The sequence below is a fragment of the Rhodococcus sp. P1Y genome, from assembly GCF_003641205.1.
Classification (GTDB): Bacteria; Actinomycetota; Actinomycetes; order Mycobacteriales; family Mycobacteriaceae; genus Rhodococcoides.
The window spans coordinates 3,217,961-3,275,631 of the sequence record NZ_CP032762.1 but is presented as its reverse complement, the minus strand read 5'-3'; the positions used below and the strand labels follow the sequence as shown (position 1 = coordinate 3,275,631).

Sequence of the window (57,671 nt, the reverse complement as noted above, 5' to 3'; positions counted from 1 at the left end):
ACGGGCGATACGACGCCTGGAACTAGGGGGCGACGGGGCTTGCGGTCGGCGGTCACAGACATGCCGACCAGCGTAGTCGGTGATCACCGAACGCCGTCGCTCGTGTGCACGCAGACGTCACGGGACCCGACGCACGCACGAGGACCGAAGGGCACTCTATGATTCGGATCACAGTCACAGAAGAGGAGTAGAACCGTGAGCCGAAGCGAACGTCCTCGACCTCGAGACGGTCTTCTACGACCTCGAGATGGGGACGCGCTGCGCGCCGAGCTACGCCACGTGATGAAGTCGTCGGGCATTTCCGTAGTCTTCGGCGGCGAAGTGACCGAAGGAAACACCCTGTGCCTGAGCGTTCTGCACGGCACCAGAACGCGCGGGCTCGACGGCTTGATCATCCCGAGTCGGTCCGGCCTCGGAGGGCGTGTCATGGATCAACGACAACCCGCCGCCGTGAGCGACTATCGCAGCTCGCAGTACATCACCCACGATTACGACGGACCTGTTCTCGGCGAAGGCCTTCACTCGATCCTGGCTGTGCCGGTTGTGGTTGCCGGTACGTCACGCGCAGTGATGTACGCGGCAGTGCGAGAACGCGGGCCGATCGGTGACCGAGTCTCGGACACGATGGTTCGCGCGTCCAAGCGCCTCTCACAGGAGATCGCCGTCCGCGACGAAGTCGACCGACGAGTCGGACTGCTCGATGCCCGACCGCTCGATTCCACTTCGGCTGCGGCAACGGAGATGTTGCGTGAAGTGCATGCCGATGTGAGAACTCTCGCCGCCGGCGCTGCCGACGAAGTACTGGCGACGAAGCTGGCACGGCTGTCCGACCGGATTGCGCGTGCGTTGCGCCCGCCAGGTGGGGTCGACGCAGTCGCTCTCACTGCTCGCGAGCTCGACGTTCTGGCTCAGGTCGCCCTCGGCTGCACCAACGCGCAAGCGGCCGTGCGACTCTCGCTGAAACCTGAAACCGTGAAGTCCTACCTGCGCAGCGCCATGGCCAAGACGGGAGCGCGTACCCGTCACGAGGCCGTCGTCATGGCACGCAAATCGGGACTCCTTCCCTGACCTGACCCTAGTAGCCTTCCGGCAGCTGCTCGAACATCTGCCGGGTGACCGCCACTGCATTGTCGGAGCTGCCACCGCGGACGACCAGGGTCGCGAATGCGAGGTCACCGCGATAGCCCACGAACCACGCGTGCGACCCGCCTTCCACTTCGGCTTCGCCGGTCTTTCCGTACACCTCGCCTTGATCGGCGATCCTTTCGGCGGTCCCACTGGTGACCACCGAGCGCATCATTCCGCGGAGACCGTCGACCATGGCGGGCTCGATGACCGGGTGGTCTCCTTCGATCGTGGTCTCGCGCCCGACGATCAGGTTCGGCACGGGCGTCGACCCGTGCGCCACGGTCGCGGCGGCGAGCGCCATGCCGAACGTCGAGACGACGACCTTGCCCTGCCCGAATCCGTCCTCCGTGCGCTGCACCAGTTCCTCCGCGGGAGGTACCGAGCCCGAATCGGTCGGTAGACCGACGACGTCGTACTCGGGCCCCACACCGAACTGGGACGCCGCGACGGTCAAAGCGTCGGCGGGCATCTCACTGGCGAGTTTCGCAAACGAGGTATTGCACGAACGTGTGAACGCCGTTCCCATCGACACGTTGCCGAGTGAGAACTCGTTGTAGTTCGGGATGCTTCGTTCCCCGATCTCGATGCGGCCCGGGCACGGGACCGTGGTGTCGGGCCCAGCGAGTCCGTTCGAGATCGCCGCGCCCGCAGTGATGATCTTGAACGTCGATCCCGGCGGATAGAGGCCGGCCGACGCGACCGGCCCGTCGCGATCGGCCTCCACGTTCTGAGCCACCGCGAGCACCGCCCCTGTCGACGGTTGAATCACCACCATCATCGCCTGCTCGGTCCTGGCGTCGACGGCGTTCTGCGCAGCGACCTGAACGTACCGATCGAGGCTGATGGAGAAGGAGGGAGCTGGCTGGGGAGGCGTATCGGTCAGCACGTCGATGTCCACACCGTTGCGGTTCACGGTGACAACACTCCACCCCGCCTTGCCGTCGACTTCTTCGATGACGGCCTTCTTCACCTGCGACACGAGGTCCGGCGCAAACGTTCGGTCGGTCGAGATCAAGTCGGATTCGTCGGAGACCGTGACCCCGGACAACGCTGCGAGCGGAGCTGCGACCGCTTGGTAATCCTCGTCTCGCAGGAGGGCCACGGGGTAGTCACCGTCGGTGGAGGTGGCAGATTCGACGATGCTCTGCGCCGAAATGCTCGAATCGAAGGGCGCGAGGATCCGCGCGAGCGAAGTTGCCGAGGACACGACACTGTCCGACTCCTCGGCGTCGATCTTGACTCGATGCACCACACCGGGCACGAGCACGTCGGATCCGGATCTTTCGTTGACACGAGCACGCGGCGGTGCCGTCGAACGAAGTGCCATCGTCTGAGTGTCGCCGAGACCGGGATGGATGTCGGTCGAGGTCCACCGCACACCCCACTGCCCGTCGGCGCGACCCATCTGCAACTCACCGTCATAGGTCCAGACGCGGTCCCTCGGCAGATGCCAGCTGTAGGTGTACCCCACAGTGGCAGTGTCACCATTCACACGCACCGAAGTTGTTGCCGCGTCCAAAGATTCGGCTTGCAGGTTGTCCCACGCATCGGTCAGGGCGGCCGACGCGTTGTCGGGCCGATCGGTAGCGGCGGACGCCGTATCGATGTCGCGGCTGGAGAACGCGGCTAGAAATGCCTGCGCAGCGGGTTCGGGACCGTCCGGGCTCGGGGTGCAGGCTGCAACGGAGCCGACGGACACGACGGCCACCAACACGGCGGCGGCGAAACGAAGCGGCGTCCGTACATCCTTCGATCTCATCGCGCTCATCGTAGTTCGCCCACACGACAACCGCGGTCAGCGAATCGCAGTCAGTCCAACAGGACTGTGGCGAACGTCGCCACTTGACTCAGCCCGATTCGCGCGTACGCACGGCGAGCAGGCAGATTGAAACTGTTGACGTAGAGACTCGCGATACGGCCCGACCGAACTACTGCGTCGACGACCGTGGCCGTTCCCGCCGAACCGACGCCGTGGCCGCGGTACAGCGGATGAACCCACACCCCTTGTATCTGCCCCACGGTGGCAGACTGCGAGCCGATCTCGGCCTTGTAGACGACCTGGCCGTCCTCGAACCGGGCCCACGCCCGCCCAGCGGCAATGAGGCCGGCGATTCTTCGTCGGTACCCGCGGCCCCCGTCGTTGGCGCGCGGATCGACACCGACTTCTTCGATGAACATCGCAATCGCTGCAGTGAGATACACGTCGAGCTCGTCGGACCGCACGAGCCGTACGCCTGGATCGGGCGGAAATACCGACAGCTGCGATGTGGCCAACAGTGGTTGCTCACTGCGTAGTTCTCTTGCAGCACCCCAGTCGGGTTCGAGCATTTCCCACAGGGGCAGGGTCAGTTCGGCGCGGCCCACGAGGGATGAACACATCCTGGGACCACGGCACGCACGATCGGCGAACGAACGCAGATCGTCGACGGATCCGAGGAGCGGAACCAGGTTGGCTCCGTAGAAGCACAACGATTCTTCCGGACCACCGCGGCTCCACATCTCACCGTGAAACGAACGCGGGTCGAGACCGGACTCCTGTACTCGCGCCGCGATCATGCACGTTGCGATGGGATCCGCGTCGAGAACGCGGAGGACGTTGGACGTGTCCTTGCCGCTCAGTGGCTTAGCGCCGAGGAGTTTGAGCACCTTGGGTCACCTCCCGACCAACGCGTCCACCGTCATGAAGATAGATTGCCAGATTTGCACGGTCGTGTGTGACGTTCAGTCCCACACGTGCTCAACTGACCGTGACAACCGGCGATCCGGCCCCCGCACTCTCCTCGTTCTCGAACTCTTCCGCGATACGCATCGCTTCCTCGATCAGCGTCTCGACGATCTGCGCTTCCGGGACGGTCTTGATGACTTTTCCCTTCACGAAGATCTGCCCCTTACCGTTGCCAGACGCCACGCCGAGGTCCGCATCGCGGGCCTCACCGGGTCCGTTGACAACGCACCCCATCACGGCAACGCGCAGTGGGATCTCCATACCTTCGAGACCGGCCGTTACCTCGTCCGCCAGCGTGTAGACGTCGACCTGAGCGCGTCCGCACGACGGGCAGGAGACGATCTCGAGCTTGCGCGGGCGCAAGTTCAGCGATTGAAGGATCTGGTTGCCCACCTTGATCTCCTCGGCGGGAGGCGCGGACAACGACACACGAATCGTGTCGCCGATGCCTTTGGACAACAGAGCGCCGAACGCGACCGCCGACTTGATGGTGCCTTGGAAAGCGGGGCCCGCCTCGGTCACTCCCAGGTGGAGGGGGTAGTCGCACTGAGCGGCTAGCTGCTCGTATGCGGCGACCATGACGACCGGATCGTTGTGCTTCACCGAGATCTTGATGTCGCCGAAGCCGTGCTCCTCGAACAGTCCGGCCTCCCACAACGCCGACTCCACCAGCGCTTCCGGTGTGGCTTTGCCGTACTTGTCCATCATCCGCTTGTCCAGTGAACCGGCGTTGACTCCGATACGGATAGGGATATTGGCGTCGCCTGCGGCCTTCGCGACCTCTTTGACTCGGCCGTCGAATTCCTTGATGTTCCCCGGATTCACGCGAACAGCAGCGCAACCTGCGTCGATCGCGGCGAAAATGTACTTGGGCTGGAAATGGATGTCTGCGATGACCGGGATCTGACTCTTCTTGGCGATGATCGACAGCGCATCCGCATCGTCTTGGGTGGGGCACGCCACACGCACGATGTCGCAACCCGAGGCCGTCAGCTCTGCGATCTGCTGCAGGGTGGCGTTGATGTCGTGGGTCTTGGTGGTGGTCATCGACTGCACCGAGATCGGGTGCTCGCTGCCGACACCGACGGTGCCGACCTGCAGTTGACGGGTCTTACGGCGAGGAGCTAGTACGGGAACCGGCGGCGCCGGCATTCCCAGTCCGACTGAGACGGTCACTTCGTTGCCTTCTTTCCTAGCTGTACACGCGAGTCTAGCTAGAACAATTGGATGGGGTTCACGATGTCTGCTGTGAGCGTGAGCAACATGTATGCGCCGCCGATCACGATGACGACATATGTGACGGGCATCAACTTCATGTAGTCGACCGGTCCCCCGTCGGGAAGACCGCGGCGGTTGCGGAAGAAATTGCGGATGCGCTCGTAGATCGTCACCGCCATGTGCCCACCGTCCAACGGGAGCAGCGGTAGCAGGTTGAATATTCCGAGGAAGAAATTCAGACTCGCCAGCAACAACACGAAGACGGGCCACAGGGACCGCTCGACGAGCTGACCACCGATGACGCTTGCACCGACGACACTGATCGGGGTTTCGGGATCCCGCTCGCCGCCAGTAACCGATGTCCACAGGTCGGCGACCTTGCTCGGCATCTGCACCAGCCGGTGAGCGGTCTCGACGAACATGTCGCCGGTGAACGCGAACGAAGCAGGAATCGCCGCCAGCGGGTTGTACTGCGTTGCCGCAAACGTCTCCCGCGATATTCCGACGGCTCCAACCGTCGCCGACCGCCTCCCAGTCTCGGTTCCGTCGGACACGAATCGTTGCACCCGCAGCACCTCGACCGGGAACGTAAGCTTTTCACCGCTCCGTTCGACGACGAATTCGGCTGTGCCGGAAAGCGGTTGAGTGGCCGCGACCACGTCGGCGAACTCCGGAGTTTCTGTTCCGTTAACCGACACGATGACATCGCCCTGACGAATACCGGCGACGAACGCCGGGCTCGGGTCGTCGCATTTCGGCAACGTCAGATTGTCGTTCTGAGTCGGCGGCACGCAGTCCATATTTCCGACCATCGCGCCCGTCGGCGGGTTCAGGTTCGGCAGGCCCCATCCGACCGCCAAGGTGAAGATCAGCAGGAAGCCGAGGACGAAGTTCATCCCGATGCCGCCCATCATGACGACGAGCCGCTTCCAGGTCTTCTGCCGGTACATCGCGCGTTCGATTTCGTCCGGCGCAAGTTCGTCGATCGCGGTCATACCCGCGATGTCGCAGAAGCCGCCTGCCGGAATCGCTTTCAGCCCGTACTCGGTCTCGCCTCGACGAAACGAGAACACCTTGGGACCGAACCCGATGAAGAACCGTCGAACCTTCATTCCCGTGGCGCGAGCGGTCCACATGTGACCTGCCTCGTGCAGGGCGATCGACACAGTGATGCCGAGCGCAAACAGAACGACGCCGAATACGAACACCATCTACGGTTCAGTCCTTCTGGTTCAAGAGTGTGCGGGCCTGCGTGCGGGCCCAGGAGTCGGCCGCGAGAACATCGTCCACCGTCGTCGGAGTCGAGGTCCACTCCCCGGATCCCGCGTCCACCGTATGCGCGACGGTCTCGACGATCTGGGGGAAGTCGATGCGGCCCGCCAGGAACGCCTCCGCTGCCACCTCGTTCGACGCGTTGTAGACAGCTGTCATGCAGCCACCGAGGATTCCAGCTTCGCGCGCGAGTTGAACGGCAGGGAACACTCGGTCGTCGAGCGGCTCGAAGTCCCAGGTGAACGCGGTGGTGAAATCGATCGCGCGCGCTGCGTCACGCACCCGATTCGGCCATCCGAGCGCCAGTGCGATGGGCAGACGCATGTCCGGCGGACTGGCCTGCGCGATGGTGGAACCGTCGAAGAAGGTGACCATCGAGTGAACGATCGACTGCCGGTGAACCGTCACGTCGATGCGGTCGTACGGAACCCCGAACAGCAGGTGCGTCTCGATGAGCTCGAGCCCCTTGTTCACCAGGGTGGCGGAGTTCAGGGTATTCATCGGACCCATCGACCATGTCGGGTGCGCGGCAGCTTGCTCCGGCGTCACCGACTTCAGCTCCGCCTCTGACCAACCCCGGAAAGGCCCGCCGGATGCAGTGAGGATCAGGCGTTCGACCTCGTCGGCCCGACCCGCGCGAAGACATTGCGCCAACGCCGAATGCTCCGAGTCGACGGGAACGATCTGTCCAGGCGCTGCCGCGGCGAGCACCAGTTCGCCGCCGGCAACGAGTGATTCTTTGTTGGCAAGAGCAAGAGTCGCGCCGGTTTTCAGAGCGGCGAGAGTCGGTTCGAGGCCGCGGGACCCGACGAGGGCGTTGAGCACGATGTCCGCCGAGGTCGACTCGATCAACTCGGTGACAGCGCGGTCACCGGTGAGAATGTTCGGCAGCCCCAGTTCGGCCCCCGTCGTCGGATTCGTCACCGCGACTGCGTCGACACCGAAATCGCGGATCTGCTGGCGCAGCACTTCGATGTTGCCGCCCCCCGCTGCAAGACCCACGACCTCGAACGACTCGGGATTCTTGGCAATCACGTCGAGCGCCTGAGTTCCGATCGAGCCAGTACTTCCCAGGAGAAGCACCCGCTTACGGGCCTTCGACGACGGGTCTTCGGGTGTTCGGGGCGCTGGCACGTATCCATTGTTCCTGATCGAGCCTGAGAGTCTCCTATGCGGATCGAACCCGTGGCACTCTCGAGAGCATGGAGCTCACCTATTCCGAAGTCGGCGCCACCCGAGGGGTCATGCCGACGGGCTATCACCACGTGGACCGCAGGGTGCCGATCGGGCGAGGCCGACCCGCATACAGGGCCGCATGTGCAGCCTTGATGTCGTGGGAGATGCACCGTGGATCCGGGCTGAGCGTGAAGTCCGATTCGACATCGGCCGAGCTCGGATCGGCCGTCGCTCTTCGGCTCGGGCCCATTCGAATCCCGTGTCGCGTCGTCTACACCGTCGATGAGGCCGACCGCGCCGGGTTCGCCTACGGCACCCTGCCCGGCCACCCCGAGCGCGGTGAGGAGTTGTTTCTCGTCGAGTACGACGACAGCGACACGGTCTACGCACACATCCGCGCGTTCTCACGTCCGGGCCGCTGGTTCACCAGGTTGGGCGCTCCTGCAGGCCGAGTCGTCCAGAGAATGTTCACCGACCGGTACATCGCAGCTCTGAAGAAGTCGGCAATGCCCTAGCGCTGGCCTAAATTGGACCGGGCGGGTTGTGCTCGATCCAATGGCGAGCGATATCGACCCGTCGGGTTATCCAGACCTTCTCGTGCCGTTGCACATGGTCGAGAAATCTCTCCAACGCGGCGATTCGCGCTGGACGACCCACGAGCCGGCAGTGCAGCCCCACCGACAGCATCTTGGGTGTGCCCTCCTGACCTTCGGCGTACAACACGTCGAAGGCATCTCGGAGATGGGCGAAGAACTCGTCCCCGGTCGAGAACCCGCCCGGCGACGAGAACCTCATGTCGTTCGTGTCGAGCGTGTAGGGAACGACCAGGTGCGAGGTGGTCTCCTGTCCCACCGTGACGCGATCCCAGTACGGAAGATCGTCTGCATACGAATCGGAGTCGTACAGAAATCCCCCGTGTTCGACGACGAGCGATCGAGTGTTGGGTGAATCACGTCCCGTGTACCACCCCACAGGGGCGCTTCCGGTCAGGGCGGTGAGTATCTCGACGGCCTCCGCCATGTGCTCACGTTCGACGTGTTCGTCGATTTGCTGGTAACTGAGCCATCGCAGACCGTGGCTCGCGATTTCGTGGCCCAACTCGACAAACGCTGCGACTGCCTCGGGATTTCGTTGCATCGCCCGTGCGACGGCGAACACGGTCAGTGGCAGCCCTCGTCGTTCGAACACCCGCAGGATGCGCCACACGCCGGCGCGGGAGCCGTACTCGTACAGCGATTCCATGCTCATGTGCCGGTTCGGAAATGCCTGCGCACCGACCATCTCGGACAGGAACGTCTCGGACTTGGTGTCGCCGTCGAGAACGTTGTTCTCGGACCCCTCCTCGTAGTTGAGTACGAACTGGAGGGCGATGTTCGCACCACCCGGCCACTTGGGATCCGGTGGGTGCGCGCCATACCCCACCATGTCGCGGGGGTACGGGACAAGAGGCGCAGACAAGCGTTCCGACGTCACGAGAGAGCAGTCTCCCAGTAATCGACGTACGGCGCCGAGTTGGCCGGGTGCACCCTAGTGGCTACGACGGACGGTCGTATGCAAATATTGTTCCCAACGAGAGCACGCCGAGCCGTCGGCGTGTGTTTGACCCGAGAGGATCGACCGGTGGCACAAACCGAGCTGAACCCCGCTTCGTACGACCCGGTCGAGTACACCCACGAGGACATCGCCGAGGTTCCGTCAGCCGAATGGGGCTGGAGTGGCGAATCCGGCAAGGCGGCCCGTATCGCCGCTATCGTCATCGCGGCGTTCCTGCTGTTCATGATCCACGGTAACCACACCGGCCTGGTCGAGGATCTGTGGCTCATCGGCTTCGCCTTCGCACTCGTCGGCATCGTGGTTCGCGACGTCATCGTCCGACGTAAGCCGCGATAGAGTAAAACGTCGAAAGCCCGGTGCAACGTTCCTACGTCGCACCGGGCTTTTTCGTGTCGGAAACTTCAGTTCTCGGCGGCCAACTGCCCACACGCCGCGGCGATCTCCTGTCCGCGTGTGTCGCGAACGGTGCACGAGACACCCTGGGCGATCACTCGTCGGACGAACTCGCGCTCGACATCTTTGGGACTCGCGTCCCACTCGCTACCCGGTGTCGGATTCAGCGGAATCAAGTTGACGTGCACGCGCGAGCCGAGCGCCTTGTGCAACTTCTTGCCGAGCAGGTCGGCGCGCCACGGCTGATCGTTGACCTCTTTGATCATCGCGTACTCGATCGATACGCGACGACCGGTCTGGTCCGCGTAATACCGTGCGGCAGAAAGCACCTCGGCCACCGACCATCGATTGTTCACCGGAACCAGCGTGTCGCGGAGTTCGTCGTCGGGGGTGTGTAGCGATACCGCAAGCGTCACCGACAGGCCTTCGTCGGCGAGCTTTCGGATGGCGGGTGCCAAGCCGACGGTGGACACCGTGACCGAACGTTGCGACAACCCGAGACCGTCCGGGGCAGGTGAGACGATCTTGCGTACCGCAGCGACCACGCGCTTGTAGTTCGCCAGCGGCTCCCCCATGCCCATGAACACGACATTGGACAGCCGGCCCGCGCCGCCCTCCACTGTTCCGTCGCGCATGTCGGCAGCAGCAGAGCGCACCTGGTCGACGATTTCGGCCGTCGTCAGGTTTCGGTCGAGGCCACCTTGACCTGTCGCGCAGAACGGGCAGGCCATCCCACACCCGGCTTGGCTCGAAATACACAGCGTCGCCCGATCGGGATACCGCATCAGAACGCTCTCGAGCAACGTTCCGTCGTTCGCCTTCCACAAGGTCTTTCTGGTATCGCCGTCGTCGCAGGCCAAGTGCTTGATCGGCGTCAGCAACGTCGGAAACAGGTCTGCTCCGACCTGCTCCCGCACTGCAGCGGGAAGATCGGTCATCTTGGTCGTATCGGCTTCGAGTCGCCCGTAGTAGTGGCGAGCGAGCTGGTCCGCACGGAAAGCTGGAAGGCCGAGCGCCTTCACCGCTTCCTTCAAACCGTCTCGATCCAGGTCAGCGAGGTGGCGCCTGGGCATCCCGCGCTTCTTGTCCGCGAACACCAACGGCAGGGCAACCGGTGCCCTCTTCGTCGTTCCGTCGGCGCCGGTTGTCTCGGATGCGGTTGCGGAGTCACTCATAGTGATCCCAGTGTCCCACTTATGTGTGTTCAGGCCTATTTCAGGCGGGGCGACGCGGCCTATTCACGCGGGCGATACCCGGTCTCGGTCACAGTTTCCCGTCCGCGGCGGGGGGGTAACCGAATCGACAACGGATACGCGTGCAATCGACCCCCGCGTACGAAAGGATCACACCATGTCCACACCAGCAGGCGACAGGTACGACGGCCAGGCCCTCGACCCGACGGCAGTTCCAGCGACGTACCAAGACACGTCCCCTTCGCCCATCACGACCCCGGACTCAGACGAGCACAGTGCTCCGGACCCCGAAGCGGTTCGTGACACCAGGCCGCCTGCCGGCACGTCGCCGGACGGTATCGCCCACACCAAAGCCGCAGCTACGTGGACTGGGTTGGTCGTCGGAGCGCTCGTTCTCGTCTTGCTTTTGATTTTCATCCTTCAGAATTTGGACGCAATACCGGTGAACATCTTCGTGTGGACGTTCGAGCTGCCACTCGGTGTGAGCATGCTGCTTGCTGCCATCGCGGGCGCGTTGGTGATGGCCCTTGCGGGCGGCGTCCGAATTCTTCAGATTCGACGCGCGGCAAAGCGCAAGTAAAGAACAACGGGGTGAACAGTATGCACACAAGCTGGCGCCGCCGAACTGAATCGATCATGCTGGTGTTGCCCGATCTCACCGCAAGGAGCCTGACGTGACCACTTTCATGGAGACCCCAGTGACATCTGGAGTTGCACCCGAGCGCGCGCGATCGTGGCTGCTGGTGCCCGCGACGAAGCCGGAAACATTCACCGCCGCCATCGAATCCGATGTCGACGCCGTTATCCTCGACATCGAGGACGCCGTCGCACCCAGCGCTAAGCCTGCTGCCCGCGACGCGGTCGTGTCCTGGTTGGAGGCCGGCAACGCTGCGTGGGTCCGAATCAACGATGCAACCACGACCTTCTGGGCCGACGATCTTGCAGCCCTGTCCGGACTGAAGGGGCTCGTCGGCGTCATGCTGGCGAAGACCGAAAGCGGAAGTCAGGTCGAGGCAACCGCAGCTCGGCTCGATCCGGGCACACGTATCCTCGCTCTGGTCGAGTCTGCAGTAGGCCTAGAAGCAGCTCCCGAAATCGCACGTGCAGAGTCGACCTTCCGACTTGCGTTCGGCAGCGGCGACTTTCGCCGAGACACCGGAATGAGCGATGAACCACTCGCCATGGCTTACCCGCGTTCACGACTGGTCGTGTCCTCTCGCGCTGCGCGGCTGCCCGGGCCCATCGACGGACCGACGCTCACCGCGAACGAGAGCATCCTTGCCCGCGACTCCGCATTGACAGTGTCCATGGGCATGACGGGCAAATTGTGTATGCACGCTGAGCAAGCCCCCACCGTCAACCGCGAGCTCGCGCCCTCCTCGGGAGATGTCACCTGGGCGGACGAGGTAGTCGACGCCCTCGGAGCCGACGGTGCACGCGTGAAGGACGGCAGTGACCTGCCGCGTCTGGCCAAAGCACTCAAGATTCGCGAAGCCGCCGAAATCTTCGGAGTTCACGCAGCTCACTGATCACGCTCGCTCGAGTCCCAGCGGCTTTCGTCGCCAATGGACTCGATAGCGCACATCGATTTCCAGGCCAGGGATGCTTTTGGCAGCCCTGGCCGCCGTGCGTTCGGTGAACTCGATGCCGAGAACCTTGCGTAGCGTCGGACGATCGGGAAACCGCCACACCGTGTCTACCCGCTCCATCTCGAATCCTTGCGCCCAGAAGAACGCTTCGACGGCCTCACAGTTGTACTTGGGCAGATCGCTGCGCATCCAATCCCCGTAGGGCGACGCGGACACATCGAGGTCGACAACAACCAACGTGCCTCCCGGTCGCAGCACTCGCATCGCCTCGGCGATTCCCGGACCGGAGCCCACGCCGAAGAAGTACGCGGTTCGCGCATGAATCACATCGGCCGACTCGGCCGGCAGGGGTAAGGATTCGGCGTGCCCGACAGCGAGACTCACATTGCCGAGATCCGCTGTCCGACGCTTCGCAGCGATTACCAGCGGTTCGTATGGCTCGACTCCGATGACGTGCTTCGCGGTCGAGGCGAACAGCGGGAGGTGGAACCCGGTCCCACATCCGACGTCGACGACCGTTCCGCCGTCCCACGGCGCGACCCTCCGCAGTACCGCCACGATGCGCCCATCGACGTCCTGCGCTCGGTTCTCCGCCTCGTACACCCGAGGCCAATTCCAGATGTTCGGACTGGGGATCGAGTGTGGGGCTCTGTTCTCGGGCGGACTCACAAGAGAACTGCGAAGACCAACCAGGCAACGAACGCCGACGGCAACAGCGAGTCGAGACGATCCATGATGCCGCCGTGTCCGGGAAGCAGGGTGCCCATATCCTTGATTCGTAGATCGCGCTTCACTTGCGACTCGATGAGGTCGCCCAGAGTTCCGGTGACGACGAGAACGACACCGAGAAGCACGCCGATCATCGAGTTGGCATTCAAGATCAGTGTGACCGTCAGCAGACACCCGATTACGCAGAACAACAACGATCCAGCGAGACCTTCCCAGGACTTCTTCGGGCTGATCGCGGGTGCCATCGGGTGCTTGCCGAACAGAACACCGGCTACGTAACCACCGACGTCCGAACACACGACTCCGATGAGGAAGACCAGAACGCGACCGGCGCCGTTCTCCTGAAGAACCATCAACACCGCGAACGACGCAAGCAGCGGAAGCCAGCACGCGACCAGGATCGTGACGGCCAGCTCCCTCAAGTAATTCTTGGGTGCTGCGCCGAGCCCCTGCTGCAGGAGCAGCCAGACCATGCAGACGAGAACGGTGCCCGCCGTGGCACTCAGAACTCCCGTGGTTCCCCACGGCCACGCCGACCAGATGATGGCCTGCCCACCGACGATCAGTGGAATTCGAGGAACCAGCACTGCGGACTCGCGCAGGCGCTTGGACACCTCGTACGTCGCCACCGCCAACGCGGCTGCGACGACACCGATCCACACCAACGGCGCGAACACCATGACCAGGATGAGCGAGACACCGAGCGCGCCACCTACAGCAATAGCAGCGGGGAGGTTGCGCCCTGCTTTGCCTGCGGATTTCGACGGGTCGGGCGCGGCTGACCCCAATGGTCGTTCCGTACCCGCCACGACGCCTTCTCCTTGTTTCATGTTCATCTTCGGTTACAGACGCGGAGGATCAGACCTCCATCAAATCAGCTTCCTTGCGCTTGACCAGCTCGTCGATCGCAGCCGTGTACTTCGACGTCGTCTTGTCGAGCTCGTTCTCGGCACGCACGACCTCGTCCTCGCCGGCCTCGCCGTCCTTCTGAATTCGTTTGAGCTCTTCCATCGTCTTGCGACGCACGTTGCGGATGGACACCTTGGCGTCCTCGCCCTTGCCCTTGGCCTGCTTGACGAACTCGCGCCTGCGCTCTTCCGTCAACTGCGGTACACCGATACGAATCAGGTTGCCGTCGTTCGTCGGGTTGACTCCGAGATCGGAGTTACGGATCGCCGTCTCGATCGGGCCCAGCTGAGCCTGCTCGTAGGGCTTGATCACCACAAGGCGCGCCTCGGGGACGTTGATACTCGCCAGCTGGGTGATCGGCGTCAGCGCGCCGTAGTACTCGACGACGATGCGGTTGAACATTCCAGGGTTCGCGCGACCGGTTCGAATGGACGACAGATCGTCGCGAGCGACGGTAACCGCCTTCTCCATTTTTTCCTCGGCGTCGAAGAGCGCTTCGTCGATCACGATCTGTCCTCCATCGTCCTTGCCGGATGGCCCCGGCGTGTCCAAAGTTCGTGCGGCCCGTCGCTCACGACTGGACCAGGGTTCCGATGCGTTCACCCGCGACAGCGCGGGCAATGTTCCCCTGTGTCAACAGGTTGAACACCATGATCGGCATCTGATTGTCCATACATAGGCTGAACGCGGTCGCGTCGGCGACCTTGAGCCCCTTTTCGATCACCTGGCGGTGGGTGATCGTGTCGTACATGGTCGCGCTCGGATCGAGGCGGGGATCGGCAGAATAGACACCGTCCACCGCCTTCGCCATCAGCAGGACCTCGGCTCCGATCTCCAGTGCCCGCTGAGCTGCGGTGGTGTCGGTGGAGAAATACGGCATTCCCATGCCAGCACCGAAGATGACGACACGACCCTTCTCGAGGTGTCGGCGGGCGCGCAACGGGAGATACGGTTCGGCTACCTGGCCCATGGTGATCGCCGTCTGGACGCGCGTCGCTACTCCCTGTTTCTCCAGGAAGTCCTGCAGCGCCAGGCAGTTCATCACCGTACCCAGCATTCCCATGTAGTCGGACCGCGAGCGGTCCATTCCACGCTGCTGAAGCTCTGCTCCGCGGAAGAAGTTCCCCCCGCCGATGACCACTGCTACCTGGACACCGGTGGAAACAACCTCGGCGATCTGCTCGGCGACGTTGTTGACGACATCCGGGTCGAGACCGACCTGGCCGCCTCCGAACATCTCACCACCCAACTTGAGCATCACTCTCTTGAATCCGGAGCGGTCGGTGGCGGGATCGGTCATTGCTCTCCTCGGTTCTCGCCGTCTCGAATGCGCACGGTTGACGGGGCGCGCTGAGCACCCCTTACCCTCATCCTGCCTTATCGATGCCGGGGCGGACGACACCGCCCGCGACACGTCTTCTGTCCATCTTCGGACGGGTACGACAATGCCGCCCGCCCGACTTCGATGTCGGGCGGGCGGCATCCGCGTAGTGCGTAGCGACTATGCGTGGATCAGCTTGCGCCGACCTCGAACCGCGCAAAACGAGTGAGCGTCACGCCGGCCTCGTCGAGAATTGCCTTGACGGACTTCTTCGAATCCTGCACCGACGACTGCTCGGTCAGGACGACGTCCTTGAAGAATCCGTTGACGCGACCTTCGATGATCTTCGGCAAAGCCTGCTCGGGCTTGCCTTCTTCGCGTGCGGTCTCCTCGGCGATGCGACGCTCGGATGCGACGACCTCCTCGGGAACCTCGTCGCGGGTGACGTACTTCGCCTTGAGCGCAGCGACCTGCATCGCTGCGGCACGAGCAGCCTCAGCTGCAGCTTCGCCCTCACCGGTGTACTCGACGAGAACGCCGACCGCGGGCGGAAGATCCGCGCTGCGCTTGTGGAGGTAGGTGGCGACAGGGCCGTCGAAAGACACGACACGACGAATCTCCAGCTTCTCGCCGATCTTGGCCGAGAGCTCCTGAAGTGCGGTATCGACGGTCTTTCCGTCCAAGTCGAGCGCCTTGAGCGCGTCGACATCGGCAGGCTTGCCCTCGGCGGCGACGGCCGCAACCGATGCTGCGAAGTTCTGGAACTCTTCGTTCTTGGCAACGAAGTCGGTTTCGGAGTTGATCTCGACGAGAACGCCTCCCTTGGCGACGACGAGGCCCTCGGCCGTGGACCGCTCGGCGCGCTTGCCGACGTCCTTGGCACCCTTGATGCGGAGCTGCTCGACGGCCTTGTCGAAATCGCCGTCGGACTCTGCCAGTGCGTTCTTGCAGTCCATCATTCCGGAGCCGGTGAGCTCGCGGAGCCGCTTTACGTCAGCGGCGGTGTAGTTCGCCATGGTGAGCGAGCCTCCTCGAATGCTGTTTGAGAGCAGATGCTGTGGTGGGCAATGCGTGTGGAAGATCGGTACCGCAGAAAGGTCCCGACCGGATGGATTCTCTTTTCCGGTCGGGACCCCCTGAAATCAAGCCTGCGTTGCTGGTGCTTCTGCGGCCGGCGCTTCTTCGGCGGCAGGAGCCTCTGCAGCGGCTTCCTGCGTGGCCTCGGCCGCGGGGGAAGCCTGCGCGAGCTGCTCGAGCTCCCACTCTGCGAGAGGTTCGCCTGCCCCGACCTCGGGCTTGGCGTCGGTGGACGTGTTGAGTCCAGCGCGAGCCTGGACACCCTCGGCAACTGCCGACGCGACGACCTTGGTCAGCAGAGCAGCGGAGCGGATGGCGTCGTCGTTACCCGGGATCGGGTAGTCGACCACGTCGGGATCGCAGTTGGTGTCGAGGATCGCGATGACCGGGATCTTCAGCTTGCGAGCCTCGCCGACGGCGATGTGCTCCTTGTTGGTGTCGACGATCCAGATGGCCGAGGGGACCTTGGCCATGTCGCGGATACCACCGAGGGTGCGGTCGAGCTTGGTCATCTCACGCGTGAGCATGAGGATTTCCTTCTTGGTGCGACCCTCGAAGCCACCGGTCTGCTCCATTGCCTCGAGCTCTTTGAGGCGGAGAAGGCGCTTGTGGACCGTCTGGAAGTTGGTGAGCATGCCACCGAGCCAGCGCTGGTTCACGTAGGGCATACCCACGCGAGTTGCTTCAGCGGCGATGGACTCCTGTGCCTGCTTCTTGGTGCCGACGAACAGAACCGTTCCGCCGTGCGCAACGGTCTCCTTGACGAACTCGTAGGCCTTGTCGATGAAGGTCAGAGTCTGCTGCAAGTCGATGATGTAGATGCCGTTGCGGTCGGTGAAGATGAATCGCTTCATCTTCGGGTTCCAGCGACGGGTCTGGTGTCCGAAGTGTGTGCCGCTGTCGAGCAGCTGCTTCATGGTTACTACAGCCATGGCTGAATAACTCTCTTTCGATTGCCGGTTGACGCAGGGTGTCGTGTGACCCCTGCCCTGGCGCCCGCTGGCTGCCGGACCGACTCCGAAAGGAGACGGACCGCCGGCTAACCGGTCACGTTGCGTGTCATCGTGAAATGATCGCTTCGTTACGCGGACGCGCGAAGTCGACCTATGCAGGCACAGGTCGCTCCGACAGTGTACGACCTCCGCGCTCCTTTACATAACCGCCTCGCGCCGTCAAGGCCGGCCACCGCCTGTGGATGAAAAATCTGTTACTCCACAGATCGGTCGCGCACACCGAAATTTCCGGCGCTCGCAGGAACGCTGTGACCATGACACTTCGCGGCCTTGTTATGGGGACAGCCGTTCTTCTGGCAGCAGTACTTCCGAGTGCCCCGACTGCAGCCGCCCGGCCGAGCAACTTCGGGTGGCCGCTCGATCCGAGACCCCAGGTCGTCACTGCCTTCGCCCCACCCGAACACGATTGGTTACCCGGGCACCGCGGCGTCGACCTTGCGGGCCGCAACGATCAAACAGTGCGTGCCGCCGGCGATGGAATTGTTGCGTTCGCCGGCGTCGTAGCAGGAAAACCGGTTGTGTCGGTCGAGCATCCGAACGGTCTCCGAACGACATACGAACCCGTCGCAGCGAGCGTCGTCGAAGGCGAACGCGTACGTACGGGCGACGCACTCGGCGTGCTCGCGGGCGGACACTCCGGATGCGACGGGACATGCCTCCATTGGGGTGTGCGCCGCGGCCGCGAGTACCTCGACCCCCTGGCGCTCGTTCGCACCACACCCGTCCGACTCAAGCCGCTCGGTTCGGGGCTCTGATGCTATCGCCAGCTCGGCCCGGAGTGGCGACCCGAAGCGGCGGGAAAATCGTCGGCGACCATAGCGGCCAGTTCGACGAACGCCGCCCTGGTCTGTGGTCGGAGCAGTTGAAGATCGACGATCGCTCCTTCGGCGAGATGCTCGTCGAACGGCACTACGAGCACTGCGCGGCATCGTTCCAGAAAATGCTGCGTAAGCAGATTCATGTCGACAGCCGACGAACCGGGACGCACCGAACTGATGACAACCACCGTTCGTTCGACGAGGTGGCCGTAACCGTGCAACTGCAGCCAGTCGAGGGTGGCAGCCGCGCTACGAGCTCCGTCGACGGCGGGCGATGACACCAACACCAAAGCGTTCGCCAACTGCAGCACGCCGTTCATCGCCGAATGCATGATGCCGGTACCGCAATCCGTCAGGATGAGGTTGTAGTACACCTGCAGCATTTCGATGACCGAGCGATAGTCCTGCTCGCCGAACATTTCCGACGCTGCCGGATCACGTTCTCCTGCAAGAACTTCGAGTCGACTCGGAGCCTGCGACGTATGCGCCCGGATATCGGAGTAGCGGCGAATGTTGTCCGCATCCGCCAACAGGTCCCGGACAGTCGACGAGGTCTGATTGGGTACACGCTCGCCGAGCGTCCCGAAGTCGGGGTTGGCATCGACTGCAATGACGCAGTCGCCGCGAAGCGACGCGAACGTCGACCCGAGCCCCAGTGTGGTGGTCGTCTTTCCAACTCCGCCCTTGAGCGACAGAAAGGCGATCCGGTAGTCCCCCAGGACGGGTTGACGGATTCTCTCGACCTGATTTCGGTAGCGCTCTTCGGCTGTCGATTCGCCGGGATTGATCACGCCACCCGTGAGTCGGTGTACTCCACGCCGCCATCCCGAGGTCGACGCACGTTTCGGACGACTGAGCAGACTGTCGGGGGCGAGGTCCTGACTTGTCGGCTGGTACCGAGGGTCCGATTGACCGGCGCCTTGTGGGGCCTGACCCTGATCCGGTTGGTACTGAACCGGGGGCTGACCCTGACCGGTGGACCACGGCGGGGTCCACTCCTGGTTCGGTCTCGACGTCGCGGGCTCAGCAGGTGGGGTGTAGCGCGGCGGAGATTGACGATCCGCGCCCCGAGGCGTCTGCCACGGCGGCGCTTGACGCTCACCGTTCATGGACGCGCCGGACGGGGGAAATGATGGCCGACCTGCATTCTTCACCGGTTCCACTGGCGTACTGCTCGGGCGCCGCGGGCCACTCGAGCTGGGCTGCGCACGGATCGACCACGCGGCCGACGTGCCGTGCGTTTGCTCGCGATCCACGGTGCCCCCGTATCCGGATTCTGGCGATGGTTGTCGACTTCACTACTATTCCAGCCGAGAATACTTCGCGTGCGGTCTGTTTGCCTACGACGCTACCAAACACGGGAGAATCAGCACGTAACACGGGTCACGCTCGTGGATGCGCCCGGTCGTGGACTGCGCGCAACCTGTCGACAGATACGTGCGTGTAGATCTGTGTCGTTGCCAACGACGAATGGCCGAGAAGTTCCTGTACAACCCGAAGGTCCGCGCCTCCCTCGAGTAGGTGCGTGGCAGCTGAGTGTCTCAATCCGTGCGGACCCAAGTCAGGAGCGCCGGGGACGGCAGCGAGGACATCGTGTACCGCGGTACGAGCCTGCCGAGGGTCGAGCCGCCCGCCTCGGCGTCCCAGGAACAGGGCGGACCCGGAACGTTCTGCCACGAACTCAGGTCGACCGCGTTCGATCCAGACTTCCAGGGAGGTCGCGGCGGGAACGCCGTAGGGCGCCGACCTCTCCTTGTCTCCCTTACCTACGACGCGTACGAGCCGCCGAGCGGTGTCGACGTCGCCCAGATCGAGACCACACAGTTCGCTCACTCGGATGCCCGTCGCATACAGCAGTTCGACGATCGACCGGTCCCGCAGCGCGATCGGATCCAGCTCCCTCGAACCCAGTTCCGCGGCCGACATGGCGTCTGCGGCCTGGCTCTGTTTGAGAACCGACGGTAGAGCCCGCGCCGCACGCGGCGCCGCGAGCCGCAACGCCGGATCATGATCGATCCGCCCACTTCGCTGCAGCCACGCCGTGAACGCCTTTGCAGACGATGCACGGCGGGCCATCGACGTCCGAGCAGAGCCCCGTCGAGCCTGTTCCGCGAGCCAGGATCGGAGCACTCGCAGATCGAGCGAGTCCACGCCGGTCCAGGAATCGGTTTCCACCAGATGAACGAGAAGCGACTCCGCGTCACGCAGATAGGCACGAACAGTGTGCGGCGAGCGAGCACGACCGAGAGTCAGATGCTCGGCGTACTCCTCCAGATGCACCCTGAGTGTCGGCGGCAGAGGGTCGACCATCGAATCAGCCTTGTCTCCGGCGGACGCGACCGCAACCCCACCAGTCAGACGTCTGCGCCCGACTCGGCCTCGGCGAGTTCGCGCTTCCACGCACGGAAGGTCTCTTCGGTCCTGCCTTTACGCCAATAACCAGAGATAGATGCCCATTCCGCAGAGACGCCGCGTTCCTTTCGCACGTAGCCGCGGAGGTTGTGCATCACAGCCTGGGCTTCTCCGTGGATGAACACCTGGGCTTGGCCAGGGAGCCATTCCGTGCTGCGTACAGCCTCGATCAGTGGCGCGTGGTCACCCGATTTGTCGTCGCCGACCTCGTTGGAGGTTGCACCGCGGTGAATCCATGTGACATCGACTACGGCGAGCGTCTCGAGGTAGATCTCGTCCTTGCGGTCGGCGACCTCGATGAAGACCTTGGCAATCGCGTCCTCGGGGAGCGACTCGACTGCTGCGGCGATGGCCGGGATAGCAGACTCGTCACCGGCGAACAGGTGCCAGTCCGCATCCGGTCGCGGAGAGTAGGCACCCGAAGGCCCGTACATACTGATCTCCTCGCCCGGCTCGACGCGTGCAGCCCACGGTCCGGCGACCCCCTCGTCTCCATGAACGACGAAGTCGATGGCGATTTCTCGAGCTGCGGAATCGACGGATCGGACCGTGTACGTTCGTTTGATCTCATCGTCACCGGAACCGAAAATCAGCTTCACGTACGAATCGGTGTACCCAGCGGGTTCGAAGTCCTCGAACCCCGAACCTCCGAGGTACACCCGTTGCATGTGCGGCGTCAGTTCCTCGGTTCGGAGGACGGTCAGCGTTGTTGTGCTTCGTGCCACGAAAGTTCAGCCTTTCCGAGCTGTCACGACGGTGAATATCTTCTCACCTAGTAAGTGTTACCTAATCAGGTTACGTGCATCCCGACTGTCGTGGCGTGCAAGCTCCACTCAAAACCCGTCCGTGTTACCCATGTCCCGGCGAGCGATATCCAAGAAGTCGCTCGAGACATACCCCGGCTCACTGTCGTTCGGATCGATAGCCGAGTCAGGGTAGCGCTCCCGCCGAACGACAGACAGAACGTCGTCGACGTTCTGCCCAGGATTCGCTTCGAGCGAGGCGATCGTGTCGGCAACCATCGAGAGATAGTCCCGCAACGACGACTCGAGGGCGTGCAGGAAGTCGTACATTTCCGGCGAAGCCAACATCTCGACCTGTGGAACCACGGAGTAGTACGCGACCAGAGCGTCATGTGCGGCATCCGACGCCGAGCCACGAGCCGCTGCGTCACCATCCGCTCGGAACGTGTCGAGATGGTCCTTCTGGGTGAGGAACACGCGCTGTGCGGCGGTATCGAACCTGGAATACGCGTCTTGACGCTGCACGCGAAGAAACGAGCGAGTTTGATTCCGGTCGTAGTTTTCGGCATTGATTCGTGCAGTCGCGATGGCGGTGTCGTTTGCCCGGCTGTTCGTGATCACGCCCACAACGGACGCCGAGACAATGGCCGCCACCGAGATCACGAGGGTGAACCATGTGGTCAGGTGTGCAGCGCGGCCGGCTGCACCAGCCTGCGGACCTTCATCTTCTGCCAACCGGGCTCCCGGAATTCGATGTCAGCGCGGGTTGTCCGCTTTCCATCGTATCCGGCTCACGATCTCACCACACGAAACCAGCCCGTTTCGTCGCTGGCCACGAACCCTTCGAGTTCGAGCAGTGGGAGCACCGAACGCACCTTGGTCAACGGCAGCGATGACAGTTCGGAAAGCTCCCGAGGTGATCGTGTGCCGGTTGCGGGTAGGGCCTCGTAGACAAGCAAGGCGTTGTCGGAGAGTGCGTCGATGTCGCGGAACATCGACGGCCGACCCTCGCCGACCTCACCCGAGGGACCTGCCTCCGCGACCACATCGTGTGCGTCTGCGACGAGACGGGCTTCACCCTCTCTGATCATTCGGTGGCAACCCTTCGACGATGCCGAAGTTACCGGCCCGGGTACCGCCAGGACTGGCCTGCCGAGCTTGTGCGCCCAGGCCGCGGTGTTTCGTGCTCCGCTCCTCCATCCGGCCTCGACTACGACGACAGCGGAACCGAATGCGGCAACCACACGATTGCGCGCCAGAAACCGATGCTTCGCAGGTGTTGTGCCGGGTCCGTATTCACTGACGACCGCACCGCTGTCGGCAATTCGCTGCAGCAGTCTGGCGTGGCCGGACGGGTAGGCGCGATCGACGCCGCATGCAAGGACCGCGACCGTCTTACCCGACACTCCGAGGGCCGCCCGGTGGGCAGCTGCGTCGATGCCGAAGGCCGCCCCCGACACGATCGTCCAGCCATCCACTGCCAGATCCCCAGCTATTTCCGCGGTCACGTGTTCGCCGTATGCACTCGCCGCGCGTGTGCCGACGACCGACACCGCTCTCTCCACGAGATCGGTGATCGGTGTGCGGCCGAGTACCCACAACGCGCAGGGCGCACAGGAATCTACACCGGCCGGCATTCCGGCTCCGTCGAACGCGAGCATCCGCCACATCGGCCATTCCTCGTCGTCGGGCGTCACCAGCCGTCCCCCGAGCGCACGGACCATGTCCAAATCCGAAGCAGCCGTGTCGATGTGGGATCTGACCTGGAGCCGTTCTCCCAGAATGCCGCCGATCACAGCCGCGCGCGCTTCCTCCGGGCCCGCCTGAGCAGCGAACTCGGCCAAAGGCCGATGCGGACCTTGCGCAACGCGTGAGAGGTACGCCCATGCAAGTCGACGTGGATCGTGGACGTTCACATCAGCCCCCTGTCGCGGAAGTCCAGAGCTGCTCCGACTTCCTCCAGCCCCGGCACGTCCCCACCTGCGAGATCGGCGAGTGTCCACGACACCCGCAGTGCCCGGTCCGCACCACGTGCGGTCAGCGACCCGTTCCGCAGCGATCGCTCGAGCGGGCGCAACGCGTCGTTGCCCAACCTGAACTTCTGTCGAAGAGCCGGTCCGGGAACCTCGGCGTTGGTTCGCCACCCGAAATCACGCCACCGTTCCGCGGCCGCATCACGTGCACCCGTCACCCGAGCCCTCACCTCCCGGGTCGTCTCCCCCACCTCGTCGGCCAACGCTCCGGTCGCGACGGTCTGCATCGCTATTCGTATGTCGACTCGGTCCAGCAGCGGTCCCGACAACTTCCCCAAATACTTTCTTCTGACGGTGGGCGCACAGACGCAGTCGGCGTTCCTGGCAGGTGCGCACGGGCACGGATTGGCGGCCAAGATCAGCTGAAACCGTGCGGGATACCGCGCGACACCGTCTCGGCGTGCAATCCGAATCTCCCCGTCTTCCAGAGGGGTTCGCAACGCTTCGAGTGCTTTGACCCCCATCTCCGCACATTCGTCGAGGAACAACACTCCCCGGTGCGCCCGGCTGACGGCACCCGGTTTGGCCATTCCCGTACCGCCGCCGACCAACGCACTCACCGTCGTCGAGTGGTGCGGAGCGATGAAGGGCGGCGACGAGATCAGCGGCCGATCCCCCGTCAACATCCCTGCGACCGAATGAATCGCCGTCACCTCCAACGATTCCTCGTCCGTGAGCGGCGGCAGTATTCCCGGAAGCCGCTGCGCCAGCATCGTCTTACCGATGCCCGGCGGACCGGTCAACATGATGTGATGCGCCCCGGCTGCCGCGACTTCCAAGGCCCACCGCGCCTCCGACTGCCCAACCACCTCACTCATGTCGGGATACACCGCATCGTCGACCAACACCGATGGCACAGGATGATCGAGCGCACCCTCGCCCCGCAGCCACGACACCACCTCCGACAGCGACACGGCGCCGAGCACTTCGATTCCGTCGACCAACCCTGCCTCCGCCAACGCAGCCAACGGCACAACGACTCGGCGCCACCCAGCCCGCTTCACCGCCAGCACCCCGGGTAGAACGCCGCGTACCCCGCGAAGGCGCCCGTCGAGCGCCAACTCACCGAGAAACACCGTCCGCTCCAGCGAGCGACGAGGAATCTGCTTGTCCGCGTCCAAAACCGACAACGCAAGAGCCAAGTCGTAGACGGACCCCATCTTGGGCAACGTCGCCGGCGACAGTGCGAGTATCACCCGAGAGTCGGGCCAGCGACCACCCGAGTTGGTCACCGCTGCTTTCACCCGATCACGTGACTCGTTCAAGGCCGTGTCGGGCAATCCCACCAGATGAGTGCCGGGAAGACCCCGACCGATGTCGGCTTCGATTTCGACAACCTGACCGTCGACGCCGCTCACCGCGACGGAGAAGGCGCGCCCCAACGCCATCAGAAGACACCGGGAAGGTGACTGATCACCGGGTCACCATCTCTGGGCATCATGACTGCGACCACATCGAATCGCATTCTCACCCATGGACTCGCGCGCGCATCGAGCCACGCCAGGGCGAGTTTCCTGATACGCACCTGCTTGACGGGAGTCACCGACTCCGCCGGGGTCCCGTATCCGACACCGGAGCGGGTCTTCACTTCGACGAAGACGACCACCTCGCCATCACGCGCGACGATGTCCAGTTCGCCGTACCTGCACCGCCAATTCCGATCGAGCACCTCCATCCCACGCTCGACCAGATGCACCGTAGCGAGAGCCTCTCCCCGCGCTCCCAACTCCGATCTCGAATTCGCCACGCCAGTTCCCCCTGTGCTCGCCGGTTCGTCGACTGCCGAACCCGAGAACGACGATGCACCACACGAACAGCCGTCCCCCGGCGTAATCCCTGGTCGAGATTTGCCCTGGGGACAAAGACCGACCCTGTGGAGAACCCAGCGAATATCGCGCACTCCGAGACCGGCAATGTCGGACCCGTATGCATAGAACAACAACACGAATGGAAGAACGACACGCACGGGAGAACGACACGCATGGGAGAACGACAAAGCCCCGACATGGAAATCAGGTCGCGAAACCATCCATGTCGGGGCTGAGCCGACGAAACTACTACCGAAATCTAGTGAGCAGCCTCGTACGCGGCCTGCACGTCCTGGCTGATACGGCCTCGGGCGCTGACATCGTGGCCGTTCTCGCGGGCCCACGTACGGACATCCTGCAAATCAGCCTTGCCACGCGCCTGGCCGACGGATGCCTTGCGCCCACGCTTAGCCGACACTTTTTCGGCGTGTTCGATCCAAAACGCGAGTTGCTCGTGCAATTCGTTCGCGTGCTTCAGATTCAGGTCGATCCGGTACTGGTTGCCGCCGATTCCGAATTCGATGGTCTCCCCCTGACCTTCTTTGATGACGGAACCGTCGACATCATCGATCATTTGGACGAGAGTCTTGCGCGCCATGTCCGAACCTCTAACAGTGAAGGGAATATGCTGATTAAAGTGTTTCTACCACCGATAAGAGGTGAGTACAAAGAAATAGCAAATTCACAGCTCACTTTAAGGCAGTGGTTTCTCCGAACGCGCACACGACTGGAACATCATGAATTCGAAAAGCGCTGCAACCCAAGTCGTTACAGGTGCCAATTTCGACGGGCAGCAGAATCATTCCCCCACGATCGACCACAGCACCTGACCCAGAACCAGCACCACGGCCGCTGCGCCGAGCAGCTGCGCACACATCACCAGGTTTCGGCGCGACCGCCTCCGTCCGAAGACGTACAGCACCGATGCAATCAACAGCAGCCACAGGGTCGGAGACACGACGCGCTACTCGGGCAACCTGAGGTCGGGCTTCTCGAGTTCCTCGATGTTGACGTCCTTGAAGGTGATCACCCTGACGTGCTTGACGAAACGGGCCGGTCGGTACATGTCCCACACCCATGCGTCCGACATTCGTAGCTCGAAATAGATTTCACCGTCGGCATTGTGCGGAATCAGTTCGACGGAGTTCGCGAGATAAAATCGCCGTTCGGTCTCCACGACGTAGTTGAATTGGCCGACGATGTCGCGGTACTCCCGGTACAACGAGAGCTCCATCTCGGTTTCGTACTTTTCGAGATCCTCGGCACTCATCGGCTTTTTCTCATCCTTATCTCTGATCGCTCGGCGCTACGGCGTGAACTTCAATCATCGCGCACGTCGATCGTCGTAGTCCATTCGGCCCAGCACCGACGCCACCGCATCCTGCGCGTCGCTGCGATTGCCATCCGTCGGCCGAATACTCTTCCTGGCTGCCGAGACGTTCGCATACGACATTCGATGCTCTTCGCACGGCCCGAGTTCCACCAACGCCGCGGCGTGCGCCCTGGTGCTGTAGCCCTTGTGTACCGCGAAGCCGTAGCCGGGAAGGCGACCGTCCATCTCAACCATGACGCGGTCCCTCGCCACCTTGGCCAGAATGCTCGCCGCGGCGATGCACGCGGCCGTCGCGTCACCACCGATCACCGGGAGTGACGGCGCCGGGAGGCCAGGGACTCGAAATCCGTCCGTCAGCACGTACCCGGGACCAACCCCGAGTCCAGCGACGGCACGGCGCATCCCCTCGATGTTTGCGACGTGTACGCCGATGCGATCGATTTCCTCGGCCTCGATGAAGACCACGCTCCACGCAAGTGCGAGCCGTTCGATCTTCGGGTACAGCTCTTCGCGGCGCTTCTCGGACAATTTCTTGGAGTCGTTCAGGTCCGCCAACGACGCGTACGGCTTGGGACCGAGGATGCAGGCGGCGACCGTCAGCGGGCCTGCGCACGCACCTCTGCCTGCTTCGTCGACGCCGGCGACCGGACCCAAACCACTTCGATCGAGCGCGGCCTCCATCGTCCGCAGACCCGAGGATCTGCGGATGACGGGTCGTGGCGGCCATGAGGGACGCCCACGTGACCTGCTTGTGCTCGCTCTAGCCATTGTTGCTTCTCTTGCTCACTGCCCCTGAATGTCCGGCGAGTCGAGCGTTCCGAAGCGCGATGGCGGCAGCGCAATGAGAAATGCTTTGCCGATGACATTGTCGATCGGCACGGTGCCCATGAGTTCGTCCGAGACGTGAAAACGCGAGTCGGCCGAATTGCTCCGGTTGTCACCCATCACCCACACGTTGCCCTCGGGGACGGTGACTGCGGAGAAACAACGTCCGGACTTCAGTTCGGTGTCGCACGTGAGCACATCGGGGGTGAACGGAAAGTCCATCTGGATGTACGGTTCGTCGAGCGGCTTACCGTCGACCAGCACTCGCCCCTGATCGTCGCAGCACTCGACGGTTTGCCCCCCGGTCGCAATGACGCGCTTCACCAGGTCGTTTTCGTCGGGGGCAACGATCCCGATGAGCGAACCCACTTCCTCTGCGCCCCTGATGATCGAATTCGACGATCTCGTGGAAACGAACTCGCTGTTCCACGAGTCGGGACCACGAAAGACGATGACGTCGCCTGGCTTCGGATCGCCGAATCGGTAGCCGATCTTCTCCACCACAATGCGGTCACCGGTGCACCCCGCGCATCCGTGGAGCGTAGGTTCCATCGACTCGGACGGGATCAAGTAGACGCGCGCGATGAACGTCTGCAAGAGAAAGCTGAGAACGAGTGCCACCAGTATGAGAATCGGCAGTTCGCGCCAGAACGAGCGTGGCTTCTTCTGACTGCGTGTGCTCTTCGAGTCCTCGCTGTGCGAGTCGGGCCGAGGTCCAGGATCCTGCGAGGCATCTGACACTGGACCAGATTAGCCGCACTCGCCGTGTGGTCACGACAGCGCACCACATCACCTGCGTCCGAGAGCACAAAAAAGCGCCGCCCCGACCGTGACGGTCGGTGCGGCGCTCCTTCGAAGTCGCTCGCTTCGGAGCTACTTTCAGCGCTTTTCCTTGATCTTCGCAGCCTTGCCACGGAGATCACGGAGGTAGTAGAGCTTCGCGCGCCGAACGTCGCCGCGGGTCAAGACCTCGACCTGGGCAATGTTGGGGCTGTGCACGGGGAAGGTGCGCTCGACACCGACGCCGAACGAAACCTTACGAACGGTGAACGTCTCGCGGACGCCACCACCCTGGCGGCGAATGACGACGCCCTTGAAGATCTGCACGCGCTCTTTCGAGCCTTCGATAACCTTGACGTGCACGTTGAGCGTGTCGCCGGGGCGGAAATCAGGAATGTCGCTGCGCAGCGACTGCTTGTCCAAGAAGTCCAGAGTGTTCATCGGTTCGGTCCATCCTTGCGTTCTTCGCACGAGCAGAGGAACCGAGCGGGGTCGCGTGGCTTGGAACTGATCCCGCGGAACTCGACTGGTTCGTACTCCGATTAGGTGTGTGCCTGGTACAGGCAACCCGCCTATTGTGCCAGACCAGTCGCCCGGTCACGAAATCACGTTTACCTGCGCCCCGTCCAACGGTCTCGGAGCGGCCTGAACTGTCCTGTCCAATTCCTCCTCTGTCGCGGAGACGACATGGTCCAGGTTCGGCTTGCCCGCGACCAGATCCTGTACATAGATCTTCGCCCTGATCGCCGGCCTTCTGATCGTTCGTTCGCGCCTCAACGCGCGCTCCATCTTCTTCGGCCTCGTCGTATAGCGCCACCGTGCCCACGGCGCGCCCGGCCTGCTCAGTCGAAGCGACCCGAGAAGCAGGATCGGGACGAAGAACAGCCCGATCAGACCGGTCCAGATCTTGCCTTTCAGCAGTACGACGGCGCACAGGCCGAGATGAACGAACGCCAGCGTCACGAAACCGGCTCGAACGAGCGGGTCGGGGTCGCGTCTGATGTCGGTTACGTCGAGTAACTCGAGCGGGTGGAAGCCGAGGAGGAGCAGACCGGTCCCGGCTACCGCGACGAACACGGCGTCGACCGACGTCCGTCCCTGCTCCGACCAATAGACATCCTTGAGATAGAAGATCAACGCGAACTCGTCGAGCACCAGTGCGGCACCGATACCGAACAGAGCAGCGAGCACCGCGCCGGTCTCCCGGGTGCCGTCTTCGAACACAGCAATCAGCGAGATGCCGGACACCAGCATCAACACGATTCCGAACACGACGTGGTGAATGTGTTGGCCACCGGGGGTGATGTTGCCAGGCCACCATTTCACCTGTGCGCGAATCAACCTGACGCTCACCCGGATCAAGAGAAATCCGGACAGGAAGCCGAGCAGAAAACACAGAAGAGGCAGGCGTCCGTGCGCGATGATCTCGTGATCGAACCACCTCACGCCTGCACCCTCCTCAGTCCGTCGACACCCACCGCTCCACGAGAGTCGAAGGTACGAAGCTTACTTCCCGAACCCTGCCTTTCGGAGCGCGTCGGCCATCGACCCGCCTGCTGGTGTGCTCGCCTGACGACCACCGCCGCCGCTACCGCCGCGGTTGTCACCCTTGTGGCCCTGCTGACGATCCTGCCCGCCCGCTCGTCGTCCATCGCCGCGCGGCCCTCCCCCGGATGCGCTGCGCGGCTTGTCCTTGGCTGCCGCGCCTGGCTCGTCGTCCAGGCGGAGGCTGAGTCCTATGCGCTGGCGTGGGATGTCGACCTCCATGACCTTGACCTTGACGACGTCGCCGGACTTGACCACCTCGCGTGGGTCCTTGACGAAGTTGTGCGACATGGCCGAGACATGGACGAGCCCGTCCTGGTGTACGCCGACATCGACGAACGCACCGAAGGCCGCCACATTGGTGACAACGCCCTCGAGTGTCATACCCGGCTTCAGATCGGTGACCTTCTCGATACCAGCGGCGAACGTGGCGGTCTTGAATTCCGGTCGTGGATCTCGACCGGGCTTTTCCAACTCCGAGATGATGTCGGTGACGGTTGGGATTCCGAACCGGTCGTCGGCGAACTGCCGAGGATCGAGGGTACGCAGCAATGAACCGTTGCCGATCACCTCGCGTACCCCGACTCCTGCGGAGTCCACGATTCGGCGCACCACCGGGTAGGCCTCGGGGTGAACGCTCGAGCGGTCGAGCGGGTCGTCTCCGCCCGAGATGCGAAGGAACCCTGCACATTGCTCGAAAGCCTTGGGCCCCAGCCGCGCCACGTCCTTGAGCTTGCTGCGTGTGACGAACGGCCCGTGCTGGTCGCGGTGGGCCACGATGCTCTCGGCGAGGGACCCTGCGATGCCGGACACCCTGGACAGGAGTGGAACGGAGGCGGTGTTGACGTCGACGCCCACCGCGTTCACCGCATCCTCGACCACGGCCCCGAGGGATCGAGCGAGCAGCGACTCGGAGATGTCGTGCTGGTACTGACCGACGCCGATCGACTTCGGATCGATCTTCACCAGCTCTGCCAGCGGATCCTGGAGTCGGCGGGCGATGGACACGGCACCACGGATGGACACGTCCAATTCCGGCAGCTCGCTCGATGCGTACGCCGACGCCGAGTAGACCGATGCGCCCGCTTCCGAGACGACGATCTTGGTCAACCCAGCCGCCGGGTACTTGGCGATGAGCTCGGCTGCCAACGAGTCGGTCTCGCGGGAGGCAGTGCCGTTCCCGATCGCGATGAGCTGAACCGAATGCTTGGCTGCGAGCGCAGCCAGAGTCGCCAAAGCATGGTCCCATTTGCCCTGCGGCTTGTGCGGGTAGATCGTGTCGTAGTCGACGACCTTGCCCGTCGAATCCACTACCGCAACTTTGGTGCCGGTGCGGAACCCCGGGTCGAGTCCCATCGTCGCCCGGTTGCCCGCAGGCGCGGCCAGGAGGAGGTCCTTGAGGTTGGAGGCGAATACGTCGACAGCGTCCTTCTCGGCGGATTGACGGAGCCGCATGCGGACATCGATGGCCATGGTGACGAGAAGCTTCGTACGCCACGCCCACCGGACGGTGTCGAGCAACCAACGGTCCGCAGCGCGGCCTCGGTCGGCGATATCGAACTTCGTCGCGATTCGTCCCTCGTACACCGTGGGTACGCCGGGAACTGGCTCTTCCTGATCGGGTTCGAGCCCGAGCGAGAGCACTTCTTCTTTTTCACCCCGAAAGGCAGCGAGAATCCTGTGCGACGGCAATGAGGTGAACGGTTCGGAGAACTCGAAGTAGTCGGCGAACTTGGCGCCTTCGTCCTCCTTTCCCTTGCGTACCGTGGAGGTCAACTTTCCGCGCGTCCACATCAGCTCACGAAGTTCTCCGACCAGATCGGGATCCTCGGCGAACCGCTCGACCAGGATTGCGCGCGCGCCGTCGAGTTGCTCGGTGTCGTACTTCGTCGGATCGGTGTTCGGATCCGAGATCAGCGCGTCCGCGACGGGCTCGTGCCCTGCCTCACGGGCGATCTGAGCTTTGGTCCGACGCTTGGGCTTGAACGGCAGATAGATGTCCTCGACACGCGCCTTGGTCTCGGCCACCATCAACGACTGTTCGAGCGCCGGGTCCAATTTGCCCTGGGATCGGATCGATTCGATGACCGCATCGCGTCGTTCGTCGAGCTCACGGAGGTAGCGAAGGCGCTCCTCCAGCAAGCGCAGCTGCGCGTCGTCGAGGGTTCCGGTCACTTCCTTGCGATACCGGGCGATGAAGGGGACCGTCGACCCACCGTCGAGGAGGTCGACCGCGGCGGCCACTTGGCCCTCGCGAACATCGAGTTCTTCGGCTATGCGCTTGTTCACAGTTTTCAGAGCACTCGTCACGGCGCACGACCCTACAGCTACTGTGGGACACGTTGTTCGACGGACCAGTGTGGGAGTACTCGAAATGTCCAGGCCGATGCAAGTCCTGGCTGTATCTTGCGCAACTCTCCTTGCAGCCGTGGCCATCCTCTTCTCCGGCTGTGCCGTTCCCGACGACTCCTCTGTCGTGGACACGCAGACAACGAGCGAATCGCCGTTCCCGGATACCGACACGGTGGACGGTCTCGACCTCAACTCACGCATCCCCGAGGCCGTCGAGTCTGCGCTGGGCCGCGGCGCCGACGTCGACTTCGCACTCCTCGACCGCACCACGGGTGCCTACTTCGCCAGTGGCGACACCGAGCAGTTCGAAACCGCCTCGGTCGCGAAGCTGTTCATCGCAGATGACGTCTTGCGGGGCGCAGAAATAGCCCAGGTTCCGGTCGCAGACGACGACATGGCGGCGATGTCGACGATGTTGAGATCATCGGATGACGGCGCGGCCAACACCCTGTGGTACAAGTACGGCGGGACCGACATCATCGACCGCACCACCCAGCGGTACGGGCTGACCGCGACACAACCTCCGTGGGACGGCCTGTGGTGGAACACAACCACAACGGCTGCAGACCTGGTCGCGTATTACGCCAGGCTGCTCGACAGAGCAGGCGGGTTGTCCCCTGCGTCGACAGCAACGATGATCGGGTTGTTGCGTGAATCGACTCCCGTCGCGACGGACGGATATCACCAGCACTTCGGCATCGTCGATGCGCTTCCACTCGAACCCGTGTATGCGGTCAAACAAGGGTGGATGTGTTGTATCGCGGACCGATGGATTCACCTCTCCACGGGAACTATCGGCGTCGACAACCGCTACGTGATGGTGTTGGCCTCACACGAGGAGATTCACTACGAGGACGACATGGACCACTACCCGGACACTGCTGTCGTCGACGTGACCGACGACAGTAGCGCGCAACATGCGCGCGATACGTTGACCGGCTTCGTGACCATGCTCTTCCCGGACGGACGAATCGACTAGTCGGCCAACAGATCCGGTCGCCGTTCGGAGGTACGGGCAAGCGATTGCTGCTTTCGCCACGCCGCGATACGCGCGTGGTCGCCCGACCGCAACACCTCGGGTACGTCGAGCCCGCGCCAACTCACCGGTCGCGTGTAGCTCGGCCCCTCCAACAGTCCATCGGAAAACGAATCCTCCTGATGGGACAGCTGATTGCCGAGAACGCCTGGCAGAAGACGGACGACGGCCTCGCTCATGACCAGAACTGCCGCCTCGCCGCCGATCAGGACGTAATCGCCGATGCTCACCTCTTCGACACGAACTCGCGTCGATGCGTCGTCGAAGACCCGTTGATCGATACCTTCGTAACGACCACATGCGAACACCAGATGCGTTTCCTGCGACCATCTTTCCGCTGTGCGCTGCGTGAAAGGAACACCCGCGGGAGTCGGAACGACGAGAAGTGATTCGTTCGTGAGCACCTCGTCGAGTGCATCCCCCCACACGGTCGGCTTCATGACCATTCCCGGCCCGCCCCCGTAAGGCGAATCGTCAACAGCTTTGTGAACGTCGTGAGTCCAGTCTCGGAGGTCGTGCACACCGACGGACACGAGGCCCTTGTCGATCGCCCGACCCAACAGTGCAGTTCGGAGCGGCGTCAGATACTCGGGGAAAATCGTCACTACGTCGATTTTCACGATTACTCCGGATCCAGCAGGCCCTCGGGCGGATCGATGACGATGCCGTCGGCAAGGCTCACCGATGTAACGATCGCGGTGACGAACGGCACCAAAATCTCGGCGCGAGACCCGTCGGCGGGCCGAATGGACAGCAGCTCACCTGCCGCGGAATGCAGAACCTCGCGGACGGTCCCGACCTCGGTGCCATCGGGAAGCCGCACCGACAGACCCTCGAGTTCATGGTCGTAGAACTCGTCGGGATCCTCACTCGGGGGGAGATCCTGCGAATCCACGACGAACAGAGTGCCGCGGAGAAGATCGGCAGCGGTCTTGTCTTCGATTCCGTGCAGTCGCAGCAGAAGCCGCCCGGAATGTTCCCGGACGGCTTCGACCACGTATGGAGTCGTATCAACGCTGGCACGGGGTTTGCGCCCGTGCAGAGCGGTTCCTACGGAGAAGCGATCCTCGGGGGCGTCGGTGCGAACCTCGACGACAACTTCTCCCTTGATGCCGTGTGACTTTGCGACACGGCCGATGACAAGCTCCATCGCGCAGTACTACTGATCGGTGTCGACGACGTCGACCCGGATACCGCGCCCGCCGATACCGGACACCAGGGTCCGGAGAGCAGTGGCCGTACGACCACCACGGCCGATCACCTTGCCCAGGTCGTCGGGGTGGACGTGCACCTCGACGGTGCGTCCTCGGCGTCCGGTGATCAGTTCGACGCGAACGGCGTCAGGATTGGCGACGATGCCGCGAACGAGATGTTCGACAGCATCGGCGACAACGGCACTCACTTCTCAGCAGCCTCGGCGGCCGGCGCGTCTGCCGTCTCGGTAGCAACAGCGTCATCGGACTTCGCGGCGTCGTCGGACTTCGCGTCGTCGGCCTTGGGGGCCTTCTTCTTCTTGGCCGTGGTGGCGTCACCGAGCGGCTCGGCGTCGGCCTGAGCCAACGCAGCGTTGAAGATATCCAGCTTGGACGGCTTGGGCTCTGCGAAACGCAGGGTGCCCTCCGCGCCCGGGAGGCCCTTGTACTTCTGCCAGTCACCGGTGATCTTGAGCAGTGCTTCGACGGGCTCGGTCGGCTGAGCGCCGACTCCGAGCCAGTACTGCGCACGCTCGGAGTCGATGTCGATGATGCTGGGGTCCTGCTTGGGCTCGTACTTGCCGATGGTCTCGATCGCGCGGCCGTTGCGGCGCGTACGAGAGTCCGCGATGACGACGCGGTAGTGCGGGGTGCGGATCTTGCCGATACGCATGAGCTTGATCTTGACAGCCATGAAAATTGGAGCCTTTCGAAGTGGTCACGGCGCAATTCGGCGATGCGCATGGACTGCGCATCCGGTTTTGCGTTGATGGGTGTTGTGACCGCCGTTCGGTACGTAACCGGTGGACGGGCGAACAGCGTCCCATTGTGCCAGACGATGTACATCCAGAGTTAATCGGATGTCACGAGACCAGCAAGATCGCACATGCGGGCAGCGTGTTGTTGACCGAATGCGCGGTCGCGGACGACGCCACCGAACCGGACTTCATGCGAGCGATCCCGATGGCGAGGCCGCCCCACAAGAGCACCACGAACCGCCATCCCTCCCGGTGCCACAGAGCGAACAGGACTGCGGTCACGGCGAGCACGACCCACTTGTTGCCGAGCCAGGCGACTTTCATCGGCGCCACCACCTCGCCCAGGCCATTCCGCAGGCCCCACTTCCGCCGCTCGAGGGCGCCCCACACCATGCCTCGGAACATGATTTCCTCGCAGAACGGAGCACCGAGCCAAATCCACAGTGCCAACACGATCTTCCAGGGCAACGGGATGTCGAACAGGCCCGCGAGAGGCGCCTGGTCCTCGAGGTCGGTCTGCGACAGAACCACGAGTGCCAGCACGATTCCGCCTCCGAGAGCGGCGGCTCCCCAGGCAAAACCCGTTTTCAGCTGGCCTCCCAGCTCGGCGACCGTCGTGGGAAACCCGAAGTCGACGACGGGTCCGTTACCTCGATACCGACTGACCAGTAAGGACACGACCATCGCAACCACGCTGGGAATCATGATCGCAACGACGTAGACCCCGGCGACGCGAGTGTTCACTACGAACGGCAGCGCAAGGAATCCGGCGAGGTTGATCAGCAGTACGGCGGAAGCGGCCGGGATTCCCCATCTCTGACCTCGCCGACGACGGGTCGCCCCGACCTCTGCCCGCCAATACGTGTCCGACAATCCCGCGGACGAATGATGCACTGCGTTCATTGGCGCCATTCCGGACCAGCTCGGCTGTCGCCCGTCGCCCCCATCGGCCTCGGCCATATTCACCGAGACCGCGTGCTGGGGATACCGCGAAGGACGACGATGTCGGGCGAGGACAACACGTCGGGCCCGGTACGCGGATCCTGGGTGTAGACGAGCAGATCCGCGGGTGCGCCGTGCTCGATCCCCCGTCGACCCAGCCACTCCCGCGCCGACCAGCTTGCCGCTCCCAGCGCGTCCGTCGGGCTCATTCCGATCCCGGTGAGTGCGTGTACCTCGTCGGCAATCCTTCCGTGCCTGATCGATCCACCGGCGTCGGTGCCTGCGAAGATCGGCACGCCTGCGTCGTGGGCATGGGCGATCGTTTCGGACACTCGACCATGCAGCTCGAGCATGTGCCTCGCGTACACCGGGTATTTCGTCGCCGACGCTGCGATCGACGGGAAAGTCTCGATGTTGATGAGCGTCGGGACCAGCGCCGTTCCGTGGGCGACCATCATCTCGACGGTCTCGTCGGTCAAACCGGTGCCATGCTCGATGCAATCGATGCCAGCGGCGATCAAACCGGGTAGAGCGTCCTCCCCGAACACGTGGGCGGTCACCCGAGCGCCCTCGTCGTGCGCCGCATCGATCGCTTCCTTCACGATCTTGTCGTCCCACAGCGGCCGCAGATCACCGACACTCCGGTCGATCCAGTCACCGACCAACTTGACCCAACCGTCACCGATTCGTGCTTGCTGTCGGACAGCCTCGGGAAGCTGTGAATCGTCTTCGATGTCGACCGCAAGCCCGGGTATGTAACGCTTCGGAGACGCGATGTGACGGCCTGCCCGGATGATGCGCGGTAGATCATCCAGATCGTCGAGTGACCTGGTGTCGACAGGTGAGCCCGCATCGCGAAGGAGCAGCGCTCCTACATCCCGTTCGACTTCGGCTTGTGCGATGGACCCGGCCAGGTCCTCGTGTCCCCCACCATATTTGATGCCGACGTGGCAGTGAGCGTCGACGAGACCGGGAACTATCCATCCGTCGTCCGCCAAGGTTTCGGCGTTCGCGATCGGTCGGAGCGAGATTGTGTCACCCGAAATCCAGAGGTCGACGTACGCAGTGCCGGGTAGAACTCGGCCCCGGACGTGGAACACCGCCACTGCAAAACCTACTTCTTGGGCAGCTTCAGCTGCGATAGGTCGATTCCTTCGAGTCCCGGTGGGATCTGATCGAGTCCCTTGGGCATTCCCGACAGGTCAGGCATGCCGGGAGGCATGCCGCCCGGCATGCCGGGGAACCCGCCGCGGATCTTGGGCTGAGTAGGTCCCCGACCGCCCTTCTTACCCTTCTTGCCCTTCTTGCTACGGACCTGCTTACGCGCGCCGGGCATGCCCATGCGACCGGCCATCGCCGACATCATCTTCCGCGCTTCGAAGAATCGATCCACGAGTTGGTTGACGTCCGAGACCTTCACTCCGGAGCCGTTCGCGATTCGCAGGCGTCTGGATGCGTTGATGATCTTGGGATCAGTCCGCTCCTGAGGCGTCATGCCGCGGATGATCGCTTGAACCCGATCGAGTTGCTTCTCGTCGACGTTGGCAAGTTCCTTCATCTGCCCGGCGCCCGGGAGCATGCCGAGCAGGTTTCCGATGGGACCCATCTTGCGGACAGCCATCATCTGCTCGAGGAAGTCGTCGAGCGTGAGCTGGCCGGACCCGATCTTGTTGGCGGTCGCTTCGGCCTGCTCAGCATCGAAGTGCTGTTCGGCCTGCTCAATGAGGCTGAGCACGTCGCCCATACCGAGGATTCGGCTCGCCATGCGATCCGGATGGAAGACGTCGAAGTCCTCGAGCTTCTCACCGGTCGAGGCGAACATGATCGGCTCACCGGTGACCTCACGAACGCTCAGTGCCGCGCCACCGCGGGCATCGCCGTCGAGCTTGGTCAGCACGACGCCGGTGAACCCGACACCGTCGCGGAATGCCTGGGCTGTGCTTACCGCGTCCTGACCGACCATGGCGTCGAGGACGAACAGTGTTTCGTCCGGCTCCACGGCGTCCCTGATACCCGCAGCCTGGTTCATGAGTTCGGTATCGATGCCGAGACGACCGGCCGTATCGACTATCACGATGTCGAACTGCTTGCTGCGGGCTTCGGCAACGCCCGCGCGCGCAACCTCGACGGGATCGGCGGCCGAAATGCCGAGTTCGTTGTCACCGCCGCCGATGGACGTACCGGGGTGCGGGGCGAAAACGGTTGCGCCGGCACGTTCTCCGACGATCTGGAGCTGACTGACCGCGCCGGGACGCTGAAGGTCGCATGCGACGAGAAGTGGAGTGTGGCCCTGGTCCTTGAGCCACTTGGCGAGCTTGCCAGCCAGAGTGGTCTTTCCCGATCCCTGTAGGCCGGCAAGCATGATTACGGTCGGTGGCGTTTTGGCGAAGGTCAGCCGACGTGTCTCGCCACCCAGGATGCCGACGAGCTCTTCGTTGACGATCTTGACGACTTGTTGCGCCGGGTTGAGCGCACCGGATACCTCGGCACCCTTGGCGCGGGTCTTGATCCGGTTGATGAACTCACGGACGACCGGAAGGGCGACGTCGGCTTCGAGCAAGGCCAGACGAATTTCGCGCGCGGTGGCGTCGATGTCGGCGCCGGAGAGTCGACCCTTGCCACGCAGGTCCTTGAGAGTTCCGGTCAACCTGTCGGAAAGGGATTCGAACACCGATTGCACTCCTGAGCCGATTGAGAGTCGAGCCATGTGGTTCGAGCAGACTTACGTGGCTCCAGACTAGCGCCCGACCGATCGCTGCGTGGACAGCGCGTGCCTCTCAGGCGTTGCGCGCTGCATCGCTCCACGTGACGGACACTCCGCGAGTGGCCAACCACTCCGACGGGTCGACCTTCACACCGGAAGGATCGTGCACCTCGAAATGCAGGTGTGGGCCGGTGGACTGACCGCGGTTGCCGACTGTGGCGATGTTCTGACCGGCAGTGACGTGTTGTCCAGGTGCCACCGAGAAGGTGTCGACGTGCCCGTAAATCGTCTCGGTTCCGTCGGCGTGGAGCACCTTCACCCACAGTCCGAACCCGGATGCCGGACCCGAAGCTGTGACTTCACCGTCCGCCGCCGCCAGCACCGGGGTGCCGATGGGTGCCGCGATGTCGATGCCGCCGTGGTGGGACCCCCACCGTTGCCCGAATGTCGAGGTGAGTACTCCCGACACCGGTTGCACTGCTTGTTCCTTCAAAGGCGCAATACCTTTGAGGAGGTCTTGAGCCGCTGCCCCGACATCGGGAAGTCCCAGCGCCGCAAGGCCGGATGTGTCGGGTATTTCGATGCCCGGCGGGAGTTGCACGTTCTCGGGAAGCGTTATGCCCGGTGGTAGTTCGAAACCGGCCGGAAGTAGATTCCGGAGCTCGAACTGCTGACCGACCGAGGGAGCATCGGGCGCGGGTGCCGGTGCGGCCGTTGCGGTTCCGGCGCCCATCTGGGCAGCACCGGCGACGATCGCACCGGTGGCCGCCACTATCGTCGCGGCTCTCATTCCGGCGTCCTTCGGATCTTGCTTCGCCCTGTGGCGCCCGCGCGGTGTTGTCGAAATCTGTTGGTTCAGAACATATATGTTCGAGCGCTGGTGGGTTCCCACAGTCAGTACCTCATCCGTCGTCGGCCACCCGACCACGACGACTCGATTCACGGATCGTTCGTGGCGTGTTGCACTTGCGTACACAAATTGTTCCTGTGGCGAAGAACGTAACAAAACGGTCTCGCTCCGGAACACCGTAACCGAATCTTTATGAAAACTCACATACGACCAGTGAGACAGAACGGAATCGACGGGCTGAGCTAGGTTCCTTCGGGCTTCTCGGGCGGTTTCGGAGGTTCGGGCGCTGGGACGACCGCGAGGATCGCACGCTCGATCTCCTCTCGGGTCGCTCGACTGTCCGAACCGGTGATGTCGATGCAGAACGCATCGACCACCGAAGTTCCGAGCGTTGCCACTCGCGCCCATCGGACGTCGGCACCGAGACTTTCCAGTGCCGTCGCAAGACGGCACAGCAGACCCGGTCGGTCCTCCGCGCGTAGCTCGAGGACCACCTGCCCGTCATCGGAGCCGTCGAACCACAACACACGTGGAGGCGCCTGCGCATACATCACGGGCACCGACAGGTCGCCCTCGTCATCGAGCGGTGCTGGGAGCGCATCTCTTTCCTTGGCATCGAGCACTGCGACGAGGTCCAATTCACCTGCTTGCGCTCGAATGATTTCCTGCCTGAGCAACCCTGCCTGCGGCGGAGTACCGAACAGAGGTGCGACGGCGAACGAATTGACTGCCGAGCCGTCGTGACTACCGAGCGACGCCGAGAGCACTCGTAGCGAATGGAGCGCCAGGACACCGGCTGCGTCGGAGAGAAGTCCGGGTGTATCCGGAGCCACCACGGTGACGACGTAGGTGTGCGAGCCGTCCGTGGGCTGCAGGTCGACGTGCACGCCACCTTTCTCGGCCAATTCGATGTGGACAGGGTCGAGTGGATCGGGCGTCGGGAGGCTTTCACCGGCCATCACCATGCGGCATCGCCTGACCAGCTCTCGAATGAGCGACGATTTCCAGTCACCCCAGACACCCGGTCCGGTGGCCAACGAATCGGCCTCGGCCAGAGCGTGCAGCAATTCGAGCAGAATAGGGTCGGCCCCCAGGGTGTTCACGACGGTTTCCACGGTTACGGGGTCGTCGAGATCCCTGCGTGTCGCGGTCTCGGGCAGCAACAGGTGATGCCGGACCATCGCACTGAGCAACGTGACATCCGACGGCCACAATCCGAGTCGATTACCGATCTGCGTTGCCAATTCGGCTCCGACGACACTGTGGTCTCCTCCGCGCCCCTTCCCGATGTCGTGAACGAGAGCGCCGAGTACCAGTAGGTCCGGGCGGGCTACTCGGGTCGTCAACGCACTTGCGTACGCCGCGGTTTCGACGAGATGGCGGTCCACGGTCCAGGTGTGGACCGCATCACGAGGAGGCAGGTCACGGACCGCTCCCCACTCGGGAATCAATCGGCCCCACAACCCCGTTCTGTCCAGAGCCTCGATCGCTGCGATCGCACGACGTCCCGATCCGAGCAGGACCAACAGGTCGTTGAGCGCCTCTTTCGGCCACGGTTCACGCAGCTCGGGCGCACTGTCCGACAGCCGATTCAACGTAGATGCGGACATCGGCATACCGGTCTGTGCGGACGCAGCGGCGACCCGCATGATCAGGCCGGGATCCTTGTTCGGTCGTGCGTCGCGCGCGAGAACGACCTCGCCCGCGTGTTCGACCACTCCCTCGTCGAGCGGTCTCCTGACCGGCACACGGCGCAGTCGTGAAAGGCCGCGGCGTGGCAGCGAATTGCCTGCCGTACGCAATCCCACATCGACCGAGTAACTGATGGTCCGCGCCGAATCACTCAGTACCCGGGCCAGATCGAATCGATCACCGATCCGCAGGGCGGCACCGATCTCGTCGGCATCCTGGGCTCGGAGTTGGTCGCGGGCGCGTCCCGCGACACGATGCAACTCCGTGCGAACGTCGAGTAAGCGCCCGTGTGCGAAAGCGAGGCCACCGCCCGGCGATTCCGGCCCGAGGCCAGGCATACCGTCGGTCAGCTGTGCGATGGCAAGAGCGTCGAGAAGCTGGACATCGCGCAATCCGCCACGGCCACTCTTGAGATCGGGCTCCGCTCGATGAGCGATCTCACCGCTTCGGGACCATCGCGACCGTGTCTGGGTGATCAGTTCGTCGAACCTGGTTCGGATTCCGGTGCGCCACTCACGGCGAACGCCGCCGATGAGCAGGTTGCTCAGTTCGACGTCGCCCGCGATGTGGCGGGCCTCGAGCATTCCCAGTGCCGCGGTCATGTCGGTAGCCGCCACTTGAAGGGCCTGCGGAACTGTTCGCACACTGTGATCGAGCTTGATGTGGGCGTCCCACAGTGGGTACCAGAGTTTGTCTGCAACGTCGGCCACGATGTCGTGGCTCATGTCGTCGTGGAGAAGTATCAGGTCGAGATCGGAATACGGAAGTAGTTCGCGCCGAGCAAGACCCCCGACTGCCACGATAGCGAATCCCGAGTCCGGTTTGATGCCGAGTTCGGCACCCTTGGTGGTCAACCAGAACTCGTGCAGGTCGACCAGAGCTTGGCGCAGCGACGGTGCGTCGAGACGACGGTTGCGTGTTCCACCGTCCAGCAGCTGCTTTCGGGCGCGCGCGAGATCTGCCGCCGCATCGCTCATGCCCTTGGAAGTGGAGCCCCCCGACGTAGAGCCTCTCGAGACCGACGGCCCCGATCCCGCGGCTTTCGCCGTGGCATCGGAGCCGCCTGACCGCGACCCGTGTGGGTCAGAGCGCATCGGCGCCACGTTCTCCGGTGCGTACTCGGATGACCGAGTCCACCGGTGATACCCATACTTTGCCGTCACCGATCTTGCCGGTGCGGGCGGCCTCGACGATGACCTCGACCACCTTCTCGACTGCTGCGTCGTCGACGACGACCTCGACGCGCACCTTGGGCACGAAATCGACGGAGTATTCGGCGCCGCGGTAGACCTCGGTGTGGCCCTTCTGTCGTCCGTAACCCTGGACTTCACTGACCGTCATGCCGAGCACGCCGGCCTGTTCGAGGCCCGTCTTGACGTCCTCCAACGTGAAAGGTTTGACGATTGCCGTGATCAGCTTCATTTTCTACTTCCCTTCGGGGCTCATTCAGTGCACGGTTGCATACTGAGCGAGAACTCGCTCCTATCTCTACCCTGTCAGGCGAAGTCGTACGCAGTCTCGGCGTGTTCCGCCTCGTCGATGCCGTTGGCTTCCTCCTCCTCCGACACGCGCCAGCCGAGGGGCTTGAGAGCGAACGCGATGACCGTGGTGACAATTGCTGTGAAGATCAGTGCGAACAGTGCGATGACGATCTGGACGACGAGCTGCTTGTAGTCTCCGCCGTAGAACAGTCCGGTCTCGGACCCGAGGAAGCCGATGGCGATGGTGCCCCAGAGGCCTGCGACGAGGTGGACGCCGACGACGTCGAGCGAGTCGTCGTAGCCGAACTTGAACTTCAGTCCGACCGCGAGTGCGGAAAGAACACCTGCGACGACACCGAGAATCATCGAGCCGATCGGAGTGAGGGCGCCAGCGGCCGGGGTGATGGCGACCAAGCCTGCGACGATGCCCGATGCAGCACCGAGGCTCGTTGCGTGTCCGTCGCGGATGCGCTCGGTGATGAGCCAGCCTGCGATCGCAGCCGCAGTCGCTGCTGTGGTGTTGACCCAGGCGAGACCGGCGACACCGTCGGCGGCAAAGGCGGAACCGGCGTTGAAGCCGAACCATCCGAACCACAGAAGGGCTGCACCGAGCATGACGAACGGAAGGTTGTGCGGACGGAATGCGACCTTCCCGAAGCCGATTCGTTTGCCGATGATGAGTGCAAGAACGAGCCCTGCGATACCTGCGTTGATATGAACGACAGTGCCACCGGCGAAGTCGATCGGCGCAACGGAGGCGACGAGTCCGCCGTCACCGTCATCGGTGGTGCCGAAGATCTTGGCTGCGAGGCCGTCTTCCGACCCGGAGAGAAGTCCGCCGCCCCAGACCATGTGAGCGAGGGGGAAGTACGCCAGCGTGACCCAGATGCCGGCGAAAGCCAGCCAGGTTCCGTACTTGACGCGACCTGCGATGGATCCGGAGATCAGCGCGACGGTGATGATGGCGAACGTCACCTGGAATGCGACATCGATGATGTTCGCGTAGCCCCACGCTCCGACGATGAACTCGCCGTCGGCGTCGGTGATCGAGTCCTTCAGTCCGAAGAACTCGAACGGGTTGGCGAAGACTCCGCCGATGTCCTGCGTTCCGTACGACATCGACCATCCCCAGAGGATGTAGATGATCACGACGACTGCCATCGCACCGAAGGACATCATCATCATGTTCAAGACGGACTTCGACTGCGACATGCCGCCGTAGAAGAACGCCAAGCCGGGCGTCATCAGCAGCACCAGTGATGCTGCAATCAGCATCCACGCGGAATTGCCGGAAACCGCAGCCAAATCTGCTAGTTCGTCGGGACTCACGTACACCCTCCATATTCTTCTGCGCACCGGTTGGTCCGCCGCTTAAGAACAAAGAGTGGTTTTAAGAAGTTTCATCCATGACACTCTGGTGTTTCGCTCGTGTGAACGCATGGACCGAAACTGTTGCTAAAAGGTTTCGTGCAGGCCTTTCGTGTTTTCGAGATTTGGCTCTTCGCCCGCTTTCACCCGACTCAACCCAGCAATGCGTCCACGAATGCCTCCGGTTCGAACGGCGCCAAATCATCCGCGCCCTCACCGAGACCAACCAATTTGACCGGCACGCCGAGCTCACGTTGGACCTGGAAAACGATGCCTCCCTTGGCCGTGCCGTCGAGCTTCGTCAGGACTACGCCGGTGATATCGACCACTTCCGCGAACACCCGAGCTTGAGTCAACCCGTTCTGTCCGACCGTGGCGTCGAGGACGAGAAGAACGTCGTCGACCCGTGCCCGCTTTTCGATGACCCGCTTGACCTTGCTGAGCTCGTCCATGAGTCCGGACTTGGTGTGCAGACGCCCGGCTGTGTCGACCAGAACAACGTCCACACCCTGCTCGATACCCTTCGTCACCGCGTCGAACGCGACGGCGGCTGGGTCGGCCCCCTCCTTGCCGCGAACGACGTCCGCTCCGACACGTTCGGCCCACGTCTGCAGTTGATCGGCTGCCGCCGCCCTGAAGGTGTCCGCGGCCCCGAGGAGCACGCGGCGGCCGTCGGCGACAAGAACGCGCGCGAGCTTGCCGGTGGTCGTGGTCTTGCCCGTCCCATTGACACCTACGACCAACAGAACAGCCGGGGTGCCCTCGTGTGGCACCGCGTGAATGGATCGGTCGAGCTCCGGGTGGAGCTGCTTCACGAGAATTTCCTTCAGCAATCCGCGCGCGTCCGCTTCCGTGCGGATACTTCTCGCAGCCATTTGTTCGCGCAGGGCCTGCATGATCTCTTCGGTCGTCGACGATCCGAGGTCGGCGATGAGCAGCGTGTCCTCGACCTCTTCCCAGGAGTCCTCGTCGAGGTCGCCGCCGCCGAGAAGTCCCAAGAGACTCTTGCCGACCGCGGATTGTGAACGCGACAGCCGACCGCGAAGTCGATCGAGCCTGCCATCCGTCGGCGCGATGTCGTCCAGAACAGGTGCGCTGCCGGTCGGGGTTGGAGCCGGTGCAGGAGCCGGTTGGATCGTGGGCTCAGCGGCTGGCAGCGGCTCGGGCTCCGGGCTTGCCTCAGGAGTCGGCTCAGGGCTGGGTTCTGGCGTCGGGGCAGGTTCTGGTGTCGGGGCAGGTTCTGGTGTCGGGGCAGGTTCCGGCGTCGGGGCAGGTTCCGGCGTCGGGGCCGGCTCCGGCGTCGGGGCGGGTTCCGGCGTCGCTGCCGGTTCCGGAGTCGGACGAGGCCGCGGGGCCAGGTCGGGCTCAGCGGTCGCGGGGCCTTGGCTGAACGAGAATCCGCCACCGGCTTTGTAGCCGCCCGACCGGTCCTTGGGCGCTTCCTCGATGGTTGCAGTGTCCGAGGACTTCAGCGACACACGGCGTCGACGAGCCAGGACGTAGCCGGCAACGAGTCCGACAATCAGGATGGCCAGGACGGCCGCGACGATGATCCACGCTTGGGTACTCACGAGATCCATCCTGTCAGGACGCGTCCGGACACAGACGATCACCCTGGCACGGGTGAGGTCGTTCTCAGCTACGGAGGTGCACTCACGGTGTCGTCCTCGTCAGAGGTGACGCTCCCGATCGTCTCCACACGGTCGCGGTTCAAACGCTGGGAGATGACGGTGGTGATTCCGTCACCACGCATGGAGACGCCGTACAGGGCGTCGGCCACCTCCATCGTCGGCTTCTGGTGGGTGATGACGATCAATTGCGACTTCTCTCGAAGCTGCTCGAACAGACCTATCAGTCGCCGCAGGTTCGTATCGTCGAGAGCCGCCTCGACCTCGTCCATCACGTAGAACGGGGATGGGCGCGCTCGGAAGATGGCAACCAGCATCGCGACGGCCGTCAGTGATTTCTCACCACCGGACAGCAATGACAATCGCTTCACCTTCTTGCCGGGCGGCCGCGCTTCGACTTCGATACCCGTGGTAAGCATGTCTCCGGGCTCGGTCAGGATGAGTCTGCCTTCACCACCGGGGAACAGTTTCGCGAACACCTGGGTGAATTCGCGTTCGACGTCGAGCCACGCATCCGTGAAAACCTGCAGGATCCGCTCGTCGACGTCGGCAACGACCTCCAGAAGATCTTTACGGGCGGATTTGACGTCCTCGAGCTGCGTCGACAGGAAGTTGTACCGCTCCTCCAGAGCAGCAAATTCTTCCAAGGCCAGCGGATTGACCTTGCCGAGGGTCGCCAGATCACGTTCGGCGCGCTTCGCGCGCTTCTCCTGGGTAGTCCGATCGAACGGCATGGGCGCAGGCGCGATCACGTTCTCACCGCGTTCCTTCGCGGCCTCGTATTCGGACATCTCCAGGTCGGTCGGCGGCAGCGTGACGTCAGGACCGTATTCTGCGATCAGATCCTCGAGACCGATACCGTGCTGTTCGAGGATGGTCGCTTCGAGTTGTTCGATACGCAGTGCTGCCTGCGCGCGCGCTACTTCGTCGCGGTGGACGGCATCGGTGATCGACGCCAGCTGGCCCTGCAAAGCGCGCACCTGTTCCTTCACACGGTCCAACTCCGCCGATGTAGTGGCACGCTGCTCGGCGAGTTCGTCGCGCCGCGCTGCGGCGGCGGACACGACGCGGGCCAGGCGTTCGGCCACCCGATCCCCCGCCGAGGCAACGGATTCGGCGACAGCAGCTGCATGGCGCCGCGCGATGCCTTCTCGTTCCGCGCGGGCGCGCGCTTCGCGTTCGGCTCGTGCTGCGCGCCGGAGCGAGTCGGCCTTGCCCCGCACCGACTGTGCCCGCTCCTCTGCCGTCCTCACATTGAGACGAGCTTCGACCTCTACCGATCTGACCTCGGACAGTGCGGCCGCAGCCGCTTCGCGCGCGTAAGTCGAGTCCTCCGATTCGGGCGAAGCTGCCGATCCCGATTGCTCGTCCTCGGCCAGGCGTAATCGTTCTTCGAGTTCCGCGAGGGCTTGGAGCGCCTCCTCGCGACCGCTCTCGGCTTTCGCCCGCTGATCGGACAGTCTCGAAGACTCCGCGTGTGCCGACCGTGCCAGTTGCCCGAGGCGACCCAGCTGTTCGTACACCGCGGACATGGCCGCGTCCGACTCGTTGAGTGCGGCGAGTGCTTGTTCCGCGGACTCCCGACGGTCGGCCTGCTCGGCGAGAGCCCCCGAGAGCGCCGCTTCCAGCTCAGCCGAACGCCGTTCGGCTGCGGCGAGTTCCACCGTGGACGTGTCGATCGCCGCCTGCACTTCGAGTGTGCTCGGCTTACGATCCGAGCCTCCGGACATCCATCCGGATTCGACGTAGTCCCCGGCCTTGGTCACCGCTCGAATTCCAGCGGCCGCCGCGATGAGCATGTAGGCGTCGTCGAGCGACGCGACGATCGCCACGTCACCCAGAAGCGCTTCCAGTGACGCCGTCAGCGTGTCGGGGTACCCGACCACGTCGATCGCCCATCGAGCACCGTCGGGGAGCGTGATGTTTCTGGGCCGCTCGACACCGTCTTCCTCGAACACTATGGCTGCTCGGCCACTGTCCGTGTCGTGCAGTGCACGCACGGCATCACGTGCGTGAGCGAACGACGCGGCGAAGACTGCATCGGCTGCGGGTCCCATCGCCACCGCTACGGCGACATCGAATCCGTCCTCGACGGTGATCTTCTCTGCAAGCAACCCCGACAGGCCGGGCTGGCCCTGCTCCAGCAGCCAGCCCGCCCCGTCCTTGCGCTCCAACCCCATGGTGAGCGCCTCGATACGTGCTTGAAAGGACGCCACGCGTTTGCCCGCGACGCGATCCTCGTTCTGAAGTTCGACGACGCGCGCGTCCGCGCTCCGCAACGCAGCAACGGCGCGTTCGTAGTGGGTGTCCAAGCTCAGTTCACTGGCATCGAGGCCGGATATCTGGTCCTGCACGCTCTCGAACTCGGTCTGTGCGAGGTCGCCTCGCTCACGTGCTTCGTCGATGGCAACAGACAGCCTCGACACTTCGGCGTCGATGGAATCGGCTTTGGTTCGGTACGTGTCGACCTGCCCGGACAGCCTTGCGAATCCCTCTCGGCGATCGGCGACCGCGCGTACCGCAGCCATGTGGGCCCGCTCCGCCTCCGCCGCAGCCGCTTCCCGCTCGAGAAGTTGCTCACGTGCTGCCTCGAGGGTTTCGCGGGCGATCTCGACGGCCTCGACGAGTTCCAACTCCTCTTCGGCGACCCGCTCTGCCTGCTGTTCGAGCTCGTCGGGATCCTGACCTCGACCACCCGTTGGCGCCGAATCCAGATGGCGGGCACGCTCTTTCGCGATTCGAATGGTCGCGTTGACGCGCTCGGCGAGCGCGGAGAGCTGGAACCACGTCTGACCCGCGGCCTCGGCGCTCGGTGTCAACCGTGCAACCGACTGCTCGAGTTCGCCGAGAGCTACATTGCCCGCTTCCAGTGTGTCTTGAACCGCTGCGTACTGCTCCCGCGCGGCGGCCTCGTCCTGGGTTTGGTTGGCGAACTCCTCGCGCCGGGCCACGAGATCATCCGCGGCAAGCCGCAATCGCGCATCGCGCAAATCCGCCTGGACTGTCTGCGCACGTCGCGCGACCTCGGCCTGCCTGCCGAGCGGCTTCAGCTGGCGACGCAGCTCGCCGGTCAGGTCGGTCAACCGCGCCAGATTGGCTTGCATCGCGTCGAGCTTGCGCACGGCCTTCTCTTTGCGCTTGCGATGCTTGAGCACACCCGCGGCTTCTTCGATGAACGCTCGCCTGTCCTCCGGACGCGATTCGAGAATCGCCGCAAGCCTGCCCTGACCGACGATGACATGCATTTCGCGACCGATTCCCGAGTCGCTGAGAAGTTCTTGAACATCCATGAGCCTGCACGAGTTGCCGTTGATCTCGTACTCGCCCGCACCGTCGCGGAACATCCGCCGCGTAATGGAGACCTCGGTGTAGTCGATCGGTAATGCGCCGTCCGAATTGTCGATGGTCAGCGTTACCTCGGCGCGCCCGAGCGCTGCACGCCCCGACGTGCCCGCGAAGATGACGTCCTCCATCTTGCCGCCTCGAAGCGCCTTCGCGCCCTGCTCCCCCATCACCCAGGTGAGCGCGTCGACAACGTTGGACTTTCCCGATCCGTTCGGCCCGACCACGCATGTGATCCCCGGTTCGAAACGAAGAGTCGTCGCCGAAGCGAAGGACTTGAAGCCCTTCAGCGTCAGACTCTTCAGATGCATGGCGTTTGACAGTACCGGGTGGGTGGGACGTCAGCGCCCCCACACGCCACTGGTCACGATTCGGTAACGTCTCGCTAGCTGCTCGGCGCGTCAGCGTTCGACGAAACCGGCTATTCCCCCGCGGGGAGGGTCCCAGCTCTCGACGACGAGCGTGACCGATCCCGGGGTGGTCTCGCTGCGCAGCAGGCCCAACAGGGTCTCGAGCCGCTCGCGTGTGCCCTCGGCGACGACCACGACCCGGCCGTCGGCGTGGTTGGTTGCCGACCCGACGAGGCCGAGTTCCAGTGCGCGCGAGCGCGTCCACCAACGGAAGCCGACGCCTTGAACCTGCCCGTGTACCCACGCGGTCAGGCGTTCGTCCGTCACGATGGCGTCAGCTCGTACACCGAACCGGCAAAACTCGTGACGTACAGCGCGTTCGTATTCCACCCCGCGCCACCGAATTCGACGGAACTCGCAAGCGGCACCGATGTGCTGATCACGCAGGCCGATCCGGAACGCGGATCGATTCTCAGAACGCGCCCGGCCAGATTCTGCGCAAGGTAGATCATCCCGTCCGGGCCGACCGTCATGTCGTCGGACGCCGTGAACGGACCGAAACCGTCGACCCCGATCGTTCTGGATGGGCCGCCGGGATCGCGCGCGTCGAGAACCGAGATCACGAGGGCAGGTTCGAACGTGTTGGACACGTACAGCGTGTCACCGTCGACCGCGATACCGTTTGCGCTGCCGAGGTCGGTGCGCACCACCGCGGGTGCCTGCGGCGCATCGTGCGGGACCCGCGTCAGACCGGTGGTGGCACCGAGATTGCGCGTCGTGAAGAAGTCACCGTTCGCAGACTTCGCAAGACCATTGGGCATGACCAGTCCACCCGCGTAGCTCGACCTGATCCCGGACTGGAGATCGAACGCATCGATCGTTCCGTCGTGTAGGTCGAAAAGTCCAGCGGCCGTACCGTTTCCGGTAGCGAAATACAGCGTGTCACCGTCCACGACGAGGCCACCAGGCGAGGCTACGTTCTCCACCGCGACCGATCGGCCCCCGTCGGGGGTGAGTCTCTTAATTCTCCCCGGGCCGACCGGTGACGTCTCCGACAGGAACATCGAACCTGCGTCGTCGAACGCAAGATTCTCGAGCAGACCGAATCCCGATGCCATCGTGCTCGTACTCCACGGTGCACAGGAGGGTTCCGCCGATGCCGCCGCGGGTGCGCACACCAGCAGGGCTGCAGCCATCGCGCCGACCGCCACGGCGGCTCCCGCCCTCACGTCAGGCGTCCACGTCGATGTCGAGCGTGATGGTCGTGCCTGCCTTCAGCGTGCGGCCAACGGTGCATACCTTGTCGATGGCACGCTGAACGACGGTGAGCAAACGCTCCTGAGCTTCCGGATCGAGCGCGCTCAGATCGACTTCGAGAACTTCCCTCAGTTCCGGGTAGAGTTCGTTGTCGCGGTCCGCCTGCCCCGAGACCCGCACGACGGCGTCGTAACCGTCTCCCAATCGCCTCGACAGCGGAAGGTCGGAACTCATTCCGGTGCAGGCCGCGAGCGCGATCTTGAGCAGTTCACCCGGTGTGAACACACCCTCGACCGACTCGGATCCGATCAGCACCTCGCCGCCGCGTGAACTCTTGCCGGTGTAGCGGCGGGTCCCTGTGCGTTCGACCCAGAGCGATGTGGGAGTGGTCTCGTCAGCCATGGAAGCCGATTGTAGGGACTTACGTCGCTAGCGTGTGCTCCGCGGTCGTGGTTGGCACTTGGGACAACTGTACGAGGACCGGTTCATGAACTTCTCACGCCTGATCGGGCTGCCGCACCGGGAACACGGAAGGCCTTCCTGCCCGTACGCGTCGAGCGATCGGTCGAAGTATCCCGACTCGCCGTTGACGTTGACGTACAGCGCGTCGAAAGACGTTCCGCCTTGCGAGAGGGCCTCACCCATCACCGCGTGGACCGCAGTCAGTACGCGGCGCAGCGCCGGCCTCGTCAACGTTTCGGCAATGCGATTTCCGTGAATCTTCGCCCGCCACAATGCCTCGTCGGCGTAGATATTGCCCACCCCGGACAACACTGTTTGATCGAGAATCGCCCGTTTGATCTCGGTGTGCTTTCCGCGCAACTTGTTCACGACGGATTCCGCGTCGAACAATGGATCGAGGGGATCTCGGGCAATATGGGCGACCGGTTCCGGAACGATCGAGCCGTCGACTTCCTCCAGGGGAGCGAGCGCCCACCCTCCGAAGGTCCGTTGGTCGACGAATCTGAGGTCCGCTCCGTTGTCGAGTTTTGCTCTGATGCGGAGGTGCTTCTCGTCCGGAACCGACGGCGGCTGCACCAGCATCTGCCCACTCATGCCGAGATGGACGACAATGGCGACGTCGCGCGGCTCGAGCGGGAGCCATAAGTACTTCCCCCGGCGTTCGGCGGACGAGATGCGACGACCGCGCAGCTGGCCGATCAGATCCATGCCGCCGGCGAAGTGACGCCGTACAGCTCTGGGATGAAGGACGTCCACCGACTCGATGGTCGCCCCCACGACGTGGGATTCGAGCCCGAGCCGAACGACCTCGACCTCGGGAAGCTCAGGCATCCAAGGCGGCGCTGTCCGTCGAGCCGTCGACAGCATTCGGATTCGCAGTGTCGCCGTTGTCCGCCGCCACACCCGGCGAGAGCGCGTTCCAGGCTGTGCTCGCGGCCTTCTGCTCGGCTTCCTTCTTGTTTCGTCCGACGCCGACACCGAGGGGCCGACCGCCGACGAGAACGGTGGCGGTGAATTCCTTGTCGTGATCCGGCCCCGTGGAAGATATTTCGTACGCCGGAACCCCGAGCGCCTTCTCTGCGGTGAGTTCCTGGAGACTGGTCTTCCAGTCGAGTCCGGCTCCGAGTCGCGGTGCACGATCGAGGAGTTCCGCGAACAGCGTCAGTACGACGCTGCGAGCGGTGTCGATACCGTGCTCGAGATGGATTGCACCCAGCAGCGATTCCATGCCGTCGGCAAGAATGCTCGGCTTGTCGCGCCCACCCGTCTGCTCCTCGCCTTTACCCAGGAGCAGGTGCCGACCCAGTCCTCCGTCGCCGAGACTGCGCGCAACTTCGGCGAGCGCATGCATGTTCACGACACTGGCACGGATCTTGGCGAGTTCACCTTCGGACTTGGCCGGGTGCGCTGTGTACAGGCGTTCGGTGATTGTCAGGCCAAGGACGGAGTCACCCAGAAACTCGAGACGTTCGTTGGTGGGCAGACCACCTTGTTCGTATGCGTACGACCGGTGCGTCAACGCCAACGTCAACAACGAATCATGCAGTACAACGCCAAGAGCGGCGAGGAGCGACTTTCGGTCGTCCCCGCCGCTGTCGGCGTTCGAGCTGTTCATTACGGCAGAACTGCCCTTGTTCGTCACAGTGCGTCCGCTCCTTCTGGAGATCAGACGGCTGCAGCGACCTGGCGGCCCTTGTAGGTGCCGCACGAGGGGCACACGATGTGGGGCAGCGTCTTCTCGCCACAACTACGGTTGGGGCAAGTCACGAGGGTGGGCGCAGTGGTCTTCCACTGTGCACGACGCGACCTCGTGTTGGAACGCGACATTTTGCGCTTCGGGACAGCCACTTCTACTTCTCCTCGGCTTCGTTGTTCACAAGTTCTGTGCTCGGTTCTGAATCCACGCCAAATTTGGCTGCAAGACCAGCCCAGCGAGGATCAAGTATGTCATGACTGTGCCCAGATTCAGCAATCGCCAGGCGAACGCCACATTCGGGGCACAATCCCTCGCAGTCCTCGCGGCAGAGGGGGTGCAGCGGAAGCTCCAACCCGACTGAGTCCACGATGACTGGTTCGAGGTCGATCTGGTCGTCGAGGATGCGATGAATCTCGTCCTCGTCGGTCGTGTCCTCCGTGACGCTGTTGGGGTACGCGAACAACTCGGTCAGATATACATCAGCCGAGCCGGTCACCGGCTCCAGACAGCGCGTGCACTCCCCCGCTGTGTCAGCACGGACGGTGCCGGTCACCAACACGCCCTCCGACACTGCTTCGAGCCGTAGGTCGAGTTCCACAGGGGATCCGGCCTCGATAGCGATGGCATCGAGCCCGATCCGTGCGGGTGCAGCCACCGTGCGCTGGATCTGTTTCATCGACCCCGGCCTGCGGCCGAGACTGTCGATGTCCAGAACGAAACCCGTGCCCGGTTCGGGACGGGGAGTACGACGGCGGGATGACACAACACTACTTTCTGCTCATCGACCAACTCAGTGAAGTCCGCAGGACTGGGAATTCACGGGAATGGAGGTACACAATTCCCGTTGCCCGCCCGGTCGAACTGGCAACGAGCAACCACTCAACGATACGCAGCTGCGCATGTGTTGAGCAAATCCTCGCATCTAGCGACGCGGCCGACGAAAGTCCTCGCCTTGATCGGATCCGTAGTCGGGAACGCCAGACCCGGTGCGCAATTGCTGACGCCCACGCCCTACTGACCGAATCGTCCCGGTGAGAAACTCCTCGAACTCGGCAAGCTTCGTGTCGACGTAGACGTCACACTCGCTACGCATTCGATCCGATTCGGCGTGCGCTGCGTCGATCACCCGAGCCGACTCCGCGTGCGCGGCCTGGACCACCTCGGTCTGAGCGACGAGGCGTGCCTGCTCGGCTTCTCCGTCGGCGACCGACCTGTCGTAGGAAGCCTGCCCGGCCTCGATCGCACGGTCGGCTTCCGAGCGCGCTCGGGTCGTCAACGCGTCGTACTCCTGCTGCCCTTGCTCGACGGTGCGCTCGGCCGTGTCGGTGGCGTCGTCGACCAGTTGTTCGGCGTGCGCCTTGGCTTCGGCGACCATCCGGTCGGCCTGAGCCTTGGCGTCCGCGAGGATGCGGTCGGCCGAATCGCGGGCGTTCTCGACGGTGTCCTGCGCCTCGTTGTTCGCCGAGGTGACGGTCTTGTCGGCGGTCGCTCGCGCATCACCGACCAGTTTGTCCTTGTGATCGAGCACGTCCTGCGCGTCGTCGAGTTCACCCGGGATGGAGTCTCGGACATCGTCGAGGAGTTCGAGAACGTCCCCACGAGGAACGACACAGCCCGCGGTCATGGGAACACCGCGAGCCTCCTCGACAATGGCGACCAACTCGTCGAGTGCCTCGAATACGCGGTACACCGGTAACCCCAATCGTCCGATCTATGGAAAAGCTGATGCCGGCTGCTGTGGATCCGACACTGGTCAGTTTGCCTGGTGATTGCTCAGTCTGTGCGATCGGAGCGTCTCGGTGTGTCGCCCACCCGACCGGTGACGGGTGTGCCTACTCGGCCTTGCGCTCGGCGATTCGGGCGAGAAGGCGAGCGTGCACACTCGCGGGGACCATGTCCTTCACGTCTCCCCCGAAGGTCGCCACTTCTTTCACCAACGAACTGGAGAGGAAGCTGTACGCCGGATCGGCGGTGAGAAAGAGGGTGTCGACGCCGGTGAGTTTCTGATTCATCTGTGCCATGGGAAGTTCGTAGTCGAAATCGTTGGCACTACGGAGACCCTTCACGATCGCCGTGTACCCCTCCTGCTTCGCGTAGTCGACGAGCAGCCCGTGCCATGACGCGATCGTCACGTTCTTCAGCTGCGTTGTCGCTTCGGCGATCATCTCGATGCGCTCGTCCACGGTGAACAGACCGCGTTTGCTCTTGTTGATCATGACCGTCACCACGACCTCGTCGAACTGGGTCGCCGCTCTCGTAATGATGTCGAGGTGGCCCACCGTCACCGGGTCGAAGGATCCAGGGCACACAGCACCAGTCATGGGTGCACGGTATCACCGGGCAAGCGCTCCACCCGAGCAGCGATCTCGATGCGCGTCTCGCCGTACTTCTTCACCTTCTCGGGGACGAGCCCGTCGGGCCAGCTCGTATCAGCCGATCGAGACGAACGCTCCAGTACGACAACAGCATCCGGCGCAAGCCATCCTCCGGCGATCAACGAGCCGAGGATCTGCTCGACTGCCACCTCGGTGACCGCATACGGCGGATCGGCGAACACCAGATCGAACACCGGATCTGCTGCGCCCGCGAGTACCGAGGCAACCGGTGCGCAGCGAACCGCGGCACCCGGCAGGGCGAGGACCCCGATGTTCTCCCGCACCACTGCCGCGGCTCGCGCATCGGATTCGACGAGAACTACCCTCGCAGCTCCGCGCGAAAGCGCTTCGAGCCCAAGCGCTCCCGAGCCTGCGAAGAGGTCGAGGACGGCAGCGCCCTCGATATCCATTCGGGCCTGCAGAGAACTGAACACCGCCTCGCGTACGCGCTCCGACGTGGGGCGCGTACCGCGAGGCGGCACCTTGAGCTTCCTGCCTCCTGCGATGCCGGCGACGATCCGAGTCATCTACAGGAGCTTACTCAATCCGTCGCAGCATCCTCGCCCGTGGATCCGCCCCCGATAACGACCAGAAGATCGCCGCCTTCGACCTGCTGGACCGAACCGATGGCAAGTCGGGAGATGGTGCCGCCCTTGGGTGCTGTGATCGCGGCCTCCATCTTCATCGCCTCGATCGTTGCGACGACGTCACCCGTTGAGACCTTGTCACCTTCCCCTACGGCGAGGGTGACAACGCCGGCGAACGGCGCGGGCACATGCCCCGAGTTGGACTTGTCTGCTTTCTCGACCGTAGGCGCATCGCTGGAGATGGAGCGGTCGCGAACCGACACCGGACGCAGCTGCCCGTTGAGAATGCACATCACCGTCCGCATTCCGCGTTCGTCGGCATCGGAAATCGCTTCGAGGCCGATAAGTAGCTCGACGCCCTTCTCGAGCTGAACTCGATGCTCGTCGCCCTGGCGCAGTCCGTAGAAGAACTGATTGGCCGACAACCTGGATGTGTCGCCGTACTTTTCGCGGTGCGTCGCCAACTCCGAGGTGGGACCGGGGAAGAGCAACCGGTTCAGCGTGTCTCGGCGCTGAGCCGACGTTCCGTCCAGGGCCTTCTCGTCCTCGGCGGACAGCGGAGTTTCCGGCTTTGCGTCGCTTCGACCTTCGAGAGCCTTGGTCCGCAAAGGTTCCGGCCACCCACCTGCAGGCGTGCCGAGCTCGCCGCGAAGGAAGCCGATGACCGAGTCCGGGATGTCGAACTTGCTCGGGTTCTCCGCGAACTCCTCCGCTGACGCTCCGGCGCCGACCAGCGCCAGCGCGAGATCTCCGACGACCTTCGACGACGGCGTTACCTTGACGAGCCGACCGAGCATGCGATCCGCCGCAGCGTAGTTCGCTTCGACAGTTTCGAAGCGATCGCCGAGGCCGAGTGCGATTGCCTGCTGCCGAAGGTTCGACAGCTGCCCGCCCGGAATCTCATGGGTGTACACACGGCCGGTCGGTGCGGGAAGCCCGGATTCGAACGGTGCGTACACCTTTCGTAGCGCCTCCCAGTACGGCTCCAGATCGCACACCGCCTGCAGATCCAATCCGGTGTCACGGTCGGTGTGCGCTGCTGCGGCCACGATCGCCGACAGTGCGGGCTGACTCGTCGTCCCCGCCATGGACGCACTCGCACCGTCCACGGCGTCTGCCCCCGCCTCCCATGCAGCAAGGTACGTCGCCAGCTGTCCGCCGGGAGTGTCGTGCGTGTGCACGTGCACAGGAAGATCGAAGTTGCTACGCAGAGCGGTGACCAACGTGCGGGCGGCCGGCGCACGAAGCAGACCTGCCATGTCCTTGATCGCCAGAACGTGCGCACCCGCGTCGACGATCTGCTCTGCGAGATTCAAGTAGTAGTCGAGTGTGTACAACTTCTCGTTCGGGTTCGACAGATCCCCGGTGTAGCTGAGCGCGACTTCGGCTATGGCAGTGCCGGTCTCGCGGACTGCATCGATGGCTGGTCGCATCTGATCCACATTGTTCAACGCGTCGAAGATGCGGAAGATATCGATTCCCGTATCGGTTGCTTCGGCCACGAACGAGCGAGTCACCTTCTCCGGGTACGGGGTGTAGCCCACCGTATTTCGTCCACGCAGCAACATCTGCAGGGCGATGTTCGGCACCGCCTCACGCAGCGCGGCCAGGCGCTCCCATGGATCCTCGTGCAGGAATCGAAGCGCCACATCGTATGTCGCACCGCCCCACGCCTCGATCGACAACAACTCCGGTGTCGTGCGCGCGACGTACGGCGCGACCATCAGAAGCCCCGACGTTCGGACACGTGTTGCAAGCAGCGACTGGTGCGCGTCGCGGAAGGTCGTGTCGGTGACCCCGAGCGCCTGCTGGTTGCGTAGGTCTCGTGCGAAACCCTCCGGTCCGAGCGCGAGCAATCGCTGGCGACTGCCGTCGGGAATCGGGGCCGCGAAGTCCACCTGCGGAAGCTTGTCCTGCGGGTAGACCGGCGACGGGCGTTCGCCGTGAGGCTTGTTGACCGTGACGTCGGCCAAGTAGGTGAGGATTTTCGTGCCACGGTCTCCC

General features: G+C 63.5%; 59 protein-coding genes and 1 pseudogene (2 of these 60 running past the window's edge). 7 read left to right on the top strand and 53 right to left on the bottom strand.

Annotated features, from left to right (window positions below; genetic code table 11):
- Nucleotides 1-62, bottom strand: partial view of a type I methionyl aminopeptidase gene (gene map / locus D8W71_RS15150; RefSeq protein ID WP_121114419.1) — the beginning only. The gene continues 814 nt to the left of window position 1, outside the view; only the first 62 of its 876 coding nucleotides appear in the window; its start codon is at nt 60-62; the stop codon falls past the left edge of the window.
- Between the two features lie 133 nt (nt 63-195).
- Between map and D8W71_RS15145 the strand changes: the two genes are divergently transcribed.
- Nucleotides 196-1,068: a helix-turn-helix transcriptional regulator gene (locus D8W71_RS15145; protein WP_121114417.1), complete on the top strand. Its 873-nt coding sequence runs from the start codon at nt 196-198 to the stop codon at nt 1,066-1,068.
- A gap of 7 nt (nt 1,069-1,075) precedes the next feature.
- Here the strand turns inward: D8W71_RS15145 and D8W71_RS15140 are convergent, their stop codons facing one another.
- The 5 genes from D8W71_RS15140 to dxr form a co-directional block, all read right to left on the bottom strand.
- Nucleotides 1,076-2,887 carry a penicillin-binding transpeptidase domain-containing protein gene (locus D8W71_RS15140; RefSeq protein ID WP_121114415.1) on the bottom strand — a complete coding sequence of 604 codons (1,812 nt, stop codon included), beginning with the start codon at nt 2,885-2,887 and terminating at the stop codon, nt 1,076-1,078.
- A gap of 50 nt (nt 2,888-2,937) precedes the next feature.
- Nucleotides 2,938-3,774, bottom strand: coding sequence for a GNAT family N-acetyltransferase (locus tag D8W71_RS15135; protein WP_121114413.1), 837 nt, complete (start codon nt 3,772-3,774; stop codon nt 2,938-2,940).
- Nucleotides 3,775-3,865: 91 nt separating this feature from the next.
- Nucleotides 3,866-5,029 (bottom strand): flavodoxin-dependent (E)-4-hydroxy-3-methylbut-2-enyl-diphosphate synthase, encoded by a 1,164-nt coding sequence (ispG, locus tag D8W71_RS15130; RefSeq protein WP_201265086.1) that lies wholly within the window; start codon nt 5,027-5,029, stop codon nt 3,866-3,868.
- A 38-nt stretch (nt 5,030-5,067) separates the two neighbouring features.
- Nucleotides 5,068-6,282 carry a M50 family metallopeptidase gene (locus D8W71_RS15125; protein WP_121114409.1) on the bottom strand — a complete coding sequence of 405 codons (1,215 nt, stop codon included), beginning with the start codon at nt 6,280-6,282 and terminating at the stop codon, nt 5,068-5,070.
- Nucleotides 6,283-6,289: 7 nt separating this feature from the next.
- On the bottom strand, nt 6,290-7,477 hold the full coding sequence (dxr, locus tag D8W71_RS15120) for a 1-deoxy-D-xylulose-5-phosphate reductoisomerase (RefSeq protein ID WP_236077447.1): 1,188 nt from the start codon (nt 7,475-7,477) through the stop codon (nt 6,290-6,292).
- 68 nt (nt 7,478-7,545) lie between these two features.
- On the opposite strand from dxr, the gene D8W71_RS15115 reads away from it, so the two are divergent.
- Nucleotides 7,546-8,034 carry a DUF1990 family protein gene (locus D8W71_RS15115; protein WP_121114405.1) on the top strand — a complete coding sequence of 163 codons (489 nt, stop codon included), beginning with the start codon at nt 7,546-7,548 and terminating at the stop codon, nt 8,032-8,034.
- 7 nt (nt 8,035-8,041) lie between these two features.
- Here the strand turns inward: D8W71_RS15115 and puuE are convergent, their stop codons facing one another.
- Complete coding sequence (gene puuE / locus D8W71_RS15110) at nt 8,042-8,944, bottom strand: allantoinase PuuE (RefSeq protein ID WP_121119261.1); 903 nt, start codon at nt 8,942-8,944, stop codon at nt 8,042-8,044.
- Nucleotides 8,945-9,139: 195 nt separating this feature from the next.
- Here puuE and D8W71_RS15105 point away from each other — a divergent pair, with 195 nt between their 5' ends.
- Nucleotides 9,140-9,409 (top strand): DUF2631 domain-containing protein, encoded by a 270-nt coding sequence (locus D8W71_RS15105; RefSeq protein WP_121114403.1) that lies wholly within the window; start codon nt 9,140-9,142, stop codon nt 9,407-9,409.
- 65 nt (nt 9,410-9,474) lie between these two features.
- Here the strand turns inward: D8W71_RS15105 and rlmN are convergent, their stop codons facing one another.
- Complete coding sequence (rlmN, locus tag D8W71_RS15100) at nt 9,475-10,539, bottom strand: 23S rRNA (adenine(2503)-C(2))-methyltransferase RlmN (protein WP_236078002.1); 1,065 nt, start codon at nt 10,537-10,539, stop codon at nt 9,475-9,477.
- A 277-nt stretch (nt 10,540-10,816) separates the two neighbouring features.
- On the opposite strand from rlmN, the gene D8W71_RS15095 reads away from it, so the two are divergent.
- Together D8W71_RS15095 and D8W71_RS15090 are read left to right on the top strand one after the other, a co-directional pair.
- Nucleotides 10,817-11,239, top strand: coding sequence for a LapA family protein (locus D8W71_RS15095; RefSeq protein ID WP_121114398.1), 423 nt, complete (start codon nt 10,817-10,819; stop codon nt 11,237-11,239).
- A gap of 106 nt (nt 11,240-11,345) precedes the next feature.
- A complete protein-coding gene (locus D8W71_RS15090; protein WP_121114395.1) occupies nt 11,346-12,188 on the top strand; it encodes an HpcH/HpaI aldolase/citrate lyase family protein in 843 nt (280 codons plus the stop codon).
- Here D8W71_RS15090 and D8W71_RS15085 read toward each other — a convergent pair whose 3' ends face one another.
- The 6 genes from D8W71_RS15085 to rpsB form a co-directional block, all read right to left on the bottom strand.
- Entirely contained in the window at nt 12,189-12,917 is a 729-nt protein-coding gene (locus tag D8W71_RS15085) for a class I SAM-dependent methyltransferase (RefSeq protein ID WP_121114393.1), read from the bottom strand.
- Nucleotides 12,914-13,807, bottom strand: coding sequence for a phosphatidate cytidylyltransferase (locus D8W71_RS15080; RefSeq protein ID WP_442971974.1), 894 nt, complete (start codon nt 13,805-13,807; stop codon nt 12,914-12,916). Before D8W71_RS15080 ends, D8W71_RS15085 begins: the two co-directional genes overlap by 4 nt.
- 28 nt (nt 13,808-13,835) lie before the next feature.
- Nucleotides 13,836-14,393, bottom strand: coding sequence for a ribosome recycling factor (frr, locus tag D8W71_RS15075; protein WP_121119259.1), 558 nt, complete (start codon nt 14,391-14,393; stop codon nt 13,836-13,838).
- A gap of 64 nt (nt 14,394-14,457) precedes the next feature.
- Nucleotides 14,458-15,186, bottom strand: a complete 729-nt coding sequence (pyrH, locus tag D8W71_RS15070; RefSeq protein ID WP_121114390.1) for a UMP kinase — start codon at nt 15,184-15,186, stop codon at nt 14,458-14,460.
- Between the two features lie 212 nt (nt 15,187-15,398).
- Nucleotides 15,399-16,223 (bottom strand): translation elongation factor Ts, encoded by an 825-nt coding sequence (gene tsf / locus D8W71_RS15065; RefSeq protein WP_121114388.1) that lies wholly within the window; start codon nt 16,221-16,223, stop codon nt 15,399-15,401.
- A 126-nt stretch (nt 16,224-16,349) separates the two neighbouring features.
- A complete protein-coding gene (gene rpsB / locus D8W71_RS15060; RefSeq protein ID WP_121114386.1) occupies nt 16,350-17,216 on the bottom strand; it encodes a 30S ribosomal protein S2 in 867 nt (288 codons plus the stop codon).
- 335 nt (nt 17,217-17,551) lie between these two features.
- On the opposite strand from rpsB, the gene D8W71_RS15055 reads away from it, so the two are divergent.
- Complete coding sequence (locus D8W71_RS15055) at nt 17,552-18,052, top strand: M23 family metallopeptidase (protein WP_121114384.1); 501 nt, start codon at nt 17,552-17,554, stop codon at nt 18,050-18,052.
- A gap of 2 nt (nt 18,053-18,054) precedes the next feature.
- On the opposite strand, the gene D8W71_RS15050 is transcribed toward D8W71_RS15055, so the two are convergent.
- The 15 genes and pseudogenes from D8W71_RS15050 to D8W71_RS14985 all read right to left on the bottom strand — a co-directional run bounded on the left by D8W71_RS15050 (nt 18,055) and on the right by D8W71_RS14985 (nt 31,904).
- The gene (locus D8W71_RS15050; protein WP_236077446.1) at nt 18,055-19,371 is read right to left on the bottom strand and encodes a MinD/ParA family ATP-binding protein; all 1,317 of its coding nucleotides are present in this window, start codon (nt 19,369-19,371) and stop codon (nt 18,055-18,057) included.
- Nucleotides 19,372-19,498: 127 nt separating this feature from the next.
- On the bottom strand, nt 19,499-20,425 hold the full coding sequence (locus D8W71_RS15045) for a tyrosine recombinase XerC (RefSeq protein ID WP_121119255.1): 927 nt from the start codon (nt 20,423-20,425) through the stop codon (nt 19,499-19,501).
- 44 nt (nt 20,426-20,469) lie between these two features.
- Nucleotides 20,470-21,252, bottom strand: a complete 783-nt coding sequence (locus D8W71_RS15040) for a siderophore-interacting protein (protein WP_121114382.1) — start codon at nt 21,250-21,252, stop codon at nt 20,470-20,472.
- 108 nt (nt 21,253-21,360) lie between these two features.
- Nucleotides 21,361-22,005, bottom strand: a complete 645-nt coding sequence (locus D8W71_RS15035; protein ID WP_121114380.1) for a hypothetical protein — start codon at nt 22,003-22,005, stop codon at nt 21,361-21,363.
- 56 nt (nt 22,006-22,061) lie between these two features.
- Nucleotides 22,062-23,186 carry a DNA-processing protein DprA gene (gene dprA, locus D8W71_RS15030; RefSeq protein WP_121114378.1) on the bottom strand — a complete coding sequence of 375 codons (1,125 nt, stop codon included), beginning with the start codon at nt 23,184-23,186 and terminating at the stop codon, nt 22,062-22,064.
- A complete protein-coding gene (locus D8W71_RS15025) occupies nt 23,183-24,691 on the bottom strand; it encodes a YifB family Mg chelatase-like AAA ATPase (protein ID WP_121114376.1) in 1,509 nt (502 codons plus the stop codon). Before D8W71_RS15025 ends, dprA begins: the two co-directional genes overlap by 4 nt.
- Complete coding sequence (locus D8W71_RS28000; RefSeq protein ID WP_236077445.1) at nt 24,691-25,050, bottom strand: YraN family protein; 360 nt, start codon at nt 25,048-25,050, stop codon at nt 24,691-24,693. The genes D8W71_RS15025 and D8W71_RS28000 overlap by 1 nt, the downstream gene beginning before the upstream one ends.
- 320 nt (nt 25,051-25,370) lie before the next feature.
- On the bottom strand, nt 25,371-25,709 hold the full coding sequence (locus D8W71_RS15015) for a histone-like nucleoid-structuring protein Lsr2 (RefSeq protein WP_121114372.1): 339 nt from the start codon (nt 25,707-25,709) through the stop codon (nt 25,371-25,373).
- A gap of 201 nt (nt 25,710-25,910) precedes the next feature.
- Nucleotides 25,911-26,069 (bottom strand): hypothetical protein, encoded by a 159-nt coding sequence (locus D8W71_RS27635; RefSeq protein ID WP_201265085.1) that lies wholly within the window; start codon nt 26,067-26,069, stop codon nt 25,911-25,913.
- A gap of 6 nt (nt 26,070-26,075) precedes the next feature.
- Nucleotides 26,076-26,381, bottom strand: coding sequence for a DUF2469 domain-containing protein (locus D8W71_RS15010; RefSeq protein ID WP_019664254.1), 306 nt, complete (start codon nt 26,379-26,381; stop codon nt 26,076-26,078).
- 164 nt (nt 26,382-26,545) lie between these two features.
- Nucleotides 26,546-27,212: pseudogene (locus tag D8W71_RS15005) on the bottom strand (ribonuclease HII); the annotation flags it as partial.
- A gap of 15 nt (nt 27,213-27,227) precedes the next feature.
- A complete protein-coding gene (gene lepB / locus D8W71_RS15000; RefSeq protein ID WP_121114368.1) occupies nt 27,228-28,010 on the bottom strand; it encodes a signal peptidase I in 783 nt (260 codons plus the stop codon).
- 138 nt (nt 28,011-28,148) lie between these two features.
- Nucleotides 28,149-28,490 carry a 50S ribosomal protein L19 gene (gene rplS, locus D8W71_RS14995; RefSeq protein ID WP_121114366.1) on the bottom strand — a complete coding sequence of 114 codons (342 nt, stop codon included), beginning with the start codon at nt 28,488-28,490 and terminating at the stop codon, nt 28,149-28,151.
- A gap of 156 nt (nt 28,491-28,646) precedes the next feature.
- Nucleotides 28,647-29,495 carry a hypothetical protein gene (locus D8W71_RS14990; protein ID WP_121114364.1) on the bottom strand — a complete coding sequence of 283 codons (849 nt, stop codon included), beginning with the start codon at nt 29,493-29,495 and terminating at the stop codon, nt 28,647-28,649.
- Nucleotides 29,496-29,555: 60 nt separating this feature from the next.
- Nucleotides 29,556-31,904 carry a Tex family protein gene (locus tag D8W71_RS14985; RefSeq protein ID WP_201265084.1) on the bottom strand — a complete coding sequence of 783 codons (2,349 nt, stop codon included), beginning with the start codon at nt 31,902-31,904 and terminating at the stop codon, nt 29,556-29,558.
- Between the two features lie 118 nt (nt 31,905-32,022).
- On the opposite strand from D8W71_RS14985, the gene D8W71_RS14980 reads away from it, so the two are divergent.
- A complete protein-coding gene (locus tag D8W71_RS14980; protein WP_236077444.1) occupies nt 32,023-32,925 on the top strand; it encodes a class A beta-lactamase-related serine hydrolase in 903 nt (300 codons plus the stop codon).
- On the opposite strand, the gene trmD is transcribed toward D8W71_RS14980, so the two are convergent.
- From trmD to D8W71_RS14860, 24 genes are all read right to left on the bottom strand, one after another.
- Nucleotides 32,922-33,602 carry a tRNA (guanosine(37)-N1)-methyltransferase TrmD gene (gene trmD, locus D8W71_RS14975; RefSeq protein WP_121114360.1) on the bottom strand — a complete coding sequence of 227 codons (681 nt, stop codon included), beginning with the start codon at nt 33,600-33,602 and terminating at the stop codon, nt 32,922-32,924. The genes D8W71_RS14980 and trmD overlap by 4 nt on opposite strands.
- A 2-nt stretch (nt 33,603-33,604) precedes the next feature.
- Nucleotides 33,605-34,132 (bottom strand): ribosome maturation factor RimM, encoded by a 528-nt coding sequence (gene rimM / locus D8W71_RS14970; RefSeq protein WP_121114358.1) that lies wholly within the window; start codon nt 34,130-34,132, stop codon nt 33,605-33,607.
- A 9-nt stretch (nt 34,133-34,141) separates the two neighbouring features.
- Complete coding sequence (locus D8W71_RS14965; protein ID WP_121114356.1) at nt 34,142-34,384, bottom strand: RNA-binding protein; 243 nt, start codon at nt 34,382-34,384, stop codon at nt 34,142-34,144.
- Entirely contained in the window at nt 34,381-34,869 is a 489-nt protein-coding gene (gene rpsP / locus D8W71_RS14960) for a 30S ribosomal protein S16 (RefSeq protein WP_121114354.1), read from the bottom strand. The genes D8W71_RS14965 and rpsP overlap by 4 nt, the downstream gene beginning before the upstream one ends.
- 169 nt (nt 34,870-35,038) lie before the next feature.
- On the bottom strand, nt 35,039-35,836 hold the full coding sequence (locus tag D8W71_RS14955) for a CPBP family intramembrane glutamic endopeptidase (protein WP_236077443.1): 798 nt from the start codon (nt 35,834-35,836) through the stop codon (nt 35,039-35,041).
- 59 nt (nt 35,837-35,895) lie between these two features.
- On the bottom strand, nt 35,896-36,981 hold the full coding sequence (locus tag D8W71_RS14950) for an amidohydrolase family protein (RefSeq protein WP_121114350.1): 1,086 nt from the start codon (nt 36,979-36,981) through the stop codon (nt 35,896-35,898).
- An 8-nt stretch (nt 36,982-36,989) separates the two neighbouring features.
- On the bottom strand, nt 36,990-38,546 hold the full coding sequence (gene ffh / locus D8W71_RS14945) for a signal recognition particle protein (RefSeq protein WP_121119252.1): 1,557 nt from the start codon (nt 38,544-38,546) through the stop codon (nt 36,990-36,992).
- A gap of 106 nt (nt 38,547-38,652) precedes the next feature.
- Nucleotides 38,653-39,471 (bottom strand): M23 family metallopeptidase, encoded by an 819-nt coding sequence (locus tag D8W71_RS14940; protein ID WP_121119250.1) that lies wholly within the window; start codon nt 39,469-39,471, stop codon nt 38,653-38,655.
- Between the two features lie 200 nt (nt 39,472-39,671).
- On the bottom strand, nt 39,672-42,215 hold the full coding sequence (locus tag D8W71_RS14935) for a [protein-PII] uridylyltransferase (RefSeq protein WP_201265083.1): 2,544 nt from the start codon (nt 42,213-42,215) through the stop codon (nt 39,672-39,674).
- On the bottom strand, nt 42,205-42,543 hold the full coding sequence (locus D8W71_RS14930; protein ID WP_019664269.1) for a P-II family nitrogen regulator: 339 nt from the start codon (nt 42,541-42,543) through the stop codon (nt 42,205-42,207). The genes D8W71_RS14935 and D8W71_RS14930 overlap by 11 nt, the downstream gene beginning before the upstream one ends.
- Before the next feature lie 74 nt (nt 42,544-42,617).
- Nucleotides 42,618-43,877: an ammonium transporter gene (locus D8W71_RS14925; RefSeq protein WP_201265400.1), complete on the bottom strand. Its 1,260-nt coding sequence runs from the start codon at nt 43,875-43,877 to the stop codon at nt 42,618-42,620.
- Between the two features lie 245 nt (nt 43,878-44,122).
- Nucleotides 44,123-45,541, bottom strand: coding sequence for a signal recognition particle-docking protein FtsY (ftsY, locus tag D8W71_RS14920; RefSeq protein ID WP_121119248.1), 1,419 nt, complete (start codon nt 45,539-45,541; stop codon nt 44,123-44,125).
- Between the two features lie 68 nt (nt 45,542-45,609).
- Nucleotides 45,610-49,251, bottom strand: a complete 3,642-nt coding sequence (smc, locus tag D8W71_RS14915; protein ID WP_121114344.1) for a chromosome segregation protein SMC — start codon at nt 49,249-49,251, stop codon at nt 45,610-45,612.
- Between the two features lie 90 nt (nt 49,252-49,341).
- Nucleotides 49,342-49,617 carry an acylphosphatase gene (locus D8W71_RS14910; protein ID WP_121114342.1) on the bottom strand — a complete coding sequence of 92 codons (276 nt, stop codon included), beginning with the start codon at nt 49,615-49,617 and terminating at the stop codon, nt 49,342-49,344.
- A complete protein-coding gene (locus tag D8W71_RS14905; RefSeq protein WP_236077441.1) occupies nt 49,614-50,519 on the bottom strand; it encodes an SMP-30/gluconolactonase/LRE family protein in 906 nt (301 codons plus the stop codon). The genes D8W71_RS14910 and D8W71_RS14905 overlap by 4 nt, the downstream gene beginning before the upstream one ends.
- A gap of 1 nt (nt 50,520) precedes the next feature.
- Nucleotides 50,521-50,949: an OsmC family protein gene (locus D8W71_RS14900; protein ID WP_121114340.1), complete on the bottom strand. Its 429-nt coding sequence runs from the start codon at nt 50,947-50,949 to the stop codon at nt 50,521-50,523.
- Nucleotides 50,950-50,976: 27 nt separating this feature from the next.
- Nucleotides 50,977-51,840 (bottom strand): bifunctional DNA-formamidopyrimidine glycosylase/DNA-(apurinic or apyrimidinic site) lyase, encoded by an 864-nt coding sequence (mutM, locus tag D8W71_RS14895; RefSeq protein WP_121114338.1) that lies wholly within the window; start codon nt 51,838-51,840, stop codon nt 50,977-50,979.
- Entirely contained in the window at nt 51,833-52,624 is a 792-nt protein-coding gene (gene rnc, locus D8W71_RS14890) for a ribonuclease III (RefSeq protein WP_121114336.1), read from the bottom strand. Before rnc ends, mutM begins: the two co-directional genes overlap by 8 nt.
- Before the next feature lie 50 nt (nt 52,625-52,674).
- Nucleotides 52,675-52,857: a 50S ribosomal protein L32 gene (gene rpmF / locus D8W71_RS14885; protein ID WP_121114334.1), complete on the bottom strand. Its 183-nt coding sequence runs from the start codon at nt 52,855-52,857 to the stop codon at nt 52,675-52,677.
- Between the two features lie 2 nt (nt 52,858-52,859).
- A complete protein-coding gene (locus D8W71_RS14880) occupies nt 52,860-53,468 on the bottom strand; it encodes a YceD family protein (protein ID WP_236077440.1) in 609 nt (202 codons plus the stop codon).
- Nucleotides 53,469-53,627: 159 nt separating this feature from the next.
- Nucleotides 53,628-54,395, bottom strand: a complete 768-nt coding sequence (locus D8W71_RS14875; protein WP_121114331.1) for a DivIVA domain-containing protein — start codon at nt 54,393-54,395, stop codon at nt 53,628-53,630.
- A gap of 142 nt (nt 54,396-54,537) precedes the next feature.
- Nucleotides 54,538-55,026: a pantetheine-phosphate adenylyltransferase gene (gene coaD, locus D8W71_RS14870; RefSeq protein WP_121114329.1), complete on the bottom strand. Its 489-nt coding sequence runs from the start codon at nt 55,024-55,026 to the stop codon at nt 54,538-54,540.
- Entirely contained in the window at nt 55,023-55,607 is a 585-nt protein-coding gene (rsmD, locus tag D8W71_RS14865) for a 16S rRNA (guanine(966)-N(2))-methyltransferase RsmD (protein WP_121114327.1), read from the bottom strand. Before rsmD ends, coaD begins: the two co-directional genes overlap by 4 nt.
- A 14-nt stretch (nt 55,608-55,621) precedes the next feature.
- Nucleotides 55,622-57,671, bottom strand: partial view of a pyruvate carboxylase gene (locus tag D8W71_RS14860; protein ID WP_121114325.1) — the 3' portion only. It continues 1,367 nt past the right edge of the window; only the last 2,050 of its 3,417 coding nucleotides appear in the window; its start codon lies beyond the right edge, outside the window — the gene reads right to left on this strand; the stop codon is at nt 55,622-55,624.

Coding starts and splice junctions, on each gene's coding strand:
- D8W71_RS15140 (WP_121114415.1), bottom strand. CDS start 2,887: ATGAGATCGAAGGATGTACGGACGCCGCTTCGTTTCGCCGCCGCCGTG.
- D8W71_RS15125 (WP_121114409.1), bottom strand. CDS start 6,282: ATGGTGTTCGTATTCGGCGTCGTTCTGTTTGCGCTCGGCATCACTGTG.
- D8W71_RS15115 (WP_121114405.1), top strand. CDS start 7,546: ATGGAGCTCACCTATTCCGAAGTCGGCGCCACCCGAGGGGTCATGCCG.
- puuE (WP_121119261.1), bottom strand. CDS start 8,944: ATGGTGGGGTATGGCGCGCACCCACCGGATCCCAAGTGGCCGGGTGGT.
- rlmN (WP_236078002.1), bottom strand. CDS start 10,539: ATGCCCAGGCGCCACCTCGCTGACCTGGATCGAGACGGTTTGAAGGAA.
- D8W71_RS15095 (WP_121114398.1), top strand. CDS start 10,817: ATGTCCACACCAGCAGGCGACAGGTACGACGGCCAGGCCCTCGACCCG.
- D8W71_RS15090 (WP_121114395.1), top strand. CDS start 11,346: ATGGAGACCCCAGTGACATCTGGAGTTGCACCCGAGCGCGCGCGATCG.
- D8W71_RS15080 (WP_442971974.1), bottom strand. CDS start 13,807: ATGAAACAAGGAGAAGGCGTCGTGGCGGGTACGGAACGACCATTGGGG.
- pyrH (WP_121114390.1), bottom strand. CDS start 15,186: ATGACCGATCCCGCCACCGACCGCTCCGGATTCAAGAGAGTGATGCTC.
- tsf (WP_121114388.1), bottom strand. CDS start 16,223: ATGGCGAACTACACCGCCGCTGACGTAAAGCGGCTCCGCGAGCTCACC.
- rpsB (WP_121114386.1), bottom strand. CDS start 17,216: ATGGCTGTAGTAACCATGAAGCAGCTGCTCGACAGCGGCACACACTTC.
- D8W71_RS15055 (WP_121114384.1), top strand. CDS start 17,552: ATGACACTTCGCGGCCTTGTTATGGGGACAGCCGTTCTTCTGGCAGCA.
- D8W71_RS15045 (WP_121119255.1), bottom strand. CDS start 20,425: ATGGTCGACCCTCTGCCGCCGACACTCAGGGTGCATCTGGAGGAGTAC.
- D8W71_RS15025 (WP_121114376.1), bottom strand. CDS start 24,691: ATGGCGTTGGGGCGCGCCTTCTCCGTCGCGGTGAGCGGCGTCGACGGT.
- D8W71_RS15015 (WP_121114372.1), bottom strand. CDS start 25,709: ATGGCGCGCAAGACTCTCGTCCAAATGATCGATGATGTCGACGGTTCC.
- D8W71_RS15010 (WP_019664254.1), bottom strand. CDS start 26,381: ATGAGTGCCGAGGATCTCGAAAAGTACGAAACCGAGATGGAGCTCTCG.
- rplS (WP_121114366.1), bottom strand. CDS start 28,490: ATGAACACTCTGGACTTCTTGGACAAGCAGTCGCTGCGCAGCGACATT.
- rimM (WP_121114358.1), bottom strand. CDS start 34,132: ATGGAGCTTGTCATCGGCCGTGTCGCAAAGTCACACGGCATCAAGGGA.
- rpsP (WP_121114354.1), bottom strand. CDS start 34,869: ATGGCTGTCAAGATCAAGCTCATGCGTATCGGCAAGATCCGCACCCCG.
- D8W71_RS14955 (WP_236077443.1), bottom strand. CDS start 35,836: ATGAACGCAGTGCATCATTCGTCCGCGGGATTGTCGGACACGTATTGG.
- D8W71_RS14935 (WP_201265083.1), bottom strand. CDS start 42,215: ATGCGCTCTGACCCACACGGGTCGCGGTCAGGCGGCTCCGATGCCACG.
- D8W71_RS14930 (WP_019664269.1), bottom strand. CDS start 42,543: ATGAAGCTGATCACGGCAATCGTCAAACCTTTCACGTTGGAGGACGTC.
- D8W71_RS14925 (WP_201265400.1), bottom strand. CDS start 43,877: ATGCTGATTGCAGCATCACTGGTGCTGCTGATGACGCCCGGCTTGGCG.
- smc (WP_121114344.1), bottom strand. CDS start 49,251: ATGCATCTGAAGAGTCTGACGCTGAAGGGCTTCAAGTCCTTCGCTTCG.
- D8W71_RS14900 (WP_121114340.1), bottom strand. CDS start 50,949: ATGGCTGACGAGACCACTCCCACATCGCTCTGGGTCGAACGCACAGGG.
- mutM (WP_121114338.1), bottom strand. CDS start 51,840: ATGCCTGAGCTTCCCGAGGTCGAGGTCGTTCGGCTCGGGCTCGAATCC.
- rnc (WP_121114336.1), bottom strand. CDS start 52,624: ATGAACAGCTCGAACGCCGACAGCGGCGGGGACGACCGAAAGTCGCTC.
- coaD (WP_121114329.1), bottom strand. CDS start 55,026: ATGACTGGTGCTGTGTGCCCTGGATCCTTCGACCCGGTGACGGTGGGC.
- rsmD (WP_121114327.1), bottom strand. CDS start 55,607: ATGACTCGGATCGTCGCCGGCATCGCAGGAGGCAGGAAGCTCAAGGTG.